58 protein-coding genes and 1 tRNA gene (2 of these 59 cut by a window edge) are annotated in these 56,056 nt (G+C 61.9%); 31 read left to right on the forward strand and 28 right to left on the reverse strand.

The features are described 5' to 3' along the window. From smc to WDB86_RS07570, 7 genes are all read left to right on the forward strand, one after another. Positions 1–2,476, forward strand: the 3' portion of a protein-coding gene (smc, locus tag WDB86_RS07540; protein ID WP_406735611.1) for a chromosome segregation protein SMC. Its footprint begins 983 nt before the window's first position; only the last 2,476 of its 3,459 coding nucleotides appear in the window; its start codon lies off the left edge, out of view; the stop codon is at positions 2,474–2,476. 20 nt (positions 2,477–2,496) lie between these two features. Continuing rightward, positions 2,497–2,964, forward strand: a complete 468-nt coding sequence (locus WDB86_RS07545) for a YbjN domain-containing protein (protein WP_406735612.1) — start codon at positions 2,497–2,499, stop codon at positions 2,962–2,964. A 118-nt stretch (positions 2,965–3,082) separates the two neighbouring features. Beyond that, positions 3,083–3,547, forward strand: coding sequence for a RidA family protein (locus tag WDB86_RS07550; protein ID WP_339109087.1), 465 nt, complete (start codon positions 3,083–3,085; stop codon positions 3,545–3,547). After that, positions 3,540–4,307, forward strand: coding sequence for a glycerophosphodiester phosphodiesterase family protein (locus WDB86_RS07555; RefSeq protein WP_406735613.1), 768 nt, complete (start codon positions 3,540–3,542; stop codon positions 4,305–4,307). The genes WDB86_RS07550 and WDB86_RS07555 overlap by 8 nt, the downstream gene beginning before the upstream one ends. Before the next feature lie 45 nt (positions 4,308–4,352). Continuing rightward, a complete protein-coding gene (locus tag WDB86_RS07560) occupies positions 4,353–5,519 on the forward strand; it encodes a GNAT family N-acetyltransferase (protein ID WP_406735614.1) in 1,167 nt (388 codons plus the stop codon). 85 nt (positions 5,520–5,604) lie between these two features. Beyond that, positions 5,605–6,561: a mechanosensitive ion channel family protein gene (locus WDB86_RS07565; RefSeq protein ID WP_406735615.1), complete on the forward strand. Its 957-nt coding sequence runs from the start codon at positions 5,605–5,607 to the stop codon at positions 6,559–6,561. A 78-nt stretch (positions 6,562–6,639) separates the two neighbouring features. After that, positions 6,640–7,053 carry a 4a-hydroxytetrahydrobiopterin dehydratase gene (locus WDB86_RS07570; RefSeq protein WP_339109083.1) on the forward strand — a complete coding sequence of 138 codons (414 nt, stop codon included), beginning with the start codon at positions 6,640–6,642 and terminating at the stop codon, positions 7,051–7,053. 90 nt (positions 7,054–7,143) lie between these two features. Here WDB86_RS07570 and WDB86_RS07575 read toward each other — a convergent pair whose 3' ends face one another. The 3 genes from WDB86_RS07575 to WDB86_RS07585 form a co-directional block, all read right to left on the reverse strand. Beyond that, positions 7,144–7,509, reverse strand: coding sequence for a YigZ family protein (locus WDB86_RS07575; RefSeq protein ID WP_406735616.1), 366 nt, complete (start codon positions 7,507–7,509; stop codon positions 7,144–7,146). Then, positions 7,502–8,446, reverse strand: coding sequence for an aldo/keto reductase (locus WDB86_RS07580; protein ID WP_406735617.1), 945 nt, complete (start codon positions 8,444–8,446; stop codon positions 7,502–7,504). Before WDB86_RS07580 ends, WDB86_RS07575 begins: the two co-directional genes overlap by 8 nt. 87 nt (positions 8,447–8,533) lie before the next feature. Next, complete coding sequence (locus WDB86_RS07585) at positions 8,534–9,022, reverse strand: peroxiredoxin (RefSeq protein WP_339109081.1); 489 nt, start codon at positions 9,020–9,022, stop codon at positions 8,534–8,536. Between the two features lie 78 nt (positions 9,023–9,100). Between WDB86_RS07585 and WDB86_RS07590 the strand changes: the two genes are divergently transcribed. From WDB86_RS07590 to WDB86_RS07605, 4 genes are all read left to right on the forward strand, one after another. Beyond that, entirely contained in the window at positions 9,101–10,300 is a 1,200-nt protein-coding gene (locus WDB86_RS07590; protein ID WP_406735618.1) for an NAD(P)/FAD-dependent oxidoreductase, read from the forward strand. A 3-nt stretch (positions 10,301–10,303) separates the two neighbouring features. Continuing rightward, complete coding sequence (gene rsmD, locus WDB86_RS07595) at positions 10,304–10,873, forward strand: 16S rRNA (guanine(966)-N(2))-methyltransferase RsmD (protein ID WP_406720294.1); 570 nt, start codon at positions 10,304–10,306, stop codon at positions 10,871–10,873. After that, positions 10,873–11,526: an HAD family hydrolase gene (locus WDB86_RS07600; protein ID WP_406737030.1), complete on the forward strand. Its 654-nt coding sequence runs from the start codon at positions 10,873–10,875 to the stop codon at positions 11,524–11,526. The genes rsmD and WDB86_RS07600 overlap by 1 nt, the downstream gene beginning before the upstream one ends. Before the next feature lie 162 nt (positions 11,527–11,688). Beyond that, a complete protein-coding gene (locus tag WDB86_RS07605) occupies positions 11,689–12,594 on the forward strand; it encodes a LysR family transcriptional regulator (protein ID WP_339109077.1) in 906 nt (301 codons plus the stop codon). A 302-nt stretch (positions 12,595–12,896) separates the two neighbouring features. Here WDB86_RS07605 and WDB86_RS07610 read toward each other — a convergent pair whose 3' ends face one another. From WDB86_RS07610 to WDB86_RS07620, 3 genes are read right to left on the reverse strand one after another with little or no spacing between them, the layout of a single operon-like run. Then, positions 12,897–13,850, reverse strand: a complete 954-nt coding sequence (locus tag WDB86_RS07610) for an OmpA family protein (RefSeq protein WP_406720292.1) — start codon at positions 13,848–13,850, stop codon at positions 12,897–12,899. Continuing rightward, positions 13,847–14,557: a GNAT family N-acetyltransferase gene (locus WDB86_RS07615; protein WP_406735619.1), complete on the reverse strand. Its 711-nt coding sequence runs from the start codon at positions 14,555–14,557 to the stop codon at positions 13,847–13,849. Before WDB86_RS07615 ends, WDB86_RS07610 begins: the two co-directional genes overlap by 4 nt. Then, positions 14,554–15,282 carry a competence/damage-inducible protein A gene (locus tag WDB86_RS07620; protein WP_406735620.1) on the reverse strand — a complete coding sequence of 243 codons (729 nt, stop codon included), beginning with the start codon at positions 15,280–15,282 and terminating at the stop codon, positions 14,554–14,556. The genes WDB86_RS07615 and WDB86_RS07620 overlap by 4 nt, the downstream gene beginning before the upstream one ends. A gap of 118 nt (positions 15,283–15,400) precedes the next feature. On the opposite strand from WDB86_RS07620, the gene map reads away from it, so the two are divergent. Beyond that, positions 15,401–16,213, forward strand: coding sequence for a type I methionyl aminopeptidase (gene map / locus WDB86_RS07625; RefSeq protein ID WP_406735621.1), 813 nt, complete (start codon positions 15,401–15,403; stop codon positions 16,211–16,213). Positions 16,214–16,311: 98 nt separating this feature from the next. Here the strand turns inward: map and dnaE are convergent, their stop codons facing one another. Then, complete coding sequence (gene dnaE / locus WDB86_RS07630; protein WP_406735622.1) at positions 16,312–19,824, reverse strand: DNA polymerase III subunit alpha; 3,513 nt, start codon at positions 19,822–19,824, stop codon at positions 16,312–16,314. 301 nt (positions 19,825–20,125) lie between these two features. On the opposite strand from dnaE, the gene xdhA reads away from it, so the two are divergent. From xdhA to WDB86_RS07680, 10 genes are all read left to right on the forward strand, one after another. Then, positions 20,126–21,526, forward strand: a complete 1,401-nt coding sequence (gene xdhA / locus WDB86_RS07635) for a xanthine dehydrogenase small subunit (RefSeq protein WP_406735623.1) — start codon at positions 20,126–20,128, stop codon at positions 21,524–21,526. Beyond that, entirely contained in the window at positions 21,523–23,811 is a 2,289-nt protein-coding gene (gene xdhB, locus WDB86_RS07640) for a xanthine dehydrogenase molybdopterin binding subunit (protein ID WP_406735624.1), read from the forward strand. The genes xdhA and xdhB overlap by 4 nt, the downstream gene beginning before the upstream one ends. Beyond that, on the forward strand, positions 23,808–24,737 hold the full coding sequence (gene xdhC, locus WDB86_RS07645; RefSeq protein WP_406735625.1) for a xanthine dehydrogenase accessory protein XdhC: 930 nt from the start codon (positions 23,808–23,810) through the stop codon (positions 24,735–24,737). The genes xdhB and xdhC overlap by 4 nt, the downstream gene beginning before the upstream one ends. Next, a complete protein-coding gene (locus tag WDB86_RS07650; RefSeq protein WP_406735626.1) occupies positions 24,734–26,275 on the forward strand; it encodes an ABC transporter ATP-binding protein in 1,542 nt (513 codons plus the stop codon). Before xdhC ends, WDB86_RS07650 begins: the two co-directional genes overlap by 4 nt. Beyond that, the gene (locus WDB86_RS07655; protein ID WP_406720283.1) at positions 26,272–27,348 is read left to right on the forward strand and encodes an ABC transporter permease; all 1,077 of its coding nucleotides are present in this window, start codon (positions 26,272–26,274) and stop codon (positions 27,346–27,348) included. The genes WDB86_RS07650 and WDB86_RS07655 overlap by 4 nt, the downstream gene beginning before the upstream one ends. Next, positions 27,345–27,737 carry a hypothetical protein gene (locus tag WDB86_RS07660; protein WP_339109066.1) on the forward strand — a complete coding sequence of 131 codons (393 nt, stop codon included), beginning with the start codon at positions 27,345–27,347 and terminating at the stop codon, positions 27,735–27,737. The genes WDB86_RS07655 and WDB86_RS07660 overlap by 4 nt, the downstream gene beginning before the upstream one ends. Then, positions 27,734–28,663: an ABC transporter permease gene (locus WDB86_RS07665; RefSeq protein ID WP_339109065.1), complete on the forward strand. Its 930-nt coding sequence runs from the start codon at positions 27,734–27,736 to the stop codon at positions 28,661–28,663. Before WDB86_RS07660 ends, WDB86_RS07665 begins: the two co-directional genes overlap by 4 nt. A gap of 52 nt (positions 28,664–28,715) precedes the next feature. Then, entirely contained in the window at positions 28,716–29,801 is a 1,086-nt protein-coding gene (locus WDB86_RS07670; protein ID WP_339109064.1) for a BMP family ABC transporter substrate-binding protein, read from the forward strand. A gap of 173 nt (positions 29,802–29,974) precedes the next feature. Then, positions 29,975–32,032 carry an OmpA family protein gene (locus WDB86_RS07675; protein ID WP_406735627.1) on the forward strand — a complete coding sequence of 686 codons (2,058 nt, stop codon included), beginning with the start codon at positions 29,975–29,977 and terminating at the stop codon, positions 32,030–32,032. Positions 32,033–32,148: 116 nt separating this feature from the next. After that, positions 32,149–32,352 carry a hypothetical protein gene (locus WDB86_RS07680; protein WP_406735628.1) on the forward strand — a complete coding sequence of 68 codons (204 nt, stop codon included), beginning with the start codon at positions 32,149–32,151 and terminating at the stop codon, positions 32,350–32,352. Positions 32,353–32,523: 171 nt separating this feature from the next. Here WDB86_RS07680 and WDB86_RS07685 read toward each other — a convergent pair. Both WDB86_RS07685 and WDB86_RS07690 read right to left on the reverse strand, forming a co-directional pair. Beyond that, a tRNA-Met gene (locus WDB86_RS07685) sits at positions 32,524–32,600 on the reverse strand. 114 nt (positions 32,601–32,714) lie between these two features. Then, positions 32,715–33,302, reverse strand: a complete 588-nt coding sequence (locus WDB86_RS07690; protein WP_339109061.1) for a L,D-transpeptidase — start codon at positions 33,300–33,302, stop codon at positions 32,715–32,717. Positions 33,303–33,588: 286 nt separating this feature from the next. On the opposite strand from WDB86_RS07690, the gene WDB86_RS07695 reads away from it, so the two are divergent. Both WDB86_RS07695 and WDB86_RS07700 read left to right on the forward strand, forming a co-directional pair. Further along, on the forward strand, positions 33,589–36,036 hold the full coding sequence (locus WDB86_RS07695; RefSeq protein WP_406735629.1) for a heavy metal translocating P-type ATPase: 2,448 nt from the start codon (positions 33,589–33,591) through the stop codon (positions 36,034–36,036). A 102-nt stretch (positions 36,037–36,138) separates the two neighbouring features. Beyond that, positions 36,139–36,597, forward strand: a complete 459-nt coding sequence (locus WDB86_RS07700) for a transglycosylase SLT domain-containing protein (RefSeq protein WP_406735630.1) — start codon at positions 36,139–36,141, stop codon at positions 36,595–36,597. Positions 36,598–36,659: 62 nt separating this feature from the next. On the opposite strand, the gene WDB86_RS07705 is transcribed toward WDB86_RS07700, so the two are convergent. The 3 genes from WDB86_RS07705 to WDB86_RS07715 all read right to left on the reverse strand — a co-directional run bounded on the left by WDB86_RS07705 (position 36,660) and on the right by WDB86_RS07715 (position 39,445). Next, positions 36,660–37,310, reverse strand: a complete 651-nt coding sequence (locus tag WDB86_RS07705) for a hypothetical protein (RefSeq protein ID WP_406735631.1) — start codon at positions 37,308–37,310, stop codon at positions 36,660–36,662. Between the two features lie 184 nt (positions 37,311–37,494). Next, on the reverse strand, positions 37,495–37,860 hold the full coding sequence (locus tag WDB86_RS07710; RefSeq protein ID WP_339109057.1) for an HIT domain-containing protein: 366 nt from the start codon (positions 37,858–37,860) through the stop codon (positions 37,495–37,497). Between the two features lie 10 nt (positions 37,861–37,870). Continuing rightward, positions 37,871–39,445 carry a DUF5928 domain-containing protein gene (locus WDB86_RS07715; RefSeq protein ID WP_406721638.1) on the reverse strand — a complete coding sequence of 525 codons (1,575 nt, stop codon included), beginning with the start codon at positions 39,443–39,445 and terminating at the stop codon, positions 37,871–37,873. Between the two features lie 145 nt (positions 39,446–39,590). Between WDB86_RS07715 and WDB86_RS07720 the strand changes: the two genes are divergently transcribed. Further along, on the forward strand, positions 39,591–40,409 hold the full coding sequence (locus tag WDB86_RS07720; RefSeq protein ID WP_339109056.1) for a sulfotransferase family protein: 819 nt from the start codon (positions 39,591–39,593) through the stop codon (positions 40,407–40,409). 50 nt (positions 40,410–40,459) lie between these two features. Further along, positions 40,460–41,230, forward strand: coding sequence for a phosphatase PAP2 family protein (locus tag WDB86_RS07725; RefSeq protein WP_339109055.1), 771 nt, complete (start codon positions 40,460–40,462; stop codon positions 41,228–41,230). 108 nt (positions 41,231–41,338) lie between these two features. Here WDB86_RS07725 and WDB86_RS07730 read toward each other — a convergent pair whose 3' ends face one another. Together WDB86_RS07730 and nth are read right to left on the reverse strand one after the other, a co-directional pair. Next, complete coding sequence (locus WDB86_RS07730; protein WP_406735632.1) at positions 41,339–42,325, reverse strand: adenosine kinase; 987 nt, start codon at positions 42,323–42,325, stop codon at positions 41,339–41,341. Next, positions 42,322–42,978 (reverse strand): endonuclease III, encoded by a 657-nt coding sequence (nth, locus tag WDB86_RS07735; protein WP_339109053.1) that lies wholly within the window; start codon positions 42,976–42,978, stop codon positions 42,322–42,324. The genes WDB86_RS07730 and nth overlap by 4 nt, the downstream gene beginning before the upstream one ends. 175 nt (positions 42,979–43,153) lie before the next feature. Between nth and WDB86_RS07740 the strand changes: the two genes are divergently transcribed. From WDB86_RS07740 to WDB86_RS07755, 4 genes are all read left to right on the forward strand, one after another. After that, a complete protein-coding gene (locus WDB86_RS07740; RefSeq protein ID WP_406735633.1) occupies positions 43,154–44,083 on the forward strand; it encodes a Hint domain-containing protein in 930 nt (309 codons plus the stop codon). A gap of 89 nt (positions 44,084–44,172) precedes the next feature. After that, positions 44,173–45,051: a methylated-DNA--[protein]-cysteine S-methyltransferase gene (locus WDB86_RS07745; RefSeq protein WP_406735634.1), complete on the forward strand. Its 879-nt coding sequence runs from the start codon at positions 44,173–44,175 to the stop codon at positions 45,049–45,051. Positions 45,052–45,171: 120 nt separating this feature from the next. Then, positions 45,172–45,834: an OmpA family protein gene (locus WDB86_RS07750; RefSeq protein WP_339109050.1), complete on the forward strand. Its 663-nt coding sequence runs from the start codon at positions 45,172–45,174 to the stop codon at positions 45,832–45,834. 115 nt (positions 45,835–45,949) lie between these two features. Further along, positions 45,950–46,711: an FCD domain-containing protein gene (locus WDB86_RS07755; protein ID WP_339109049.1), complete on the forward strand. Its 762-nt coding sequence runs from the start codon at positions 45,950–45,952 to the stop codon at positions 46,709–46,711. 58 nt (positions 46,712–46,769) lie between these two features. On the opposite strand, the gene WDB86_RS07760 is transcribed toward WDB86_RS07755, so the two are convergent. The 5 genes from WDB86_RS07760 to WDB86_RS07780 all read right to left on the reverse strand — a co-directional run bounded on the left by WDB86_RS07760 (position 46,770) and on the right by WDB86_RS07780 (position 49,468). Continuing rightward, positions 46,770–47,327, reverse strand: coding sequence for a F0F1 ATP synthase subunit B (locus WDB86_RS07760; protein WP_339109048.1), 558 nt, complete (start codon positions 47,325–47,327; stop codon positions 46,770–46,772). A 4-nt stretch (positions 47,328–47,331) separates the two neighbouring features. Then, complete coding sequence (locus WDB86_RS07765; protein WP_339109047.1) at positions 47,332–47,901, reverse strand: F0F1 ATP synthase subunit B'; 570 nt, start codon at positions 47,899–47,901, stop codon at positions 47,332–47,334. A 95-nt stretch (positions 47,902–47,996) separates the two neighbouring features. Beyond that, positions 47,997–48,233 carry a F0F1 ATP synthase subunit C gene (locus tag WDB86_RS07770; protein WP_339109046.1) on the reverse strand — a complete coding sequence of 79 codons (237 nt, stop codon included), beginning with the start codon at positions 48,231–48,233 and terminating at the stop codon, positions 47,997–47,999. 60 nt (positions 48,234–48,293) lie between these two features. Continuing rightward, on the reverse strand, positions 48,294–49,055 hold the full coding sequence (locus WDB86_RS07775; protein ID WP_339109471.1) for a F0F1 ATP synthase subunit A: 762 nt from the start codon (positions 49,053–49,055) through the stop codon (positions 48,294–48,296). Between the two features lie 77 nt (positions 49,056–49,132). Then, positions 49,133–49,468: an AtpZ/AtpI family protein gene (locus WDB86_RS07780; RefSeq protein WP_339109045.1), complete on the reverse strand. Its 336-nt coding sequence runs from the start codon at positions 49,466–49,468 to the stop codon at positions 49,133–49,135. Positions 49,469–49,694: 226 nt separating this feature from the next. On the opposite strand from WDB86_RS07780, the gene WDB86_RS07785 reads away from it, so the two are divergent. Continuing rightward, on the forward strand, positions 49,695–50,039 hold the full coding sequence (locus WDB86_RS07785) for a metalloregulator ArsR/SmtB family transcription factor (RefSeq protein ID WP_339109044.1): 345 nt from the start codon (positions 49,695–49,697) through the stop codon (positions 50,037–50,039). 64 nt (positions 50,040–50,103) lie between these two features. Here WDB86_RS07785 and WDB86_RS07790 read toward each other — a convergent pair whose 3' ends face one another. The 9 genes from WDB86_RS07790 to WDB86_RS07830 form a co-directional block, all read right to left on the reverse strand. Continuing rightward, positions 50,104–50,964, reverse strand: coding sequence for a DUF1989 domain-containing protein (locus tag WDB86_RS07790; RefSeq protein ID WP_339109043.1), 861 nt, complete (start codon positions 50,962–50,964; stop codon positions 50,104–50,106). Positions 50,965–51,035: 71 nt separating this feature from the next. Next, positions 51,036–51,209: a hypothetical protein gene (locus tag WDB86_RS07795; RefSeq protein ID WP_339109042.1), complete on the reverse strand. Its 174-nt coding sequence runs from the start codon at positions 51,207–51,209 to the stop codon at positions 51,036–51,038. A gap of 181 nt (positions 51,210–51,390) precedes the next feature. Further along, positions 51,391–52,170, reverse strand: a complete 780-nt coding sequence (locus WDB86_RS07800; protein WP_339109041.1) for a succinate dehydrogenase iron-sulfur subunit — start codon at positions 52,168–52,170, stop codon at positions 51,391–51,393. Positions 52,171–52,280: 110 nt separating this feature from the next. Then, a complete protein-coding gene (locus WDB86_RS07805) occupies positions 52,281–52,565 on the reverse strand; it encodes a hypothetical protein (RefSeq protein ID WP_339109040.1) in 285 nt (94 codons plus the stop codon). Next, positions 52,565–54,376, reverse strand: coding sequence for a succinate dehydrogenase flavoprotein subunit (sdhA, locus tag WDB86_RS07810; protein ID WP_339109039.1), 1,812 nt, complete (start codon positions 54,374–54,376; stop codon positions 52,565–52,567). Before sdhA ends, WDB86_RS07805 begins: the two co-directional genes overlap by 1 nt. A 29-nt stretch (positions 54,377–54,405) precedes the next feature. After that, positions 54,406–54,777 (reverse strand): succinate dehydrogenase, hydrophobic membrane anchor protein, encoded by a 372-nt coding sequence (gene sdhD / locus WDB86_RS07815; protein ID WP_339109038.1) that lies wholly within the window; start codon positions 54,775–54,777, stop codon positions 54,406–54,408. 11 nt (positions 54,778–54,788) lie between these two features. Further along, on the reverse strand, positions 54,789–55,178 hold the full coding sequence (gene sdhC / locus WDB86_RS07820; protein ID WP_339109037.1) for a succinate dehydrogenase, cytochrome b556 subunit: 390 nt from the start codon (positions 55,176–55,178) through the stop codon (positions 54,789–54,791). Positions 55,179–55,538: 360 nt separating this feature from the next. Continuing rightward, a complete protein-coding gene (locus WDB86_RS07825; RefSeq protein WP_406720272.1) occupies positions 55,539–55,787 on the reverse strand; it encodes a TM2 domain-containing protein in 249 nt (82 codons plus the stop codon). Positions 55,788–55,811: 24 nt separating this feature from the next. Next, positions 55,812–56,056, reverse strand: partial view of an NINE protein gene (locus tag WDB86_RS07830; protein WP_339109035.1) — the 3' portion only. It continues 43 nt past the right edge of the window; 245 of the gene's 288 nt are visible here — the last part of the coding sequence; its start codon lies beyond the right edge, outside the window; the stop codon is at positions 55,812–55,814.

A 56,056-nucleotide genomic window follows, 5' to 3' on the forward strand; every position in this document is an offset into this window, starting at 1 on the left:
GGAGCGCGAGACCGGCCTGAACCGCGATGCGGGCGAGACTTTGGAGCGGCTGGAATACGAGCTGCGCCAGATCACCCGTGACAGCGCGGGCCATGAGGATGCGCTGGCCGCTGCCGAAGAGGCCGCTTCTGAGGCCGCCGAAGTTGCCCGTGACCGCGAAGAGATCCTTGACCAGCTGACGGGTGATGTGGCCCAGTTGGCAGCCCGCCACCAGTCCGCCGAACGCCAGCTGGCCGATAGTCAGGCCGCAACCGAGCGTTTCGACCGCGCGGCCGCCGCCGCCCGCGTCAATGCCGCCGAGGCCGAAGAGGCGCTGGCCGAGGTCAATGACCGGATGGAGGCCGCCCGCGAGGCTGCTGCCGAGGCCACCGATATGGCCGATCAGGCCGAAGAGGCGCTGCATGGGGCCGAGGACCTGCGCGCCACCCTTGAGACACGCGAAGGCGAGGCCCGCGAGGCCCGCGCCGAGGCCGAAGGGGTGATCACCGCGCTGAAATCCGAGGTCAGCGCCCTGACGCGCCTTTTGGACCGCGAGGCCATGTCGGGTCCGCAAATCCTTGACAGCATTACGGTTTCCAAGGGCTATGAAGCGGCCTTGGGGGCGGCTCTGTCCGATGACCTCAACGCCCCCGAGGCGGCGGGCAATGCGGGCTCGGGCTGGTTGACCCTGCCGCCCCTTGGCGATGCCCCCGCCCTTCCCGCGGGCGTGCCGACGCTGGCCGATTATGTGCAGGCGCCCGAGGCTCTGGCCCGCCGTCTGTCGCAGATCGGCGTTGTGGAGACATGGGATCAGGGCGACCGCCTGCATCAGGACCTGCGCCCCGGCCAGCGGATCGTGACGCTTGCGGGCGACCTCTGGCGCTGGGACGGGCTGCGCGCGGGCGCCGAAGATGCGCCCTCTGCCGCCGCGCAACGTCTGCGCCAGCAAAACCGCCTAAGCGATCTGCGCGCCGATCTGGCCGAAGCCGAGGCCGCCGCGCAATCCGCCGTGCGCAACCATGAACAGCTCAAGCAGAAGCTGGCCGATGCCAATCTGGCCTATACCCGTGCGCGCGACGCCCGCCGCGAAGCCGACCGCCGCATGGGCGAGGCGCAGCGCCAGATGTCGAAGGCCGAGGCCGACCGCTCGGTCACTGAAGGCCGCCTTGAAGCCGCGCGTCAGGCCGAGGGCCGCCATGGCGAGGAAGCCCACGCCGCCCGTGAGGCGCTTGCGGAAGCGCAGGCCGCAATCAACGCCCTGCCCGCTCTGTCCAAGGCCCGCCAAGAGGTGGATCAGGTGAAGATCACGGTCGAGGCTGCGCGGATGACCATGCTCACGCGGCGCTCGGCGCAGGATGAGGTCCGCCGCGAAGGCGAGGCCCGCGCGCGCCGCCAGACGGAAATCACCGAGCAGCTTGCGGGCTGGAAGACCCGCCTTGCCACCGCCGAACGCCATGGCGCCGAACTGGCCGACCGCCGCGCCGAGGCGATGGAAGAACTGGAAGAGGCCATGGCCCTGCCCGAAGAGCTTAACGAACGCCGCGACGAGCTGCGCGAACAGATCCAGGAGGCAGAGGCGCGCAAATCCAAGGCCTCGACTGCGCTACAGGATGCCGAAACCCGCCTGCGCACCGCCCAGACCGTCGAACGCGAGACGGAAAAACAGGCGTCGGAAATCCGCGAAGCGCGGGCGCGGGCCGAAACCCGCGTGGAATCGGCGCGTGAGGCGCTGACGCTGGCGGTGGACTGGATCAGCGACGAGATGGATATGGCCCCCGAGAGCCTGCTGAAATCGCTGGAGATCGCGCCCGAGGATATGCCCACGATTTCGAAGCTTGAGAAGGCGGTGGCCGATCTGAAACGTGACCGCGATGCTTTGGGGGCGGTCAACCTGCGCGCCGAGGAAGACGCGCGAAGCATTCAGGAAGAACATGACACGCTGTTCACCGAGAAGGGCGATCTGGAGGATGCCATCGCCAAGCTGCGCGGCGGCATCAACGGGCTGAACCGCGAGGGGCGCGAGCGTCTGCTGGCCGCTTTCGAGCAGGTCAACCAGAACTTCCGTCAGCTGTTCACCCACCTCTTCTCGGGCGGCGATGCGCGTCTCGCGCTGGTGGAATCCGACGACCCGCTGGAAGCGGGCCTAGAGATCATGTGCCAGCCGCCGGGCAAGAAACTGTCGACGCTGTCGCTTCTGTCGGGGGGCGAGCAGACACTGACCGCGATGGCGCTGATCTTTGCCGTCTTCATGGCGAACCCCGCGCCGATCTGTGTGCTCGACGAGGTCGATGCGCCGCTGGATGACGCCAATGTCACCCGCTTCTGCGACCTCTTGGACGAGATGACCCGCCGCACCGATACCCGCTTTCTGATCATCACCCACCATGCCGTGACCATGAGCCGCATGGACCGTCTTTTCGGTGTGACAATGCAGGAACAGGGTGTAAGCCAGCTGGTATCGGTCGATCTGAAAAAAGCCGAAGCAATGGTCGCCTGAGACGGACCATAAGGACCCACATGAAACAGTTTCTTCTTCCTCTTGCCTGTATGGGCCTTCTGGCCAGCGCCGCGACGGTTCAGGCCGCGGCGGTCACGGCCAAACCCAGCACGGTTTCCGCCTTCCTCGAAGCATATGGCCTGCCGGTCACGCAGGGCACGGATGACTCGGGTGATCCGATGCTGGACAGCCGGATCAACGGCACGCATTTCTCGGTCTATTTCTACGGCTGCCGTGGCAATACCAACTGCCGGACCATCCAGTTCTCGACCGGCTACGATCTGGACCAGCCGATGAGCGCGACCATGATCAACGAATGGAACCGCAATAACCGCTTCGGACGTGCCTATCTTGATGACGAGGGCGACCCCTTCCTCGAGATGGACATCAATCTGGATGGCGATGGCGTGAACGAGAAGAATTTCGATGTCTCGCTGGACCTGTGGAAGGCCATCACCCGCGATTTCGAGCATTTCATCGACTGGTAAGCGCCTGCCTGCATGACAGGTCCATGAAAGGGCGCGCGGCGGGTGCATTCCCCTTGCGCCCGCATCCATGCGCGCCTAGCGTCCGGTGCACGCTTTTTGCGCGCATCATGAGGACCCCATGTCGAAAATCGAAACCCGCCTGTCCGACCTGAACATTACCCTGCCCGCCGCCCCCGCGCCTGCAGCGAATTACGTGCCCTATGTGATCACCGGAAACCAGCTTTATGTCTCGGGACAGATCTCGGCCAGCGCCGAAGGTCTGGTCACGGGCCGTCTGGGCGAAACGATGGATGTGGCCGAAGGCGCTGCCGCCGCGCGCCTGTGCGGGCTGGCGCTGATTGCGCAGGCGAAAGCCGCGCTTGGCGATCTGGACCGCATCACCCGCGTGGTCAAACTCGGCGGTTTCGTCAATTCCACCGCAGAGTTCATCGACCAACCCAAAGTGGTGAATGGCTGCTCCGACCTGATGGTCGAGGTCTTCGGTGATGCGGGCCGCCACGCCCGTTCGGCGGTCGCCACGCCCGCCCTGCCGCTGGGTGTGGCCGTAGAGATCGACGCCGTCTTCGAGATCGCAGATGCTTGACCCGCGCTTCCTCAGCCTGCCCATCGCGCATCGGGCCTTTCATGACCGCACAAAGGGCCGCCCCGAAAACAGCCTGGCCGCCATTCGTGCCGCCATCGCGGCGGGCTATGGCATAGAGATCGACCTGCAGCTTTCGGCAGATGGCGTGGCGATGGTCTTCCATGACTATTCTCTGGACCGCCTGACCGACGCGACCGGCCCGCTGCATGCCCGCAGTGCCGCCGAGTTGCAGGCCATCTGTCTGCGTGATGCCGATGAGGGCATCCCGACATTTGCCGAAGTGCTGGATCTGGTGGCAGGACAGGTGCCGCTTCTGGTCGAGATCAAAAATCAGGATGACCCCGACGGGGCGGGGCTTGGCCCGCTGGAACAGGCCGCGGCAGAGGCGCTTGCAAGGTATCAGGGGCCGGTCGCCGTGATGGGGTTCAACCCCGCCTCCATCGCCCTGTTCCATGCGGCAGCCCCCGCTGTGGCGGTCGGGCTGACCACCTATGCCGAATGGTCGGCCGAAGATTTCCCCACCCTGAGCGAGGACCAGCGCGTCCGCTTGCGCGGGATCGCCGATTATGACCGTGTGGGAGCCTGCTTTATCTCGCACCACTGGAAAGACCTCGGCATGGCGCGGGTTGCTGCCCTGAAGGCCGAGGGCGCGCATATCCTGTGCTGGACGATCCGCAGCGGAGCAGAGGAAGCCAAGGCCCGCGAGATTGCCGAAAACGTGACCTTCGAGGGCTATGCCTCGGCCCTGCCCGACGCTTGACCTGCAGCGTGATCCGGTCATCATCGGCTCCGACAGGAGCCTGCGATGACCGATCAGATTGAACTGGAACTGGCCGAGGGCGTCTCGGCCATCGACCCCGCTTTGTGGGATAGCTGCGCCTGTCCTGAAACCCGCGACGGCGGGCGCGCTTATGACCCTTTCACCACGCATCGCTTCCTTTCGGCGCTTGAGGCCTCGGGGTCGGTCGGGCGCGGCACCGGCTGGGACCCGCGCCCCATTGTGGCCCGCGCGGGCGGATCGGTGCTGGGCGTGGCGCCGCTTTACGTCAAATCCCATAGTCAGGGCGAATATGTCTTTGACCACGGCTGGGCGGATGCTTTTGAGCGCGCGGGCGGGCAATATTACCCCAAACTACAATGCGCGGTGCCCTTCACGCCCTGCACGGGCAGGCGGCTGTTAACCGCACCGGATCACGCCGAGACAGGCCGCGCCGCCCTTCTGGCGGGCATGGCGCAGGTGGCGGAAAATAACGGGCTGTCCTCGGTTCATATGACTTTCTGCCTTGAAGATGAGGCCGATCTGGCCGAGGGCGCGGGCTATCTGCACCGCCACGGCCAGCAATTCCATTTCTACAATCAGGGCTATGCCGATTTCGACGCCTTCCTTGCGCAGCTCTCCTCGCGCAAACGCAAGGCGCTGAAAAAGGAACGCGCCCGCGCTCAGGGCTTTGGCGGCGAGATCCGGCAGCTGACAGGCGATGACATCCGCCCGGAGCATTGGGATGCCTTCTGGACCTTCTATCAGGACACAGGCGCGCGCAAATGGGGCACCCCCTATCTGACGCGGGCCTTTTTCGACGCGCTGCACGAGATGCGCGAGGATGTGCTTCTGGTGCTGGCGCTGCGCGAAGGCCGCCCCATTGCGGGCGCGCTTAATCTGATCGGGCGCGATTGTCTTTATGGCCGCTATTGGGGCTGTATCGAGGATCACCCCTATCTGCATTTCGAGCTATGCTACCACCAAGCGGTGGATTACGCGCTGGCCCACGGGCTGGCGCGCGTGGAAGCGGGCGCGCAGGGCGAACACAAACTGGCGCGCGGATATCTGCCCCATATCACCCATTCGGCGCATTGGATCACCCACCCGGGTTTGCGCCACGCGATTTCGGACTATCTGGAGGCTGAACGCGCGGCAATCGACGAGGATGTCGAGGTCATGACCGAGATGGGGCCCTTCCGGAGCAAGGGTTGAAGTCTGCTTGGCCTGCCTCTATCCGCCGCGCAGAAGGCCTGCATAAACCAATGCCGCGCACAGATAGATAAAGGACCGAAGACGCATGGACGAGCTGAACCTGCAAAACCTGACAGATGTAAGCCAATGGATCACCCCCGAACGGGTCGATGCCGTGGTTCTGGCCACGCTCAATGTGCTCACCGCGCTGGTGATCCTGATCGTCGCCCTGTTCATTTCGGGCTGGGCGAAGGGACGTATCTCGCGGCTTGCGGCGCGGCATCGCCGCCTTGATGACACGCTTTTCGGTTTTCTGGGCAATATCGCGAAATATCTGATCCTCGCGATCGGCTTCATCTTCATTCTCAACCGCTTCGGCATCCAGACCACCTCGCTGGCCGCTCTGATCGGTGCCGCCGGTCTGGCCATCGGTCTGGCGCTTCAGGGCACGCTGTCCTCGCTGGCCTCGGGGGTGATGATCATCATGTTCCGCCCCTTCCGCGTGGGCGATTACATCGCAGCGGGCAGCGAATCCGGCACCGTGACCGAGATCTCGCTGTTCTATGTCATCCTGAAAACCTATGACGGCATCCAGATCGTGGTCCCGAACTCGGATATCTGGTCGTCTTCGATCACCAATTATTCGGCCAATACCACCCGCATGATGGATCTCACCATCGGCATTTCCTATGACAGCGACATCAAACTGGCCAAGGAGATCCTGCAGAAGATCGTCGACGAAGACCCGCGCGTGCTGAAAGACCCTGCCCCGACCATCGGGGTGAAAGAGCTGGGCGACAGTTCGATCAACCTGCTGTTCCGCGCGTGGTGCAATACCGATGTCTACTGGAAATTCCGCTGGGAGCTGTTCGAATTTGTCAAAAAGGAATTTGACGCGAATGGCATCGGCATTCCCTTCCCCACCCGCGAGATCGTGTTCGACAACAAACTGGAGATGGTCAAACTGAAAGACCAAAACCCCCAAAAGCGGCTTTCCTCCGGTTTGGACAACGGGACGGAAACCGGTGTCGGGCCGGTGACGCAGGAAGACAAATTGAAGTAAGCCGCAAATCGGCTACACTGGCGCGACACAACAAGCGGGCGGGAATTTCCTGCCCGCTTTCCAAAGGGATCACCGGATATGGCAAGCAAGCTGAACCAAGACGAACGCGCCTCTCTTCTGCCGGTTCTACAGGAGAATGGCTGGCGGACGGCCAAGCAATCGGACGCCATTCGCAAGGTCTGGAAATTCGAGAATTTCGAGCAGGCTTGGGGCTTCATGGCGCAGGCGGCGCTGCTGGCCGAGAAGATGGACCACCACCCCGACTGGCGCAATGTCTATAACGTGGTGGATGTCGAGCTTTCGACCCATTCCTGCAAAGGTCTCAGCATTCTGGATTACGAACTGGCCCGCGCGCTGGATGCCATTCCGCATAAGGGCAAGGTGCTGTTCCAGTCCCCCCTGCCCGAGCGCGAACCCGGTCAGGACGAGGTTGATGAACCCGACCCCCGCCCCGATCTGGGCACCGATCTGAGCGAGGATTTTCTGGACTAGGCAATAGGTTCGAAAACGCGCGGCAGATAGCCGGCGGGGTCGGCTCTGCCGGAACACGCGCATGTTCCGGCCCCTCGGTCGGCGGGGGGATCACGCCCCCCGCAGGTCCTCGATATAGATCCGCACGGCGTCTTGCACATGGCGGAAACGGTCGCCGCCCAAGTGTTTGCCGCCATACCAGCGGGTGACCACGATCAGATGGTTCTCCAGCCCCTCGCGTTCCAGCATCCGCAGGATCACCATGCCCGCGCCCGACTCGCCATCATCGTTTTTCACCGGCGCCTCGGGCGTCAGCAGGCCCCATGTGTTATGCGTGGCCTTGGCGAATTTCTTGGTACGGCAGAGGTCACTGATCAGCGCCTTGGCCTCGTCTTCCGAGGCGCAGGGCGCGCCGGAGACCGCATATTTCGAGCCACGGTCGCTGATGATATTGTCGATGGTGGTCAGCTTAGCCATCCGAGGCCGCCTCCAGCTTGGCCATCGCCTCGTCATTCAGCTGCAGGTCGATCGCGCCCAGAAGGGTCTCTAGCTGCGCCATAGTCGAGGCCGAGACGATCGGCGCCGACACGCCCTCCCGCGCCATCGCCCAAGCGGTGGCCACCTGTGCCATAGGCGCACCCATGCCATCCGCCACCTCCGACAATGCCCCCAGAATGCGAAGGCCCCGCGCATCCAGATATTTCGCCGCATGGCGGGCACGGGGAATGCCGTTGAAATCGTCCGGCTTGCGGTATTTGCCAGACAGAAACCCTGCCGCCAGCGTGAAAAAGGTCACGGCCCCGAGGCCCTGCGCCTTCACCAGCGGCAGCAGGTCCTGTTCAAATCCGCTGCGCGCCGAAAGGCTGTATTCGGGCTGGACCACCTTGATCCCCGTCACATTCATCTGCCGCGCCAGAGACAGCGCCGAGGCCAGACGGTCGGGTGCGAAATTCGACGCGCCCATCGCGCGGATCTTGCCCTGAACGCGCAGCATCTCGAACGTTTCCAGAACCTCTTCCTGCGGCACATCCCCGTCATCGGCATGGGCAAAATAGAGGTCGATATAATCGGTGCGCAGACGGGTCAGCGACTCGTCAATCGCGGCCAGAATATTCTCGCGCCGCAGCCCCTTGCGCCATGACAGCTTGCCCACCTTGGTATAGATCACCACATCGTCGCGCCGCTTGCGGGCGGCCAGCCAGTCGCCGATCATCGCCTCGGACTCGCCGCCCTGCATACCCTCGCCCCAATAGGAATAGCTGTCGGCGGTATCAATCGAGGTCACCCCCGCCTCCACCAACCGGTCCAGCATGGCAAAAGAGGTCGCGCGATCTGCCGTCCAGCCCAGAACATTGCCGCCAAAGACGAAGGGAGAAACAGTCAGGCCCGATTGGCCAAGCGGTTTATGCAGCATTGTGATCACCCTCTAGGCGCGGCACGAAAAATGGCCCCGAAGGGCCATTGGTGACGGGATTTCCCGCCCTTTTCAAGATGAGGCGATTCAGATGGCCTCGAGCATGCTCTCGCCGCCCGAGATATCGCAGGTGCCTGCGTTCTCTTCCTTGTGCAGAACTTTCACCACGCCATCCACGACATACATCGCATAGCGCAGCGAGCGGTCCTTGAAACCGATGGCGGGGGCCGAGAAGTTCATCCCGATGGCGCTGGTGAAGGCGCTTTCCGCATCGGCCAGCATGGTGATGCCCGCAGCCCCCGCGCCGGTCGATTTCGACCATGCATCCACCACGAAGGGGTCGTTGACGGTGATGCAGATCACCTCGTCCACGCCCTTCTCGGCAAATTTCTCGCGGGTACGCATGAAGCTCGGGACATGGGCGGTGGTGCAGGTGCCGGTAAAGGCGCCCGGCAGACCGAAGATCACCACTTTGCGGCCTTTCATCTTGTCACCAAGGCTTACGGTTGTCGGGCCTTCGCCGCCAAGCGCCAAAAGGGTTGCCCCGGGAAGCACGTCGCCTTCACTGATCGTCATGTCGCTCTCCTGTCGCGTTGCACATGTTTGCCGGTAAGTTATAGGGTTCGGCAACAAGAGCACCAGAGGGAAAGAGAAATGTCAGGTATCGTGATCATCGGGGCTGGACAGGCCGCAGCCTCTCTGGCGGCCAAGCTGCGGACCGAGGGCTATGAGGGCGCGGTGACGATTATCGGCGAGGAGCCTGTGGCGCCCTATCAGCGCCCGCCCCTGTCAAAGGCCTATCTGCTGGGCGAGATGCCGCTGGAGCGCCTGACCCTGCGGTCGCCGGAGTTCTGGGCCGAGCAGAACATCACCCTTAAGCTGGGCACGCGGGTTGATCGCATCGACCCTGCCGCGAAACGGGTGCATATGGCGGGCGAGGTGCTGGGCTATGACCAGCTGGCGCTCTGCACAGGCGCTGACCCGAAACGCCTCGCCCCTGCCTTGGGCGGCGATCTGGGCAATCTCTTCACCATCCGTAATCTGGCCGATATCGACGCGCTAGAGCCGCAGATGGTGGCGGGCAAGCGTCTGGTGGTGATCGGCGGCGGCTATATCGGCCTCGAGACAGCGGCAGTGGCGCGCAAGCTGGGGCTGGAGGTCAGTCTGGTGCAGGCCTCCGAGCGGATCCTGCGCCGCGTGGCCTGCCGCGAGACGGCGGATGCGGTGCGCGCGCTGCATCAGGCCGAAGGGGTGACGATCCTTGAAGGCACCAGCCTGCGGGAACTGCGCGGGGATGGCATGGTGGACAGTGTCGAGCTGGTTGATGGCACGGTTCTGCCCGCCGATCTGGTGGTGGTGGGCATCGGGGTTACCCCTGCGACGCGACTGGCCGAAGAGGCGGGGCTGGTTCTGGGCGATGGTATCGTGACCGACAGTCAGGGCCGGACCTCGGACCCGCATATCTGGTCGGCAGGCGATTGCGCCGAGATCAACCTGAACGGCGCGCGGATGCGGCTGGAATCGGTGGGCAATGCCATTGATATGGGCGAGCTGGTGGCCTGCAACATGCTGGGCGCGGGCAAGGACTATCAGCCGAAGCCGTGGTTCTGGTCGGATATGTTTGCCTCCAAGCTGCAGATCGCGGGCTGGAATGGCGGCTATACCCGAGTGATCGCGAAGAACGTGGATGGCCAGAGCTTCTGGTATTTCCGCGACGATCAGCTGATTGCGGTGGATGCGCTGGATGCGCCAAGGGCCTATATGGTGGGCAAGCGCCTGATCGAGGCGGGGTCGGATGTGACCCCCGCCGAGGTCGAAGCGGCGGTGGACCTGAAAACATTGATGCGGCGGTAAAAGATGCGGATTATTGGTGGCGAGAAGCGCGGGCTAAAGCTGACGGATGTGGGCGAAGGCGATGCCAAGGGGCATCTGCGCCCCACAACGGACCGCGTGCGCGAGTCGATTTTCAACCTGCTGGTCAATGGCACGCATGGCAATCCGATCCCCGAGGCGCGGGTGCTGGACCTGTTTGCGGGCACGGGGGCTTTGGGGCTTGAGGCGCTGTCGCGCGGGGCCAAACGTGTGGCTTTTGTCGATGAGGGCACGCCTGCACGGATATTGTTGCGCAAGAATATCGAGCTGATGCGGGCGATGGGGGTCACCGACCTCTGGCGGCGCGATGCGACCCGCATGGGGCCCTGCCGTGGCGAGGGCTATGACCTGATCTTCCTCGACCCGCCCTATGGCATGGGGCTGGGCGAGAAGGCGATTGCGTCGTGTCTGGAAAACGGCTGGATCGCGCCGGGGGCGATGGTGGTCTGGGAAGAGAATGTGGCGCCTGTGGTGCCTGCGCCGCTGGAGCAGATCGACCAGCGCAAATATGGCGATACGGTCGTAACTTTGGCCCTGATGCCGGAGGCGGAATGATGGTGAAGGCGGTTATCTTCGATTGCGACGGGGTCTTGGTGGATAGCGAGCCGATGACCTTCGATCTGCTGCAAGAGGAGTTCACGGCGCATGGCTTGGAACTGACCCTGCATGAGATGGAGCGCATATTTATCGGTGGCACCATCGAGGGCTGTGCCGCGCGCGCCCGCGAGATGGGGGCCTCCCTGCCCGCCGATTGGGGGGATCATTATTATGCGGTGCTCTGCGAGAGGCTGCGCGCGGGCACGCCTTTGATGGCGGGGGTGCCGGAGCTGCTGGATCGGCTGGATGCCGAGGACATTTCCTATGCGGTGGGGTCCAATGGTCGGCATGTGAAGATGGCCGCCACATTGGGGCAGCATCCCGAGATACGGGCCAAGCTGGAGGGGCGGTTGTTCTCCGGACAGGAGGATGTGGCGCATCCAAAGCCCGCGCCGGACCTCTATCTGCATTGCGCCGAAGCGCTGGGGGTTGCGCCTGCGGAGTGCGTCGTGATCGAGGATAGTCCGGCGGGAGCACGCGCGGCGGCTGCAGCGGGCATGCGCTGTCTGGGCTATGCGCCGCAGGGCGATCATCCGGCCTTGGCGGCCACGGGGGCCGAGCTGTTTACCGATATGGCACAGGTCCCTGCCCTGCTTGGGCTGGGCGGATAGACCTCTGCCTCCAGGCCCGATTTGACCGGCGCAGACCGAAGGGATCGTTTCCGTGTTCGGAACCATTTTAGCGATTCCCCCGTATTGTCCATTCGCAGCCCCATTTCAGCCCAAATTCAAACCGATCTTTTGCAGGACGAAATGACTCAAGGGTTGCTGCAAATGGACCGTCTGACAGAAATGGAAGCCTTTGCCACGGTGGTGGACCAAGGTGGCTTTACCGATGCCGCCAAGAAGATGGGGATTTCCAAATCTGCCGTGTCCAAACATGTATCCGCCTTGGAGACCCGTCTGGGCGCACGGCTTCTCAACCGCACCACGCGCCGCGTCTCGCCCACCGAGATCGGCATGGCCTATTACGACCGCGCGCGACGGGTTCTGAATGATGCGGGCGAAGCCGATGCTCTGGTGACCTCGATGCAGACTGCGCCTTCGGGCACGCTGCGGATTTCAGTCGCCACCGATTTCGGTGTGCATCTGCTCTCGCCGGTGCTGGGCAATTTTCTGAGTGCCTATCCGGATATCACCGTAAATATGGTGCTGAACAACCGCTATGTCGAACTGATCTCGGAGGGGTTCGATATGGCCATCCGGCTGGGCGAGATGGAAGACAGCAGCCTGCGGGCGCGCAAGCTGACGGAAACCGGGCAGAAAATCATCGCCGCCCCCGGTTATTTCCAGAAATACGGCCGCCCGTTGAAGATCGACGATCTCAACAATCACAAACTTCTGCATTATTCCAACCAGTCCACCGGAAATGTCTGGAAGATCACCGCCCCTTCGGGCGAGCGCCGTCAGGTGCGTTCGGCGGGCTGGCTGACCGTAAATGACGGGCAGTCATTGCTGCAAGCGGCCATCAGCGGTCTGGGTATCGCTTATCTTCCCTCCTTCCTATGTGCCGACGCTTTGAAAAAAGGGCTGGTCGAAGAGGCGCTCCCCGATCTGCCGGATGACCCGCTGGGGATCTATGCGATCTACCCTCCGGGTCGCTATACGCAGCCCAAAGTGCGGGCATTCATGGATTTTCTGGTCGACACCTTTCAGGATCGCGGCCCCGACAACTGGTAAGCGCCAGAGCATCTGACACGGCAGATCCACCTCGGGCTGGACGCGGAGGTGGGTTTTGCGCATGCCATGGAGGTGCTCCGGCACACCATCCGCTGCATCGTTTTCCAACCGGACATGCCTGCCGCCCTGCCCCGCCACCTGTCGCGCGGCCTGACAAGGGCGCGGATCAGGCGGCTGTCGATCCGTCGGGGCGGCCTCGACGTGGTTCTGCGCCTCGGTCGGGCAGAACGCGTTCGTCAGGATGTAGAGCTCCGGATCAATCAGATCCGGAGCTCTACGGACCATATCCATAGGTCCGGAACCTAGTCGAGATGGGTCGAGGTCAGCACGACCTCCACCCGACGGTTGGCGCGCCGTCCCTCTTCCGTCAGGTTGGTGGTGATCGGTGCCAGCCAGCCTGCGCCTTGGGCGTCGATCCGTTCGGGGGCGATACCGTAATCACTGATCAGACGCGCCCGAACGGCTGCGGCACGGCGTTTGGACAGGTCGATATTGCCCTCCAACGCGCCTTCCATATCGGTATGCCCCACCAGAGCGATTGTCGCATCGGGTGCGGAGGCCAGATAATCGGCCAGCGCCGCAAGACTGTCATAGCTGCCGGGCTTCAGCTTGTCCGAGCCGCTATCGAAATCGAGCCCGCCCAGAATGCCGTGCCCCTCGGTTTGCAACAACGTTCCGATAGGACGCTTTTCGGCGCCGGTGCTGGCCCCAGTGGTGATCTGCAACGGGTTATCGGGGCGGGCGGCATCCACAATGCCCGCGCTTAGCGTGGTCAGGTTCACAAAACCGGAATTGGAGGAACGGCTCACCGTCAATGCCAGATATTCCGGCCCCTTACGGGCGGCCAGATACAGGAAATCACCCAGATCGATATGCATACCCGGCTCGGGCAGGAGATCCAGCTGATACCGGAAATCGAACCCGCCGCAGGCATCCGTGGCACAATCATACAGCACCGTGTAGCCCGCATCCTCGATCTGCGCCCGTAGCGGAGCCAGAATTTGCAAGGTGGTCTGCTGATTGCCACGCAGACGCCATGCCGTATCGATCCGCGTGCCCTCGAGCGCGCGGGAAGGCGCGCGCGACTTGACCGTCCACGGGCCGGTCAGCAGGCTGTAATCGGTGGCGGGATTACTGTCAGAGGCGCTGATCGAGGCATCCTCGGGCAGATCGAGCTGGATCGGTTCGGCCCATGCCTGTCCTGCGCAAAGACCAAAGACGGCAAGAAGGGCACAAGCAGGACGAAGACAGATCATAAAACTTCCCGACGGTAATGGTAACGACATAGAGGCTGCATCCCGAGCCGGTTGTAAAGCGCGAGAGCTGCGGAATTTTCCGTCCGCACCACCAGAGACAGCCGCTCGGCACCATTCTGCGCAGCCCAGAACGCGGCCTCGGCCATGATATTGCGTGCCACCCCCTGACGACGGAACGCGGGCGAGACAACCAGCGCATGCAGCATGGCCTCGGTCTGCGCGCAGGCCACAAAGGCCGCTCCGGCGGGACGGTCGCAGGCACGCCCCAAAACCACGCAGGACGGCCCCTTGGCCCGCGCCATCACCGCCTGACGGGCGGCATCGATCCCGTCCTGTGCGAAGAGCTCGCGCATGATCGCAAGCGGCGGCCAATGCGCGAACGCCGTCAGATCGGTGGCCTCCTGCGGCAGGTCTTCCAGCCGCGCCCCCAAAATGACCACCTCATCATAGGCTTCCATGCCACGCGCCGCCAAAGCCGCATCCAGCGGCTCCTGCCCGTCGCGGACCTGAAAGATTGCAGGCTGCGACAGGGCATGATGCCCTGCGATCGCCGCATCGATATCGGCCTCGTCCAGCGGCAGGGTCAAGCTGGCCGAACCGACCCGATTGCCCGCGCCGCGCCCCTCGCGCAGGGTAAACCCACCCACGTCGCGATAAGAGGCGGCAGGCCATGTCGCATCGACCAGATCATAGAGACGCGGGCTCATTCGCCCTCCGGAAACGCGGTCTTCAATGCGGCGAATGCCGCCTCGAGCCGCGCTTCATCCTGCCCGCGCACCACAAGGTTCACGCCGTAATTCCCGTCGGTGACAAAGGGATAGGACCCGAAGGACAGATCATCATAGGTCTGGGCCAGATCGCGCAGCGGCTCGGCAATCTCGGATTCGGGGCGCAGCACCCGCAAGCTGCGCGACAGAACCGGCGCGCCGCCCGTAAGCGTCGGCAGCACGCTTGCCACCATCGCCTGAAACACATTAGGCACGCCTGCCATCACATGCACATTGCCCATGGTAAATCCGGGCGCGACAGAGACAGGGTTGTCGATCAGCGTGGCCCCTTCGGGGATGCGCGCCATCCGCATCCGCGCGGGCGTGAACTCGGCCCCGCGTGCGGCATAATGCGCCGCCAGCAGCGCCTTTGCATCCTCGCGCACATCCACCTTCGCGCCAAAGGCCGCCCCCACCGCATCGGCGGTGATGTCATCATGGGTCGGCCCGATCCCGCCCGAGGTAAACAGCGTGTCATAGGCCGCTGACAGCGCATGGATCGCGCTGACGATCTGGTCCTGATCATCCGCAACAATCCGCACCTCCTTCAGGTCGATCCCCGCCTTGGTCAGCTCGCCCGCAAGATAATAGGCATTGCCCTCGCGGGTGCGCCCCGACAGGATTTCGTCACCAATGATCAGGATCGCGGCAGTAGGATTGGACATGGGTTTATCTCCTTTGCACATAGGTATAGGCCGGGTTGCGAGGGGCGGAAAGCCCAAGCCCTAGTCATTGCCCGCTTTTGTGATTAACTAGGGGGTAAGCGAATGAAGGAGAAAGCCGGTGGATGAAGCCCAAGGCCGCGTGACGAAAGACGGGATCCGCATCTATAATACCGAAGAGGACTTCGACGGCATCCGAGCCGCCTGTGCCGTGACCTCGCAGATCCTCGACGAGGTGGCAGACCATGTCCGCCCCGGCATCACCACGATGGATCTGGAGACCTTCATCCGCAAACGGGTCGAAGAGCTAGGCACCACCTCGGCCACCATCGGCTATCGCGGCTACCAGCATGCCTCCTGCATCTCGGTCAACCACGTCGTCTGCCACGGCATTCCGGGCGATAAGGTGATCAAGGATGGCGACATCCTGAACATCGATATCACCGTCATCAAGGATGGCTGGTTCGGCGACAGCTCGCGCATGTATGTGGCGGGCAATCTGACCCGCAAAGCCGAGCGCCTGATCCAGGTGACCTATGACGCGCTGATGATCGGCATCGATCAGGTCAAACCCGGCAATACCTTCGGCGATATCGGCCATGCGATCCAGAAATATGTCGAAGGCAACCGCATGAGCGTGGTGCGTGACTTCTGCGGCCACGGCGTGGGCCGCGTCTTCCACGCCCCGCCAAATGTGCTGCACTATGGCCGCGCGGGCTCGGGGGCTGTGCTGGAAGAAGGCATGATCTTCACGATCGAGCCGATGGTCAATCTGGGCCGCCCCGACACCAAGGTACTGGCCGATGACTGGACCGCCGTCACCCGCGACAAATCGCTCTCGGCGCAATTCGAACATTGCGTGGGCGTCACGGCAGATGGCTGCGAGATTTTCACCCTCAGCGCCAAGAACCGCTTCCACCCGACATGGGGCTGAACGGGGGGCTAAACGGGTGGATAACGCGCCCGGAAGGCCGCGCGCGGCCTGACCGATTTTGACGGGGTCTCGATGGCCCCGTTAAAATCGGCCCCGCCTCAGATTTCTTCCACCATAGACACCCCGCGCAAGGACCGGATCGCCCCTTTGATCTGCGGGTTCACCGGAAAATCGCGCCCCGTCGCCAATTCATAGCGACAGTTCTTCTCGGCATCGAACACCGTGAAACTGATCGGCCCGCGCGAGCGCACCTTGCCCTCTTCCTCCAGCCGCCCCAAGAGCGACGCAATCGACGGCACGGCCTCCGGTGTTTCCACGTGAATCATCAACCCCGTGCCACCGGCATCGGCCACCATCGTATCCACGGGGCTGGCCGAACCGGCGACCATCCGCACCGACTCGCCATCCACCTCGACCTTGACGTTCAGCACCAGAAGCCGCCCCGTCTCCAGCACCGCGCGTGACGCCTCCAGCGCCTCGGACCAGAAGGCCACCTCATAGGGCCCCGAGGCATCCGACAGCGCGACAAAGGCAAAACGGTTGCCCTTGGCCGATTTCTTCTCGCGCACCGAGGCCACCTCGCCCGCGATCTTCGCCGCAAAGGGGCCGTTCAGCGCCTTGGCGTGGATCTCGTCGAGCGTCATCACCTTCTTGCGCTTGAGCGCGGGCATATAATCTTCCAGCGGATGGCCCGAGAGATAGAAGCCGATGGCCTTATGCTCCTCGGACAGTTTCTCGCCCGGCAACCAGTCATCGGTATCGGCCATGCGCGGCGGCGGAAGATCATCGCCCGCATCGCCAAACAAAGACACCTGCGCCGAATTCTTCGCCTCGATCACCGCCCCCGACCATGCCACCAGACTGTCCAGCGACTGGAACACCCGCTTGCGGTTCGGGTCCAGCTGGTCAAAGGCCCCTGCCCGCGCCAGCATCTCCAAGGGCCGCTTGCCGACCCGTTTCAGATCGACGCGGCGGGCGAAATCAAAGAGATCTCGGAAGGGCTTATCCTTCCCCTCGACCTGACGCGCCCTGACGATCATCTCCATCGCCTCGACACCCACATTCTTCAGCGCGCCCAAAGCATAGACCAGCTTCTGGTCCACCACATCAAAGGTCGCCAAAGAACGGTTCACACAGGGCGGCACGATCTCGGCGCCCAAGCCCTTCTTGACCTCCTGCGCATAGATCGCAAGCTTCTCTGTCAGATGGATATCGCAATTCATCACCCCGCCCATGAACTCGACAGGGTGATTGGCCTTCAGCCAAGCGGTGTAATAGCTGACCACCGCATAGGCGGCGGCGTGGGATTTGTTGAAGCCGTAATTGGCGAATTTCTCCAGAAGGTCGAAGACCTCCGAGGCCTTCTTCTTATCGACCCCGTTCTTCGCCGCCCCCGATTCAAACTTCGGGCGCTCGGCATCCATCGCCTCCTTGATCTTCTTACCCATCGCGCGGCGCAGAAGGTCGGCCCCGCCCAGCGTATAGCCCGCCATCTCCTGCGCGATCTGCATCACCTGTTCCTGATAGACGATGATGCCTTGGGTCTCGGCCAGAATATGGTCGATGGTCTTATGCACGGATTCCAGAGGCTTGCGCCCGTGTTTCACATCGCAATAGGTCGGGATATTCTCCATCGGACCCGGGCGATACAAAGCCACCAGCGCCACGATATCCTCGATACAGGTGGGCTTCATCTGGCGCAGCGCCGATTTCATCCCCTCGGATTCCACCTGAAACACCGCAACCGTATGCGCGCTGGAGTAAAGATCATAGGTCTTCTGATCATCCAGCGGAATAAGGTTGATCTGGTTCTCGCCCCCCGCCGCCGGTTCATAAAGCTGGTTGCCATGCGCATCCACATGGAGCGGCCTGCCGGATTTGAAGATCAGGTTCATTGCCGATTGCACGACGGTCAGTGTCTTCAGACCCAGAAAGTCGAATTTCACCAGACCCGCGCTTTCAACCCATTTCATATTGAACTGGGTCGCCGGCATATCGGATCGCGGATCCTGATAGAGCGGCACCAGATGGTCCAGCGGACGGTCGCCAATCACCACCCCTGCCGCGTGGGTCGAGGCATTGCGCAGCAATCCTTCCACCTGCTGGGCATATTTCAACAGCCGTGCCACGACCTCTTCGTTCTTTGCCGCCTCGCGCAGACGCGGCTCATCGGCCAGCGCCTTCTCGATCGACACGGGCTTCACCCCCTCGACGGGGATCATCTTGGACAACCGGTCCACCTGCCCGAAGGACATCTGCAAGACACGCCCCACATCGCGCACGGCGGCCTTCGACAGAAGCGCACCGAAGGTGATGATCTGGCCCACCTTCTCGCGCCCGTATTTCTGCTGCACATATTTGATCACCTCTTCGCGGCGATCCATGCAGAAGTCGATATCGAAGTCCGGCATCGAGACCCGCTCGGGGTTCAGGAAGCGTTCGAACAGCAGCGAATAGCGCAAGGGATCAAGGTCGGTAATGGTCAGCGCATAGGCCACAAGCGAACCTGCCCCCGACCCCCGCCCCGGCCCCACCGGAATATCATGCGCCTTCGCCCATTTGATAAAGTCGGCCACAATCAGGAAGTAGCCCGGAAATCCCATCTGTTCGATGATCCCAAGCTCGAATTTCAGCCGCGCCTCATAGTCCTCGACAGGGGCCGCCGCCTCGATCACCTCAAGCCGGTTGCGCAGGCCCTCCCACGCCTGACGGCGCAATTCCTCGACCTCGTCATCGGCGAATTTGGGCAGGATCGGGTCAATCTTCGAGGCCCCATAAGCACAGCGCCGCGCGATCTCGACGGTATTCTCCAAAGCCTCCGGCAGATCGGAAAACAGCGCCACCATCTCGGCTTCGGATTTGAAATAATGCTGGGGCGTCAAACGGCGGCGCGGCTCGATCTGGTCGACATAGGCCCCCTCCGCAATGCAGATCAGCGCATCATGCGCCTCGTACATCTCGGCCTTGGGAAAATAGACATCATTGGTGGCCACCAGCGGCAGCCCCATCTCATAGGCCATTTCGACAAAGCCGCGCTCGGTCAGACGTTCGGCTTCGGTATTGCGCCCATCCTCGCCCGGATGACGCTGCAATTCGACATAGAGACGGTCGGGATAAATCGCGGCCAGACGCTCCATCAGCGCCCGCGCCCGATCCGGCTGGCCATTCTGCAAGAACTTGCCCACAGGCCCCTCCGCCCCGCCGCTCAGACAGATGATCCCCTCGGAATGCGCCGCAAGCTGCTCGGTGGTGACCTGCACCAGATCGCCATTCTTGCCCACATAGAGGCAGGTCGACAGCTCCATCAGGTTCTCGTAACCCGTCTCGTTCTGGGCCAGAAGCACCACTGGCGCCGGCAGCCGGATCTTTTCACCCGGTCGCGCCGGATCATAGGCCACAGACACCTGACAGCCCAGAATAGGCTGCAATCCCGCCCCCTTCGAATTGACCGAAAACTCCAAAGCGGAAAACATCGCATTGGTGTCGGTCACGGCAACGGCGGGCATATTGGCCGCGTCACACATCTTGATCAGCTTCTTGACGGGCACAGCCCCCTCAAGCAGCGAATATTCGGTATGGACGCGCAGGTGAATGAATCGAGGCTCTGTCATACCCGTCAATCTACGCGCGCAAACCACCCGCGAAAAGCCTGATCGCACGAACAGCCTGTCAAATTTCCTCCCGCCACATCACAAGCTCCGCTTTTTCCGATTGACCGTTTTTCATACAGGTCGCACAATTTACAGGCACGTTACCCGCCGCCCCGCCGCCAGATTCCGGTTCAGCCTTGCATCATCTCCACCCGATACGCTTTTCTGGGCTTGGGGTTCTGCCAGACAGAACCGCGCCTCCGTTCTACGCCACATCGGGCGGGGTCGCACTTCACAGCTGTACCGTGGCGAAAGTCTTCTCATGGAAATTACGTTTCTTCTCAACGGAGAAACCCGCCGCGTTGCCCTAAGCGACCCGACGCAATCGGTCCTCGACTGGCTGCGCGCCGAAGGCCTCACCGGAACAAAAGAAGGCTGCAACGAAGGCGATTGCGGCGCCTGCACGGTCATCCTCACCGATGCCGCAGGCTCCAGACCGCTCAACGCCTGTATCCTGATGATGCCGCAGCTTCATGGCCGCGCCCTGCGCACGGTCGAAGGCATCAGCGGCCCAAAAGGCCAGTGCCACCCCGTGCAGGACAGCATGATCACCCATCACGGCAGCCAATGCGGCTTCTGCACACCGGGCATCATCGCCTCGCTGGCCTGCGCCCACCAGAACGACCAGACCGACCACGACGACCTTCTCGCGGGCAACCTCTGCCGCTGCACGGGCTACGCCCCGATCATCCGCGCAGCCAAAGCCGCCAGCCACAGCCCGAAACCCGACTGGATGGACAGCCCCCTCCAGCTGCCGGAAATATCCTCGGAGGGTGAATGGTCCGCAGGACCAGAGGGAGGCAGACAGCCTCCCTTCCTCCCCCGCTCCACCAAAGATCTGGCCGATTGGTATCTTGCACACCCGCAGGCCACGCTGATCGGCGGCGCCACCGATGTCGGGCTCTGGGTCACCAAGAAACTACAAGACCTGCCCCTCGTGGCCTTCCTCGGCCAATGCGAAGACCTCGCGCAGATCAAGGAAACCGACACCCATCTCACCGTAGGTGCCGCCACCACAATCGCTGCCCTGCGCCGCGCGGTCGCTCCGCATCTGCCCAGTTTCGCCGAGCTCCTGCGCCGCTTTGCCTCGGAGCAGGTGCGTCAGGCGGCCACTCTGGGCGGCAATATCGCCAATGGCTCGCCCATCGGCGACACGCCCCCCGCCCTCATCGCCCTTGGCGCCACGCTCACCCTGCGCCAAGGCGACAGCCGCCGCGAGATGCCGCTTGAGGACTTCTTCCTCGACTACGGCAAACAGGACCGCCGCGCGGGTGAATTCGTCGAAAGCCTCACCTTCCCGAAATCCGCCCCGCAGTTCCGCGCCTATAAGCTGTCGAAACGCTTCGATCAGGATATCTCCGCCGTCTGCGCCGCCTTCAACCTGACCCTTGACGGGACCACCATCACGTCAGCCCGCGTGGCTTTCGGCGGCATGGCAGGCACGCCAAAACGGGCCAGCGGCTTCGAGGCGCTCTTGACCGGCAAGCCCCTGTCGGATGAGACCTTCCGCGCGGCGCTCCCCGCACTTGGCCTCGACTTCCAGCCAATGTCCGATATGCGCGCCTCGGCCCATTACCGCCTGAAAGCCGCCGAAGGGCTGGCGCTGCGCTATCTGGCCGATCTCACGGGCCAGCATAGCTCTATTCTGGAGGTCCAGCCATGAGCGTCGCCAAACCGCTGCCCCATGACTCCGCCCGCCTGCATGTAACCGGACAGGCACGTTATCTCGATGACCTGGCCGAACCCAAAGGCTGCCTGCATCTGGCCTTCGGCCTTTCAACCGAGGCCAGCGCCGAGATCACCGATATCGACCTCACAGAGGTCCTCGCCAGCGAGGGCGTGATCACGGTCCTCACTGCCGCCGATATTCCGGGCGAGAATGACGCCTCGACCGACCGCGGCTGGCACGAGCCCCTACTGGCCGAGGGCGAGGTCCATTACATAGGCCAGCCCGTCTTCATCGTGGTCGCCACCTCGCACCGACTGGCGCGTATCGCCGCCCGCCGCGCCCGCATCACCTATGCACCCCGTACGCCGATCCTGACCATCGACCAAGCCATCGCCCGTGAAAGCTGGTATGAGGGCGGGCCGATCATCTGGGAAAACGCCGACCCAACCGAGGCTTTGGCACAGGCGGCTTTCACCGCCCATGGAAGCATCGAGATCGGCGGTCAGGAGCATTTCTACCTTGAAGGCCAAGCCGCCATGGCCGAGCCGCAGGATCAGGGGATGATCCTGCGCGTCTCGAGCCAGCACCCGACCGAGGTGCAGCATAAGGTGGCCGAGGCCCTAGGCCTGCATATGCATGACGTACGCATAGAGATGCGGCGCATGGGCGGCGGTTTCGGCGGCAAGGAAAGCCAAAGCAACCAGCCCGCCATCGCCTGCGCCGTGGCCGCCCATGTTACGGGGCGCGCCTGCAAGATGCGCTATGACCGCGATGACGATATGACCATCACCGGCAAGCGCCATGACTTCCGCGTGGACTACCAGATCGGAGCGGATGCCGATGGCCGCATTACCGGCGCGATCTTGCGCCAGTTCGCCCGCTGTGGTTGGTCGATGGATCTGTCGCTGCCGGTCTGCGACCGCGCCATGCTGCATGCCGATGCCGCCTATCACATCCCCGCGCTGCGCGTCGAAAGCCTGCGGCTGCGCACCAATACCCAATCCAACACCGCCTATCGCGGCTTTGGCGGCCCGCAGGGCATTTTGGGCACCGAAGCCGCCATCGAGCATCTGGCGCAGGTGATGGGCCTTGATCCTCTGGACTTACGGCGGCGCAATTACTACCCCGAGATGGGCCAAGACCCCGCCCCCACCCATTACGGCCAGCCGGTCGAGGATAGCGTCCTGCAGGCGCTGACCGACAGTCTGACCACCCGCGCCGATTTCGCCGCCCGCCAGAAGGCAGTGGCCGATTGGAACGCCGCCAATCCGGTGCTGAAAAAGGGTATCGCGCTGGCGCCTGTGAAATTCGGGATCTCTTTCACGCTTAGCCATCTCAATCAGGCGGGCGCTTTGGTGCATGTCTATCAGGATGGCACGGTGCGGCTGAACCATGGCGGCACCGAGATGGGTCAGGGTCTGCATATCAAGGTCTGTCAGGTGGCGGCCAAGGTCTTCGGCCTGCCGCTCAGCCAGATCCGCATTTCGGCCACCGATACCGATAAGGTGCCCAATACCTCGGCCACGGCGGCTAGCTCGGGGGCCGATCTGAACGGCATGGCGGTGAAAGCGGCCTGCGACACGATCCGCGACCGGATTGCGGGCTTTCTGGCCCAGCGCGAAGGCTGCTCGCCTGATGCGGTGCGTTTTGAGGACGGCTTTATCACCGCAGGCGCCTATCGCGGCACCTTTGCCGAAGTGATCACCGCCGCCTATGAGGCGCGGATCAGCCTGTCCTCGACGGGCTATTACGCCACCCCCGAAATCTCCTGGGACCGGACAACGGGCACCGGCCACCCTTTCTATTACTTTGCCTATGGCGTCTCGATTGCCGAGGTGGTGATCGACCGTCACACCGGCGAGAACCGCATCCTGCGTGCCGATATCCTGCATGATGCAGGGGCCTCGCTGAATCCCGCGATTGACCAAGGTCAGGTCGAGGGCGGTTTCGTGCAAGGCGCGGGCTGGCTGACGACCGAGGAACTGGTCTGGGATGACAAAGGCGCTTTGCGCACCCATGCGCCCTCGACCTATAAGATCCCCGCCTGCTCGGACAGGCCGCGGATTTTCAACGTGAATCTCTGGGACCAGCCCAACCGGAAGGAAACGATCTACCGCTCCAAAGCGGTGGGCGAGCCGCCCTTCGTCCATGGCAATGCGGTGTTCTTCGCGCTGCAGAATGCGGTGGCGGCCTGTGGTCCGAACTGGCCTGCCTTGCGTGCGCCTGCAACCCCCGAGGCCATTTTAGAGGCCATCGCGCGGGCCGAGGGCGCGGCATGAGCTTTGACCCCGCCCGCCTGCGCCACTCAGCCCCCTTCACCCGCGTCCTTGTGGCAGGGGTCAAGGGATCCACCCCGCGCGAGGCAGGCGCCGAGATGCTGGTATTTGCGGACCGTATCCAAGGCACCATTGGCGGCGGCGCGCTGGAATATAGCGCCATCCAAGAGGCCCGCGCAGGCCGGACGGGCCGCCAGACCATCCCGCTTGGGCCTGCTATGAACCAATGCTGCGGCGGTGCGGTGACCTTGGCCTATGAGGCAATCACCCCGCAGGATATGGCGCGCGAGTTCGGGGCGCTGCATGCCCGCCCCTTAGACGGGCCTGCCGAGATGCCGCTGTCGGTCCATCGCGCGCTGGCGCGTTACCGCGACCGTGGGCAGTTGCCGCCGCTTCTGATTGACGGCTGGCTGGTGGAACCCGTGGCGCCTCCGGCCTTGCCGCTGTGGATCTGGGGCGCGGGCCATGTGGGGCGTGCGATTGCCACGACCCTTGCGCCCTTCCCCGACTACGCGATCTATCTGGCCGATACCGATGCGGCGCGCTTTCCCGAGGTGCTGCCGCAGGGTGTCACGCCGCTGATCGCCGCAAACCCCGCCGATCTGGTGCCTCTCGCGCCCCTCCATGCGCATCACTATGTGCTGACCTATTCCCATGCGCTGGATCTCGATCTGTGCCACCGATTGCTGACCCGTGGCTTCGGCCATCTGGGGCTGATTGGCTCTGACACCAAATGGGCGCGGTTCCGCAACCGCCTGCGGGATTTGGGCCACAGCCCAGAGAAAATCGGGCAAATACAATGCCCCATCGGGGACCCGAGCCTTGGCAAACATCCGCAGGCCATTGCGATAGGGGTGGCCGCCGGAGTATTGAGACAAAAGACGACCATCCGGTCAAAACCCGACAGTCAGGACGCAAGAGAAGCATGAGCGATCCCCTATTGAAACTTGAGGGCCTGACCAAGGCCTATCCGGGCGTGATCGCCAATAGCGATGTCGGCTTCGAGATCGGTCAGGGCGAGATCCATGCGCTTCTGGGCGAGAATGGCGCGGGCAAATCGACGCTGGTCAAGATGATCTACGGGCTGGTGAAGCCTGACGCGGGCCGGATGACCTTCCGCGGGCAGGCCTATGCGCCCCCCGAGCCTCGGGCCGCGCGGGCGAGCGGCGTGGCAATGGTGTTCCAGCATTTCTCGCTGTTCGATGCGCTGAATGTGGCGGAAAACGTCGCCTTGGGGATGGAAAACCCGCCCCCCATGCGCCAGCTTTCCCGCCGTATCCGCGAGATTTCCACCCAATACGGGTTGCCCTTGGACCCTGCCCGCCTTGTGGCCGATCTTTCGGCAGGCGAACGCCAGCGGGTGGAGATCGTGCGCTGTCTGCTGCAGGCCCCCAAGCTTCTGATCATGGACGAGCCGACCTCGGTGCTGACCCCGCAGGAGGTCGAGATCCTGTTCCGCACCCTGCGCCAACTGGCTGCCGAGGGCACGGCGATCCTGTATATCAGCCACAAGCTGGAGGAGATCCGCTCGCTTTGTGACCGTGCGACCATCCTGCGCGGCGGCAAAGTGGTGGGTGATGCGATCCCGCGCGAGAAATCCGCCCGCGAGCTGGCCGAGATGATGGTGGGCGCCGAGCTGAAGGTGACCGACCGCGAGGGCCGGACCCTTGGCGATGTGGTGCTTGAGGTGCAGCGCCTCAGCCTGCCGCCGCAATCGCAATTCGGGGTGTCGCTGAAGGATGTGGCCCTGCGGCTGCGCGCGGGCGAGGTGCTGGGTATCGGCGGTGTGGCGGGCAACGGGCAGGAGGAACTGCTGGCGACCTTAGCGGGCGAGCGCCCCTCGGCTGCGGGCAGCGTGGTGCTGGCGGGGCGCGATGTCTCGGGGCTTGGTCCCAACGAGCGCCGCGCCTATGGCCTCTTGACCGCCCCCGAGGAACGGCTAGGCCATGCCGCCGTCCCCGCCATGAGCCTGACCGAAAACACCCTGCTGACCGGCACCATCCGCCGGCCCTTGGCCAAGGGGGGCATGGTCGACATGGCCGCCGCCCGCGCCTTTGCCGAAGAGATCATCACCGCGTTTGATGTGCGCACTCCGGGGCCGCATGTGGCCGCGCGTGCGCTCTCTGGCGGCAACCTGCAGAAATTCGTGGTCGGGCGCGAGGTGCTGCAAGAGCCTGTCGTTCTGGTGGTCAACCAGCCCACTTGGGGGGTGGATGCGCTGGCAGCGGCCTCGATCCGGCAGGCGCTGCTGGATGTGGCGGCCAAGGGCGGCGCGGTCATCGTGATTTCTCAGGATCTGGACGAGTTGATGGAAGTTTCCGACCATTTTGCCGCGCTGAACGCGGGCTCTCTGTCGCCGCCGCGCCCGACCAAAGGGCTGAGCATCGAGGAAATCGGCCTGATGCTGGGCGGCGCGCATGGAATGGGTGATGCCGCGCCAGATAGGGTAGCGGAGGCAGACGCATGATCACTCTGGTGCGCCGCCCGACGCCTTCGCGCCACTGGGCGTGGTCCACGCCGCTCCTTGCGGTCCTTGCCACCATTCTGGCGGGAGGGCTGCTCTTTGCCCTGCTGGGCAAGGACCCGTTTGATGCGATCAAGGCGATCTTCTGGGACCCGATCCTTGGCCAGAACGCTTTTTACTACCGAAGCCAGCTTCTGGTGAAAGCCGCCCCCCTGATCCTGATCGCCGCAGGGCTCGCCGTGGGCTTCCGCGCCGGTATCTGGAATATCGGGGCCGAGGGGCAGTATATCATCGGCGCCATCGCGGGCGCTTGGCTGGCGCTGCATATCTATCCTGCCGAGGCCGCGTGGCTGTTTCCCGCGATGATCGTGCTGGGCGCGCTTGGCGGGCTGGTCTGGGGGCTGATCCCCGCACTGCTGAAGGTCTGGTTTGGCGTCAACGAGATCCTCGTGTCGCTGATGCTGGTCTATGTGGCGGAGAACCTGCTGGCCTATATGGCGTTCGGCCCGCTGAAAAACCCCGAAGGGTTTGGCATGCCCGGATCGCGCAACCTCCAGCAATACCCTTCGGCCTTCAATGGCGAGCTGATCGCGGGCACGGGGGCGCATTGGGGCGTGGTGGCCGCGCTGATTGCAGTGATCTTCACCTATATCCTGATGCACCGCCATATCGCGGGCTTTCGTATCCGCGTGGCAGGCGAGGCCCCGCGGGCGGCGCGTTTTGCGGGCGTCGTGCCGGCACGGCTGGTGATCTTCTGCCTGTGCCTGTCGGGCGCGTTTGCAGGTATGGCGGGGCTGTTCGAGGTGGCTGGCCCCTCGGGACGGATCAGCGACAGCTTCAACGCGGGCTATGGCTTCACCGCCATCATCGTGGCCTTTCTGGGCCGCCTGCATCCGGTGGGCATCCTTCTGGCGGGGCTGTTGATGGCGCTGACCTATATCGGCGGCGATGTCGCACAGCAGATGCTGCAACTGCCACCCTCGGCCATTCAGGTCTTTCAGGGGATGCTGCTGTTTTTCCTGCTGGGGTTCGACGTGCTGACGAATTACCGTATCACCTTCGGGAGGCGCCCATGAGCCGCCGCCTGCCTTCGCTCCACCGGCCCATTCTGGCCCTGATGGGGTTTCTGGCTGGCTTGGGCGGCTATTACGTGCTGATCTGGACCACCACCGCCATCCTCTACGTGCCACTGGCAATCGGGCTTCTGGCGATGTGGGAAATGACGCGGCGGATCTCGGAATTCGCCCGCCGCAGGGTTCTGCCCAAGGACTGGGCCGATGACGAGATCCCCCCCGAAGACGATACGATCCATGCCAGACGTGCGGTGCGGTCCCTGCGCAGGTCGCGCCCCGATATGGTCGTTTTCGCGCTGGCCTGTGTGATCGGTCTCGGGCTGGCCTATCTGTTCTGGGGGCCACTTCCCGGCCTCGAGCCCCCCCGCACAAGCTATGGAGTCGTCAAATGATCGGCGGTATCGATATTGTCACTCTGATCGCCATGCTGATGACCGCCTCGACGCCGGTCCTGCTGGCGGCCACGGGCGAGTTGGTGGTGGAACGCTCGGGCGTGCTGAACCTCGGGGTCGAAGGCATGATGATCATGGGGGCCATCGGCGGTTTTGCCGCTGCGGTGGCCACGGGAAGTCCGGTGGCGGGGTTTGCGGCGGCGGCGTTATCGGGCGTGGTGATGGCGCTGCTTTTCGGGCTGCTGACGCAGATCTTCCTATCAAACCAGGTGGCGACGGGGCTGGCGCTGACGCTCTTCGGGCTGGGGCTCTCGGCGCTTTTGGGCAAATCCTTCGAAGGCGTGCGCCCGCCCGCGACCGGCAAGATCGACTTCGGGCCGCTGAGCGATCTGCCGGTGCTGGGCCGCATCCTGTTTTCACATGACTGGGTGGTCTATCTGTCGCTGGCCCTTTGCGCCGCCACTTGGGCCTTTCTGAAATTCACCCGCGCGGGGCTGATCCTGAAAGCCGTAGGCGAAAACCATGACGCCGCCCATGCGCTTGGCTACCGCGTTATCGCGATGCGCTTTGCCGCGCTGGCCTTTGGCGGCGCGCTGGCGGGGATCGGGGGCGCCTATCTCAGCCTCGTGCGGGTGCCGCAATGGACCGAGGGCATGACCGCAGGCGCGGGCTGGATCGCGCTGGCCATCGTGGTCTTTGCCTCATGGCGCCCCGAACGCGCGTTGATCGGATCTTATCTTTTCGGGGGCATTACGGCGCTACAACTCCAGCTACAGGCGGCAGGCTATTCCATTCCGGTACATCTGCTGTCGATGGCCCCCTATCTCGTCACGATCGTGGCGCTCGTCCTTTTGTCGATGACCCACCGGCATGGCGCACAGGCCGGACCGGGAAGTCTCGGAAAATCCTTCCATGCCTCTCGTTGAGGGGCTAGTCTCGGGGTGCATAAAGATGCCCGCAATCCAAGGGGAACCTTCCATGAAACGCAGAACTTTCCTTGCCTCCTCGGCTGCTATGGCCGGCATTGCCGCCACCGGCGCACCGGCTTTCGCACAGGACGATCCGCTGAAGATCGGCTTCATCTATGTCGGCCCCGTGGGCGATATGGGCTGGTCCTACCAGCATGATCAGGGCCGTCAGGCGATCGAGGCCGAATATGGCGACAAGATCCAGACCAAGTTCATTGAATCGGTTCCCGAAGGCCCCGATGCCGAGCGCGCGCTGACCTCTCTGGCGCTGGAAGGCCATGAGCTGATCTTTGCGACCTCTTTCGGCTATATGGATTCCGTGATCAATGTTGCGGCCAAATTCCCGAATGTGAAATTCGAGCATTGCACGGGCTACAAACGCGCCGAGAATGTCGGCACCTATGATGCACGCTTCTATCAGGGTCGCGCCATTCAGGGCACCATCGCAGGGCGCATGACCAAGTCGAACAAGATCGGCTATATCGGCTCTTTCCCGATCCCTGAAGTGATCCAAGGGATCAATGCGGCCTATATCCACGCCAAGAAGGTCAATCCCGATGTGCAGATCTCGGTGGTCTGGGCCTATACATGGTTCGACCCCGCCAAAGAGGCCGATGCCGCAGCTGCCCTGATCGCCGATGGTGTCGATGTGATCTTGCAGCATACCGATTCCACCGCGCCGCAGGCCAAGGCGCAGGAAGCCGGCAATGTGATCACTTTCGGGCAGGCCTCGGATATGTCGAACTTCGCGCCCAAACCGCGCGTCAGCTCGACCATCGACAACTGGGCCCCCTATTACAAAGGGCGCGTTGCGGCCGCTCTGGAAGGGTCGTGGAAGGCCGATGCCACTTGGGGCGGTATCGACAGCGGCATGGTGAAGATCGGTGAAATCACCGATGCGGTGCCCGCCGAAGTCAAGCAGGAGGCCGAGGCGCTGATCGAGGCGATCCGTTCGGGCAGCTACCACCCCTTCACCGGCCCGTTGAAAAAACAGGACGGTTCGGACTGGCTCGCCGAGGGCGAAGTGGCGGATGATGCAACGCTGGCCGGACTGAATTTCTATGTCGAGGGGATTTCCGCCGAAATCCCCGGCTAAGACCTAACCCCTTGGAATGTGAGAAGGGCACCGCCACTGGTGCCCTTTTTCACAACCGGATCCGGGCAGTTCTCGCGGCTGCGGCGAATAAGATCAGGAACATTTATCGGACCGGCTTGGTTATCCACCTGAAAAGACACCCCGCCGTTATCGGGGGTCGCTCAGGAGGAATGATGAAGAGTAAACTTCGTAACACGACCGCCCTCATTGCCGCGCTGGCCACTTTGGCCCCCAGTCTGACGGTCGCGCAAACCATCCCAGCGGTGCCGAAACAGGCCCAGTCCGAAGACCGTCCCGATACGGATCGCGGCAAGATGTCCTCGGGCAAAGAGGACACCGGCCCCAGTCAGGCCCGCGCGACCACCTGTATCGAGACCCAAAGCAAAAACGGCGTCTCCGCCAAGGCCGCAGCAGAGCTGTGCGAAGGCATGACCGCCGCAAGCCCCAATTCCCAGGCCGAAAAGCGCAGCGAGGCGGCGCAATCCGCGCAAGCGCGTGCACAGGCGGATGCACAGACCGAAGCGGCCCGCAAGAAAATGGAGGGCCGCACCGCTGACCCGAAATCCGACCCGAAACCGGACACCGGATCACAGGGCGCGGCCCCTGACGCCAGCCCCGAACTCGGCACCCGAGCCACCTCCAAGGCCAAGGATGAAGGCCAGAACACCGCGCCCGCACCGCGCGCGGACAAAAGCGGTGCCCCACAATCCTCGGCCCAATCCTCCTCGAAGCCTTCGGCCTCGGACGCGGTGAAAAAGGCGACGGCGGAACAGTCCAAGCCCGCAGGTGCCAAACCCGCAGATGGCAGCACGGCATCGAAGACCAAGGCCGGAGAGGCGCGCGACCAGAGCGACGCCCCTCAGGCCAAACCCGCCCCGTCCGATGCCGCAGATCGTAAGGGCAAGGCCGCAGCTTCCGAACAGGACGCAGCGCAGCAAGAGAGCGGCAAGACAGAGGCGCAATCGCTGTCCAAGGCTCTGGCCGAAAAGCAGGCGGCCCAACCGGCAGATCCCCGCGCCGCTGGGGCGAATGCTGAGGCAGCCGCCCCCCGTGACGGCGAAGACAGTCGGCAGGAGACCCAAGAGCCGCGCCGTGTCGAAGAGGCTCTACAGGCCACAGAAGACGCACGCCAGCGCGCCAGCGAAGGGGCGCCGGTGAAGAACGAGGCCCTTGCAGACAAGGCCGACATGCCCGCCGCAGGTGACAAGCCGCGCGCCAACTCCGCAGAGGGGGCGCCGATGACCGAGGAGGTCATTACCAAAGACAATGCGCGTTCCTCTGCCGAGGATTTCGCCACCGCCGTCAATGCCAAACCAAGCCAGAAATCGCCCGAGGCGGACAAGAAATCGGGTCTCTCGGATTTCGAGAAGGTCGCGATTGCAGGGCTTGGGGCGCTGGCCGTCGGGGCGATTTTGCAGAATGGCTCCGAGGTTGCGGTCAATTCCGGCGACCGTGTCGTGGTCCAGAACCCCGATGGCAGCTATGGTCTGATCAAGGATGATAACGCGCTCTTGCGTCAGCCGGGCTCGACGATCCGCACCCGCGATTATGACGACGGCTCGACGCGCACCATCACCGAACGTCCCGATGGCGCGCAGATCGTCACCATTTATGATGCCCAGCGCCGCATCGTCCAGCGGAGCCGGATCGAGCCGGACGGCACGCGCTACATCCTGATCGACGATTCGCGCGGGGCCGCACCTGTGCAGGTCTCCGACCTGCCGCGCGCCAATTTCCGTGATGTCTCCAGCACCAGCAACGAGACCGCCCTGCGCGATGCCTTGGCCCGTAATGCCGATGTGAACCGTGGGTTCACCCTGTCGCAGATCCGTCAGATCCCGTCGGTGCGCGCATTGGCACCGGCCATTTCGGTGGAGAATGTGACATTCGCGACAGGCTCCGCCGCGATCCAGCCCGAGCAGGCGCAGGCACTTTCCGATCTGGGTGAGGCGATCAAGGCCCGTATCCGCGAGAACCCGCAAGAGATCTTCCTGATCGAAGGTCACACCGATGCGGTCGGGAACGCGGCCTATAATCTAGCCCTGTCGGACCGCCGCGCCGAATCGATGGCTCTGGCACTGACGGAATATTTCGACATTCCGCCGGAGAACCTTGTCGTGCAAGGCTATGGCGAGGAATATCTGAAGGAAAACACGCAAGGTGCCTCTGAACAGAACCGCCGCGTGACCATCCGTCGCGTCACCGACCTGCTGCGTGTCGCCGCGAACTGATCCGGAACACGCACCGACGATGTCAGGGCGCCCCAAGCGGGCGCCCTTCGACACTTGCGCTTTGTCATCATGCTCGGGCTCGGTTAAAGACACCCGAGACGCAGATGGAGAATACCATGTCCGCAAAGGCCGAACTGGACGACGGTGGCAAGACATTCACCCTGACCGTAGGGGTCTGGTTCAATACCTACCCTGTGGAAGAGCTGGACGACTGGATCGCCTTCTACCACCGCAACCGCGCCGACCATCCAAAATCGCTGCACAGCTATGATGACACGATTGCCGCGCTGGAAGCCCTGAAAGCTGCGCTGAAGACGTAGCAGGCCATAACCCTGCCCGTCCTCTTGCCCCCTCCGGCCCGACCCTTTTGGCCAGACCCGTTTAGCCAGCCCCGTCCCATCGGCAGGGCAGCACTATCCTGCCCCACGCGGGAACCAAACAAAAACAACGCGCCGTAGCGCGTTTGTCTTTGTTTTCCGAAGATTTGGAAGTGGTGGCGAGGGGGGGACTTGAACCCCCGACCCCACGATTATGAGTCGTGTGCTCTAACCAGCTGAGCTACCTAGCCATTGAGCGGCTATCTACGGTCTGGGCCGCAGAGCGTCAACCCCAATTTCGGAAAATCGTCATCTTTTTCGCATTGCCGCTGCGACAGGGAAAACCGCCCCGTTTTGGCGGCAGATCAATAGACCGTCACCGGCGTGCCAATCTTCACCGCATCATAGAGCGCGATCACATGATCATTGACCATGCGCAAACATCCGTTGGAGACCGCGTGACCGATAGAGCTGGGCTGAGTCGTGCCATGAATGCGGATCGCCGTATCATGCCCGTCCTGATACAGATACATCGCCCGCGCGCCCAAAGGGTTGTTCGGGCCACCCGGCATACCATCTGCATATTTCGCGTAATGGTCGGGCTCGCGTTTGATCATATCGGGCGTGGGCGTCCAGCTTGGCCATTTGACCTTGCGCGCCACAACCGCCTTGCCGCGGAAGACCAGCTCGTTCTTGCCCACGGCAACGCCATAGCGCATCGCAACCCCGGGGGCGGTGATGTGGTAGAGGAAGAACTTATCCGACAGCACGATGATCGAGCCGACCTCCAGCTCGGGCCTCACACGCACCTCGCGCGGATAGAACTGCTGGGCAATCGGCCAGGTTTTGGGGGCAGGCGCAGAAGAGGTCTCGATTTCCTGAGCCAATCCGAGGGTCGGGACCGTCAGAGCAGACAGGCCCGCCAGGCCACCAAGCACAGAGCGACGCTTCATATGTTATCTCCCGTAACAGGCAGATGCCGTTCAACCGCGATGAATCGTCACTTCAAAACCAGCGGTCGAAACCCGCATCTTTATCTTAAAACAGCTTATCCCAAGGCATCCGCGAAAGGAGAGCGCTTGCCAAGATCCTAGAACAGAAAATCTTCACATATCGCAAAGATGACACGTCAAACGGTCCGCGCCTGCTTCGTGGTGCCGGAAATTGCCTCTTTGGCGGTGGTCAATCCGGTGCGGCCTTCCTATCTGGTAAACAGATACGGGACTCGGGGGATGGTGTATGACAGAGCTTCATACAAGGTTTATCGTGGATGGCATGCATTGCGGGGCCTGCACAGGGCGGGTCGAACGGGCCCTTCTGGCCGTTCCCGGCGTGCGGCAGGCCAATGCCAATCTGATGGCCCGCAATGTCACGCTGCACTTCGACAGCCCGACGGAAGGCGGTCCGGCAAGCGCGGATCTGGCCCGCTCGCTGGAGGCGGCAGGCTATCCGGTTGCCGAGGCCGAGGCCGATCTGGCGTCAGACACGGACATCCCTGCCGAGCTACAGAGCCGCGCCCGCGACACCCTGCTGGCGCATCCGGCCATCCTGTCGGTCGAGACCGCCGCGCGCCAGATCGATGTCCGCTACGCGCAAGGCGCGATTGCCCCAAGCGAGATGGTCCGGCTTCTTGCGCCGCTCGGGCTGGAAGCCAAGCCGCGCAAGGCCGAGACCCCGCTGCCCGATCGCGCCCATAAACAGGCCGATGAAACCCGCAAGCTGCGGCGCGATCTGATCGTGTCTGCGGCGCTGACCCTGCCGGTCTTCATTCTGGCGATGGGCAGCCACCTGATCCCCGGCATGCATCATCTGATCGAGATGACGATCGGTGAACGGCTGAGCTGGGTGATCCAGCTTGTCCTGACAACGCTGGTGCTTCTGGGACCGGGGCGGATTTTCCTGACCCTCGGCCTGCCCGCCCTGCAACGCGGCACCCCGGAGATGAACTCGCTCGTGGCGCTCGGGGCGCTGGCGGCATGGGGCTATTCGACCCTTGTGACGCTTGTGCCCTATATGGTGCCCGAAAGCGCGCGCGGCGTCTATTTCGAAGCCGCCGCCACGATTGTCACCCTGATCCTGCTGGGCCGCTGGTTTGAAGCGCGGGCGAAGGGCCGCGCGGGCGAGGCGATCTCGCGGTTGGTGGGCTTGCGCCCCGACACCGCCCGCGTCGAGCGTGGCGAGCAGATCATCGACCTGCCCGTGGCCGAGCTGGCGGCGGGCGATCTGGTCCACCTGCCCCCCGGTGCACGGGTTGCCGCCGATGGCATTGTCACCGAAGGTCAGGGCTGGATCGACGAAGCCATGCTGACAGGCGAAGCCGCGCCGGTCGAGAAATCCGAAGGCAGCAGCATCACCGGCGGCACCGTCAACGGCACCGTGCCGCTTGTCTATCGCGTTACCGCGACCGGCACCGAGACCGTTCTTGCCCGCATCATCGCGATGGTCGAAGAGGCACAGGGCGGCAAGCTTCCGGTGCAGGCACTGGTGGACCGTGTCACGCGGGTTTTCGTGCCGGTGGTGATCGGGCTTTCCCTGCTGACCTTCCTGATCTGGATGATCGCGGGACAGGGCTTCACCCATGCGCTGGTGGCCGGCATTTCGGTGATGATCATCGCCTGCCCCTGCGCGATGGGGCTGGCCACGCCCGTCTCGATTCTGGTAGGCACCGGACGTGCCGCCGAAATGGGGCTTCTGTTCCGGCGCGGTGACGCGCTGCAACGGCTGGCGGAGGTCAAGACCATCGCCTTTGACAAGACCGGCACCCTGACCGAAGGCCGCCCCGTCCTGAGCGACCTGATCGCAGCCCCCGACAGCCCGCCCGCCACCGAGACATTGCGGCTGGCCGCAGGGATCGAGGCGCGTTCCGAACATCCGCTGGCCCATGCGATCTTGCAGGGGGCAGAGACACGCGGCCTTGTCCCTGCCCAGGCCAAGCGGGTGCGCAGCCAGACAGGGCGCGGCCTGACCGGCGAGGCCGACGGGCACAAACTGGTGATCGGCAATGCGGCGGCGCTGAACGAGCATGGCATTGCGACAGACACTCTGAGCGACCAGGCCGATGCGCTGGCGGCCAAAGGGAAAACCCCGATCTGGATCGGCATTGACGGGCAGCTTGCGGCGCTGATGGCGGTCTCCGACCCGATCAAGCCGCAAGCGGTCGAAACTGTGCAGGCGCTCGAGAAGGCGCATGTCGAGACGGCCATGATCTCGGGGGATCTGCGCCGCACGGCACAAAGCGTGGCGCAGGGGCTGGGGATCGGGACGGTTGTGGCCGAGGTTCTGCCCGACGGCAAGGTCGCGGCCATTGAGGACATGAAGCGCAAAGGCACCACCGCATTCGTTGGGGACGGTATCAATGATGCCCCCGCACTGGCCGCAGCCGATATCGGCATCGCCATCGGCACCGGCACCGATGTGGCGATCGAAACCGCCGAGGTGGTGCTGATGCAGGGCGATCCGCGCGGCGTCGGTCAGGCGGTCCATCTGTCGCGTGCGGTGATGCGCAATATCCGCGAGAACCTGTTCTGGGCCTTCGCCTATAATGCCGCGCTGATCCCTGTTGCGATGGGCGTTCTGGTGCCTTTCGGTGGCCCCGGCATGTCGCCGCTTCTGGCAGCGGCGGCTATGGCCTTTTCCTCGACCTTTGTGGTGACGAACGCCCTGCGGCTGCGGCGGTTGAAACTGTAAGCCCGCGCGCATCGGCAGATCCTTGCCGATGCGTCACCCCCACCCTTTCCGTGCGGGAAAGTTTTGGCTAACTGGAGATATCGGTCTTTCCGGGGTTTTCAGATGCATTTGTCACGACGGTCCATGTTCCTTGGCCTTTTCGCGCTGAGCGCCTGTGGGGCAACGCCCAAAGCGCCGCAGCAGCAGATGAACCTGCGCCCGAACGAAACCCCGCAACTGCGCAAGATGATCAACCAATATGCCGATCATTACGAGATCCCGCGCACGCTGATGCATCGCGTGATCACCCGCGAAAGCGGCTACCGCCCCGATGCCCGCAATGGCAGCTATTACGGCCTGATGCAGATCTCGCCGCAGACCGCCGGTGCGATGGGTTTTCGCGGCAAGCCTAGCGGGCTTCTCGACCCCGAAACGAACCTGAAATATGCCGGTAAATACCTTCGCGGTGCATGGATGTGTGCCGATGGTTCCAGCGACAAGGCCGTTTACTGGTATTCGCGCGGCTATTATTACGAAGCCAAGCGCCGTGGCATCCTGACCGAGACGGGCCTGCGCGGCTGACGGCACCGCCCCCTTCGCAGCCCCCCCTCGGCACCATCTTGCCGCCGGAATGCCTACCGCATTCAGGGCAGGAACTGTCCGCCCCGACGCAGCGACGCCTCCATTGCGATCACGCCTTCGGGCCCGCCATGTCGGACCAGCCAGTCCATCGCCTTACAGGCGGAGGCCGTGTAAAGGGCATGGCTCTCGGTTGCAGCCCTCCTGCGGAAATCACCGGCATCCGCTGGTGGAGAGATCCTGCCCGCGTCATCACACCCCAGAATCCGCCCCTCCCGTAGCGAGAGATACCGTGTATCGCGCGAGATATAGACAGCCAGCCCCTCATCGAACCATGCAGGCACAGCACCGGTGAGAAAGTGGAACGCCCCCACACGGTGATGCAGCTCGGCATGCGCCAGTTCATGCGCAAGGATTGTCACCGACGTCCCTCGCGCGGTCACAAAGACAAACCTGTCCAGATAGGCCATCGCGCGCGGCCCCGTCCGGACAGAACGGTTACACGCCTCGGACAGGCAGAGCAGCCATTCGGGATCGGAGGCGAGATCGGAATAGACGCCCCGCACACGTGCCGAGGCCCCTTCAAGATTGTCCAGCGCCGAACGGATTTGCGCGTCACTGGCCTGCCCTTCGGCATAGACATGCGGCGCGACAGGCCGGTAACCGTAACAACGGGGGCAAAGATAGAGACCGATCTCAGGGGCGGCATATGCCACGCCCCCACCAAGCACCAGACCTGCAAGACAAAGACAGAGTACCGCTACGCGACGCGTCCGGTGGCTCTCCCGCAAGGTTGAAACGGATATCACCTGTTGTGAAAAATGTCGGACCCGTCCCATCGCGCGTGAACGCGGCGGGGCGGGCCTTGGGCGGGTCTGGCGTGGCACGCCGTTGCCGGCCTCAATCGGCCAGCAACGGCCCCATCACCTTGCCCGCAAGGATATGCATATGGAAATGCGGCACTTCCTGACAGCCATGCTCGCCCGCATTGGTGATCGCACGGAAGCCCTTTTCCTCGACCCCCAGATCCTTGCAGATCTGGCCACAAGCGCGCATGAAATCGAGGATTTCTGGATCTGACGCATTCTGGCAGAAATCATCGTAATTCACATAGGCCCCTTTGGGGATCACCAGAACATGGTCCGGCGCCTTGGGGGTGATATCCTTGAATGCCAAGGTGAATTCGGTTTCGAGCACGGTGGCATTGGGAATATCGCCGCGCAGGATTTTGGCGAAGATATTCTCGCTATCATAGCTATAGGGCAAAGAAGCCTCCTTAGTCGGAAAACAGGTAGTCGGTGGCCGCAATCTCGGCAGCCGTATCGGTATCAAGCTTTAGAAACTGTGCAAGCGGTCCGGCATTGGCCTGCACCTGCGCTGTCTCACGAATACGCCAGAAATGTTCGAACTCCGCATCGCGGATTTTCTCGCTTTCATACCGCAGATCATAGCGGATGGTCGGCAGAACCCTCTCGTAGATCTGCGACGGGCTGTCATGGGCGGCCAGTCCGATCCGTTGCGCATGGCCAACCAGATACTCATCCGAGAATTCCGTCTCGATTTCCAGAATACGTGTCTCGACCTTATCCGAGGTCAGATCGCGCAAAAGATCGAAATCCGAGGGATCGACACAGATCAGCAGCCGGTCGCTGCGATGGTATTCCAGCAGCATCCGCAGCAGGGCCCGACGGTGCCGGTTGCGCTTCTCCAGCGTCTTCTCGATCCCGCCAAGCGGGGGCAGCTCTTCCTGTTCGTTGAAAAGATAGTTGACCGCCGGAAGATCGGTGCGCGCGCGGATCTGTTCAACCAGACGTTTCGCGACATGCCATTTCTTGCACAGCACCACATACAGCACACGGTCGCGGCCCAGCGTCGATTCTGTCTCCCAGAAGCGGGGCGCGAAACGGTGCCCCTCCCGCCCCTTCTGCGTCAGGAAGCCGAACAGCGCGCGCCCCTCGTTCGAGATCGGGAAGGCCATATCCTGCTCGCCCCACAGCTTGCCAAGCCGTGCTTTCATCTCTTTGGCCTCGGGGCTGATCTTGCGGGCAAACAGATAGTCCTGCGCCAGCAGCATATCGTAATGGTCGTTATAGAAGGTCACCGGCATGCCGTAATCGGTGAACATCAGAAAGGTCAGCGTGCGCGAACGGATCTCGCGCTCGGGGACAACATGGCGCGCGATGGTCTGGAAGAAGGTCTCGTCGGGAATCCATGTCGTTGCAAAGAAGCGCAGCACCTCGGGCCGGTCCTTGCAGAACTGCAGGATTTTCTCGACGCTGTCGCGCCGCAGGCACCACCATTGCGACCCGATCATCATCTCGATATCGGCAGGCACCTTGCGGGTGATCCCGAGGCGCTTCTGCCATTCGTAGCTTTGGTAGAACCACCATTTCTGGGTGCGCTCGTTGAACCAGTGGCGGTAGATCAGGCGCTCTTCCTTGAACCCCGTCTTGATCCAGTCGGAATTGAAGAAATCGAAGCTTTCGATATAGTCGCAATTCTCGCTTTCGAGAAAGCGATGGGCATATTCCGCCGATTTGATCTGCATGCAATCGCCCGACAGCATGTAGAAATGCGTGGCATCGGGGAAGGCCTCCACCGCCGCTTTCACCGCCTCAAGGGTGGCGGCGACAAGGCTCCATTCGCCCCAGCCGCATTTCAGCCGCTTTCTGGCAAAAGTGACCTGCTGGTTATCGGCCAGCCCGTCGCGAATCTGCTGGAAATCGGCAGGGTTCGCCCGCGCGTCGAAATGGATGGACACACAATCCCCGGCCGCCGTCAGGCGGGCCGCTTGACGGATCACCGTTTCAGGGTCTTTGTGTGTCAGAAGAATGAAGGCAATCTGGACCATATTTATCGGCATATTCTATGTCAGTTACGCCACTATCGCCCCTCTTTGCGGCGAGGGACATTGAAAATATAAAGTTTGTTTGCTTTTTCAGTCTAATTATTGCGTAAAGGTGACGACAAGCGCACCGGGTTCAAGGAGCAGGCAAATGGGTTTTCCCGGAACGTGGATGACAGAAAGTGAAAGCGTGGTCTATCGCGTGGTGCCCAAATGCGCCTGCTCGTCCATCGGCCAGATCATGTTTTATTCCGACCACGGCCGCTTCTTCGATGGCGACATCCATGATTCCAAAGAGGGCCTGCACAAGTGGTCGCAGGACTATAGCCAAGGCCCGATCGAGCGCGTGGTCAAAGGTGGCAAGGCCTATTCTTTCACCTGCGTGCGCAACCCCTATGGGCGCATCCTGTCCTCTTTCTTCGACAAGATCGCCGGCATCCAGCGGAATGGCCGCCGCTATCGGGGTAATCTGGTGCCGCAGCTGATCCAGAAATACGGTATCGAGGTCGGCTCTCCGGAAGACAATTTCGACTTCGATCAGGTCAAAAGCTTCCGCCGCTTCCTGCTGTTCGCGCGCGACACCATCCGCTGGCGCCGCCCGATGGAACCCGACATCCACTGGTCCGCCATGTCCGGCCATATCTCGACCTTCATCGTGAATGGCGGGCGCTACAATAACATCTTCTTCACGGAAAAGTTCAATGAAGGCATGCAAAGCGTGCTCGACGATATTGAAACACCGGTCAAGGTTGACCTTGCGGCCGTGCCGAAATTCAATGAATCCGAGGGGCATGGCCCGAAACGCGCCCATCCGATCAGCGATTATTTCGATGATCTCTCGCGCCATCTGGTCTGGGAAATCTACAAGAAGGATTTCCAGCTTTTCAAATATGACTTTGACAATCCCGACAATAAAATGCCTTTGGGGGAAGTCGATCTGGACGAGGTTCACGCAAAACTCGGCCAATAAGGCGGTCGTGTTTTTCAAGACCGCATCCATTTCTATAAATGGCGCCTGATATGCCGCATCCCCATACACCCTCCCTTCCCGCCCGCCTTGTCGCCCATCTGCCCGGCCCGCTGGGCCCCTGGCTCAGCCGACATGTCGACCGACTTGAAATCGGCCTACTGATCAGCCTGTGCCTGATCGGCGGCGGGGTCTGGGCCTTTGCCCAGATCGCCTCGGAAATGACCGCAGGCGACACCACCGCCTTTGACCGTGCCGTTCTGCTCTGGTTCCGTGACAGCAATGATCTGGCCGTGCTCAAAGGCCCGCACTGGATGGAAACCGTAGTGCGCGATGTAACCGCCCTTGGCGGCGTCACCGTTCTGGGCAGCCTGATCGTCTTCACGACAGGCTATCTGCTGATGGAGGGCTACCGCCGTCAGGTCTGGGTCCTGCTGGCCGCCGTTCTGGGCGGTCAGGTCGTCTCGAATGTCTCGAAACTGCTTTTCGACCGTGCCCGTCCGGATGTCGTGCCACACGGGACCGATGTCACCTCGGCTTCTTTTCCCTCCGGCCATTCAATGATGGCCACGATCACGTGGCTGACGCTGGCCGTGATGCTGGCACGCCTGCAAAGCCGTCGCCGGACCCGCGCCTATCTGATTTCCGTGGCGGTGCTGATCTCGATCAGCGTCGGCATCAGCCGTCTGGCGCTCGGGGTGCATTGGCCGACCGATGTGCTGGCGGGCTGGTCGATTGGCGCGGCATGGGCGCTGACCTGTATGCTGGTGGCAGACTGGTTCTTCCCGACCCGTCCCGCACCGGACCTGCCGCCACAGGACTAATCCCGCCAGATCAACGCGCGCGGCAGCGGAGCGGCCCGAGCGATGCCCCGATCAGGGGCGTTCGAGGGGCGCTCCACACGCCCCTCCCCTCGCCAGAGGCGATTGCCGTCACACAAGACCCTGCGCGACAAAAAGCGCCTTCACATCCACCTCGGGCCGCGCCCCGTAATGCGAAATCACCTCGGCAGCCGCCACGCAGCCCATACGGCCCGCCACATCCAGCGGAACCCCCGTGGCGATTCCATAAAGGAAGCCCGCAGCAAACTGATCGCCCGCCCCCGTCGCATCCACGGGCGTCACGCGCGTGACAGGCACCTCGACCCGCTCGGCCCCGCGACGGATGATCACATCCGCTCCGGAGCGCGTGCAAACCACCAACCCGCATTCCGAGGCCGCCTGATCGAGCGCCGCCGGCAGATCGGTCTCGTAAAGCGCCGCCCACTCATGCTCGTTGCCAATCACATAATCCATCTCGTCACGGACAAGGCGACGGAAATCGGCACGGTGGCGATTAACGCAGAAGGGGTCCGACAATGCGATACCGGCCTGCCCCCCCGTGCGCCGCGTTGCCTGCGCCGCCTTCAGGAAGGCCGCTTTTCCCTTATCCTTGTCGAACAGATAGCCTTCAAGGAACAGATATTCGGTATCTTCCACCACCGAAAGAGGCACATCTTCGGTCGATAGCTCTGCCGAAATCCCCAGATAGGTATTCATCGACCGCTCACCATCGGGGGTGACGAAGATCATCGACCGCGAGGTCGGCAATTCGCCATCCTTGATCGGCGCATTGGGGAACCCCGTTCCCTCGGCCTCCAGCGCCGCCTCGTAGAAACGCCCCAAGGCATCGTCGCGCACACGCCCCACAAAAGAGGTACGCAGCCCCAGATTCCCGAGCCCCGCAATCGTATTGGCAACAGAGCCGCCCGGCGCCTGGGTGCGCTCTTTCATCGAGGCATACAGCGTCTCGGCGCGGTCTTTCTCGATCAGCTGCATGATGCCCTTCTCGATCCCCATATGGTCGAGAAAGCTGTCATCACATTGCGCAATCACATCCACAATCGAATTGGCGATACCAACGAACTGATACTTTTTCATAAGGTTTTCTCCTCAAACTGGCACAGATCCCGGATCAGACAGGCACCACATTTCGGTTTGCGCGCGACACAGATATAGCGACCGTGCAGGATCAGCCAGTGATGCGCATGTTGCTGGAATTCCACAGGAACATTATCCTCGATGGCGCGCTCCACAGCCTCGACATCCTTGCCGGGGCAAATGCCCGACCGGTTGCCGATCCGGAAAATATGCGTATCCACAGCCTGCGAGGGATAGTGGAACCACATATTCAGCACGACATTCGCCGTCTTGCGCCCCACCCCGGGCAGCGATTGCAACGCCGCACGCGACGAGGGCACCACCCCGCCATACTCATCGACCAGAATACGCGCCGTCTTGATGACATTCTTGGCCTTCTGCCGGAACAGCCCGATGGTCTTGATATGCTCGGTCAGCCCTTCCTCGCCCAGATCGAGCATCTTCTGCGGCGTATCGGCGATGGGAAAGAGATGCTTGGTGGCCTTGTTCACCCCCGCATCGGTCGCCTGCGCCGAAAGCGCCACGGCCACCAGAAGCGTGTAGGCATTCACATGGTCCAGCTCGCCCTTGGGCTCGGCCTCGGATGTGCGAAACCGTGCGAAGATCTCGCACATATCGTTATATCCAAGCTGTTTTGCGCTTTTCTGGGTCATGGCCAAGCTATGCCCAGATGCAGGCTGTATCGCAAGTTTATTTGCATCCGGCCCTTACGACAAAATCTTCGGAAAATCTTTGCATAAATAGAGTTAAGACCGTTTTCGTTAAACTCGCGTTATCCATCCCTCGGGCAATCTGGACAGCGTGGGATATCCGCGCAGGGAGACGCAAATGGACATGGGCTACCCGATTTCGGCAATCATCCGGAATCGCGACGAACATAGCTGGATGCTTCGGTCCGAGTTTCAGGCCGAAGAGATGCTCGAAATTCTGTTCGAGGGAGACGTGGCCGTTTTGCGTGACCCCGATGGCAACGCATTAGCGCGCGGTCTGCTGACCGCCGATATCCCTGTCTTGCTGGAATCCCCCGAAGGCACCTTGCGCCTTGACCGGATCGAGATTGACGGCCAGCTCTGTCTTTATATCCCCTCTCTCGCGATGGTCCCCGGCCAGTCCTATACCGAGGCCTCGCAGCTTTCGACGGGCGGACGGGCCGCCACGCCGGAAGAAATCTCGAACCTGCCCTGTCTGGCTGGCGGCACCCTGATCGCGACGGACGAGGGGCCGCAACCGATTGACTGGCTGCGTCCCGGGGACCGTGTCCTGACACGCGATAACGGCTATCAGCCGCTTTTGTGGCTGGGCCATCACACCATGCCGCGCCGTGCGCCGATTGCCACGCGGCTGATGTCGGTCTCGGCGGATCTTCTGGGGCCAAACCTGCCCGAACGCGAACTGATCATGACCCCGCGCACGGGCGTTTTGCTGGCCGGTCCCGAGCTGGAATTATGGTTCGCCGAAACCGAGATGCTGGCACAGGCCGACCATCTGGCCACACAAACTCCCCGCCTTGAAGGGCGCCGTATGGTATATTCCCTGCTGTTCACCGCGCCAGAGCTAGTTCTGGCCGAAGGTCTGTGGGTTGCAACCGTGCAGGCGGACTCTTCCTATATGTCGCTGATGCCGCCGCGCGTGCGCACCAGTCTGGCACCGCAAATCGGCGAGTATCACGATCTCTCCGCCCGTGTCTGGCTGGCCGATTGGGAAGCGGATATGTTCTGCAAGGACCGTCGCCGCCGACAGGACCGCATCGCCGCCTGAGGCCGGAACTCTTTGCACAGGATTCGGGTCGTGCCGGGCGGCAGGCCGCATTAGGCTGGCAGACACCCGCTCTTTCAAAGGCCCGCCCCATGCAAGACAGCTATCATTACCAGCTTATCGCCCGCGCCATCGCCCAGATCGATGCCGCCCATGCGGCAGGGACGTCACTGACGTTAAGCGCATTGGCCCGGAAGCTCCATATGAGCGAAGCCCATTTCCAAAAATGCTTCACCGCGTGGGCGGGCGTTTCCCCACTACGCTACATGCAATATCTCAAACTGGATCTTGCCAAGGATCTTCTGCGCCAGCGTCACCCGCTGACAGCAGTGGCGCAGGAGACGGGGCTTTCGGGCAGTGCCCGCCTGCATGATCTGGTTCTACGCTGGGAAGCGATGACGCCGGGGGAGTTTGCGCGCAAGGGAGCGGGGCTTCTGATCAACTGGGGCAGCTTCGACACCCCCTATGGTCCGGCACTGGTGATGGGCACGTCGCGCGGCATTTGTGGGCTGGCTTTCAGCGCCGAAATGGGCGAGGCGACCGCATATCAGGATCTGGCCACGCGCTGGCCCGCCGCCACGTTCGTGGAAAATCCCGAAGCGCTGGAACAGTGGGTGACAGCCGCCTTTGCGCAACGGGGGGTCGTGGCGCTGCATCTGTCCGGCAGAGCGTTCCAGATCAAGGTCTGGGAGGCTCTCTTGCAGATTCCCGAAGGCGCCGTTGCAACCTATCAGGACATTGCCATCGCCATAGGGGCCCCGAAAGCCACCCGCGCGGCTGGCACTGCTATCGGGCGCAATCCGGTTGCCGCGCTGATTCCCTGCCACCGCGCCTTGCGCAAATCAGGCGGGTTGGGCGGCTACCACTGGGGCCTGACCACCAAACGTGTGCTTTTGGCGCGCGAGGCCGCCCGTGCCGAGGCAAATGGTTCACGAATGCCCCACGCCGCGCTCGCAACCGATAACGATTAGCGGAAACGATAGGCAAAATGCCGCGCAGCGCATCAACGCCAATGGAACTTTCCCGCAACTCCGACGTAATATCAGCCGGACGTCCGAGAATACGGATGCAAGGACAAAGGCGAGAACGAGATGAACAAGAAGATTTCCCTGACTGTGGCAAGCGTAGCCTTGCTTGCGATGGCAGGCTGTGTGACCACCCCCGCCGACCCTAACGACCCCTATCAGAACACCCGTGGCGGTGCGATTGCCGGTGCCCTTCTGGGCGGCGCGGCCGGTGCTATGTCAGGCGGCGACGAGCGTCTGACCAAAGCCGCCGCCGGTGCGGCAGTGGGCGGCCTGATCGGCGGTGCGATCGGCAACCAGATGGACAAACAGGCGCAGGAGCTGCGCCGTGATCTTGACGCGCAAGGCACTTCGGTGGTGCGCGATGGCAACAACCTCGTGGTGACAATGCCGCAGGACATCCTGTTTGCCACCGACAGTTCGGCAGTGCGCCCCGATCTGCAAAACGATCTCTATACGCTCGCGGGCAGCATGAACCGCTACCCGAATACCACGCTGCAGGTTGTCGGCAATACCGACAATACCGGCGAAGCGGCCTATAACCAACGCCTCTCCGAGGCGCGCGCCAATGCCGTGACAGCGGTTCTGGTGCAGGCGGGTGTGCCGTCCTCGCGTATCCAGTCTTATGGCCGTGGCGAAGAAAACCCGATTGCCTCGAACCTCACCGCCGAGGGTCGCGCGAAAAACCGTCGGGTCGAATTCATCATCACCCCGACCAACGCGAACTGAAAGACGCACCACACCTATGTCGAAAGGGCCAGACATGTTCTGGCCCTTTCTTTTTACCAATTTGCTTGGCATTAAGATAATTGGCTAGAAAATCTAACCAAGGGGGGTGCCAGCAATGCCGTTTCGAAAGATTGAATCCGAAAAGCTTGCAACAGCCATTGTCCGACAGATCGAAGAACTGATCTTGCAAGGCATCCTGCGGCCCGGCGAACGGCTTCCGTCAGAACGCGAATTATCCGAACGGCTGGGCGTCTCCCGCCCCTCTCTGCGCGAAGCGATATCGGAGCTACAGGATCAGGGGCTGCTTTGCACCCGTGCCGGTGCGGGGGTCTTTGTGGCCGATGTTCTGGGCTCGGCCTTTTCGCCTGCACTGATCCGGCTGTTTTCCTCCTCCGATCAGGCGGTCTATGATTATCTGGCCTTCCGCCGTGATGTGGAAGGGCTGGCAGCCGAGCGCGCTGCCCGTTTTGCCTCCGACACCGATCTGCAGGTGATCGACAGTCTTTTCAAACGGATGGAAGCCGCCCATTCCAAACGGAGCTACACCGAAGAGGCGGCGCTGGATGCGCAATTCCACCTTGCCATCGTCGAGGCCAGCCACAATGTCATCATGCTCCATATGATGCGCGCCATGTTCGAATTGCTCAGCGAAGGCGTGTTCTATAACCGCTCCATGCTGTTCAAAAACCGCGTGACCCGTGCCGAATTGCTCAACCAGCACCGCGCGATGAACGAGGCCATCCAGAAACGTGACGGTATCGCCGCGCGCGAGGCCGTGGCCGCGCATATGAATTTCGTGGAAGTCGAGATGACGCATAACCGCAAGGCGCTCAAGAATGAGGAAACCGCAAGGCTGCGCCTGCAACAACGGAGCTGATCCAATAAAAAACCCGGCCAAATTGGCCGGGTTTTGTCTTTATGCTGACCGCGAAAGCTCAGTGCAGGCGCTGTGCAACCTCGGTGATCGACGCATCGATACGGGCGGCTTTGTCCTGAGCAGACATCTGCTCGGCCATCACCTTACCAGCCGCAGCGATTGCGACCGAAACCGCTTGATCGCGCACAACCTTGATCGCGCCGGCTTCCGCCGAAGCAATCTGCTCTTCGGCAGATTTCAGACGACGTTCGATCGACTCCGCCAGATCTTTCTTGGCCTGAGCGGCTGCCAATTCCGCGTCGCGCTTGGCATTGGCGACAATCTCGTCGGCCTGAACCTGCACTTCGCGCGATTTGCGCTCGTAGGTGGCAAGAATGGACTGGGCTTCCTCGCGGAGGCTGCGCGCCTCTTCGAGGTCGGATTTGATCCCTGCGGCGCGCTTATCCAGCAGACCACCCAGCATCGTCGGGACTTTCACATAGAAAAGCACACCGATGAAGGTCAGGAAGGCCAGCAGCACAACGAAATTGGTGTTATGCAGGCTGAAGAACGGGCCGGAGGCTGCAAAGGCAGGCTGAGCAGCAACAAGGGCAGCAAGAACAGCAAGTTTCTTCATGACCTTATCCTTTCAACCGTTCGTCGACAGCCGCAGCAACGCTGGCCTGATCGGCCTTGCCACCCAGAGCCGCAACGATTTCCAGCGCGGTTTCCTTGGCGACGGCTTCCACCGCCGCGCGGGACCCTGCTTCGATCTCTGCGATCTTGGCTTGGCTTTCCGCCGTTTTGGCCGCGATCTCGGCATCCGCTTTCACGATTGCCGCATCCACGTCTTTCTGGATGTCCGCACGGGCCTCGGCGACAATCGCCTGCGCTTTGGTGCGAGCATCTGCGAGGGCCTTTTCATAGGCGGCCTCGGCTTCTTTGGCCTTGAGCTTGAATTCCTCGGCGGAGGCTAGATCCCCCGAGATGGTGCCCTGACGGTCGGCCAGCACGGATGCGATCCGCGGCAGAGCGACTTTTGCCAGAACCCAGTAGATCACGACCAACGAGACCAGAAGCCAGAAGATCTGGTTGGGATAGGTCGAGAAGTCGAGCTGCGGCATGCCTACAGCTTCGGCGCCGTGCGACCCGCCATGAGCAGCTTCGGCTGCGCCATGCGCCATTTCGGCGGCTTCGTGTTCTGTTGCCATGTCGTTGTCCCTCTCGGGTCGCAGGCACGCGACCCTGTCTCAAACTCGGAAGGGCCCGTCGGGGCCCCTCCGTCCGCAAGATTGCGAAAAAGGGATCAGACGGCGAACATCAGCAGCAGAGCGACGAGGAACGAGAAGATCCCCAGTGCTTCTGCGAATGCGATGCCGATGAACAGCGTTGCGGTTTGACCAGCGGCTGCCGACGGATTGCGCAGGGCACCCGACAGGAAGTTGCCTGCAACGGTGCCCACACCGATTGCCGAACCACCCATACCGATACAAGCCAGACCTGCACCGATGTAAGCACCCATTTGAACGATATCGCCTTCCATAGTCGTCACTCCTAAAGTTGGAATTGGCTTGAGTAGATTAACGCGATCCTTGGATCGACCTTAGTGTGCGGGATGCAGCGCGTCTTTCAGATAGACGCAGGTCAGGATCGTGAAAACATAGGCCTGGATGAAGGCAACAAGCACTTCGAGGCCGTAGATTGCAGTGATGGCCAGCACGGACACGGGAGAGATCAGCGCGATGGCGGCAAAGCCTGCGAAAACCTTCATCACCGCGTGACCGGCCATGATGTTGCCCGCAAGCCGGATCGAATGCGAAACGGGGCGGACGAAGTAAGAGATCACCTCGATCAGCGCAAGGATCGGACGCAGCGGCAGCGGTGCCGCAGTCACCCAGAACAGGCCAAGGAAGCCCATGCCGTTCTTGATGAAACCGATCACGGTCACGGCGACGAACACGAAAAGTGCCAGCAGAGCGGTGACAGCGATATGCGAGGTGGTGGCAAAGCTCATCGGCAGCAGGCCGAGGAAGTTTGCGAAAGTGATAAAGGAGAAGATCACCATGATATAGGGGAAGAATTTCAGCCCCTCTTTACCACAGATGTCTTCGACCATCTTATGGCCCATGCCGTAAAACAGCTCGGCAATGGACTGCGCACGGCTCGGTACGATGCCGCGGCCACGGGTGCCGACAACCAGCACCAGAACGATTGCGATGATGGCAATCGCCATCCACAGGGTTGCATTGGTAAGCGTATACCAGTGCACCGGACCCTCACCCACCAGAGGGGAGACCACGAACTGGTCCATCGGGTGGAAAGCCATCTCGCCCGACCCTTCGGTCACAATCGCAATGAGGAGCATCAGGATCACAACGGCGAACAAGATGTAGCTGATCATCTTGGACGAACCATTGGCGTTCGAAGTGCTTTCCGCCACGTCTATTTTCCCTCTTCATCAGCCGCAGAACCGGCCTCAGGTTTCGCATTTATCTCTGCAGCGGTACGCATCATCACGCGCACCCCCGCAATCAGCCCCAGCAGAACGAAGATGATCATGAAGATCGGCAGCGTTCCCAACAGGACATCAAGCCCGTAGCCGATCCCGAAACCAATCCCCAGCCCCGACACCAGCTCTATGACCATGCGCCAGGCAAGCTCGGATTGCGCGACACCGCCGCGCGGTGCGTCCTCGGCCTGCCCAGACGCCTGCTTGGAGACTTTCGCAAGCCGGTCTTCGAGCGCTTTCAAACGTTCGGGATCAGGCTCGTTGCTCATCTCTCAGGCCCTTGGTCGTGTTAAGGCTGTGATAGACGTCACGGCGCAGTGAGTCAACGCTGTTGGCGCCATCAAGAAACTTTCTCAACCCATTGCTTTCTTTGTTTTTTCATCCTTTCGGCAAAGCGGAATGGCTGCGACAATATGACCGCATCGGTGAATTGGCTCAAAATGCAAATTCAACCCATCGGTTGACCATTGTTGAAAAAGCTCAATAAGGTAGCGCATGACCGCGCCCGCACCGACCCATCTCGACACGATCTTTGCCGCCCTCGCTGACCCGACACGGCGGGAGATCCTGCGCATGCTTCTGGAAGACGATATGGCGGTGACCGATGTCGCCAGCCCGTTCGACATCTCGCTGGCCGCGATCTCGAAACATCTCGCGATCCTCAGTCAGGCAGGGCTTATCAGTCAGGAGAAACGCGGTCGGGTGAAATGGTGCAAGCTCGAACCCACCTCCATGAGCGAGGCGATCATCTGGATCCAGAGTTTCGGCCAGTTTCAGGCGATAGATCTTGATGCGTTCGAGCGGTTTGTGGAAAGCGAACTCCGGCTTCCCGAAGAGTAAGAGAAAAGACGACGGGGCCGGAATCTTCGTTCCAGCCCCCCCTGCCCTGTCTTGCCCGAAGGGGTTACAGCCCGTGCGTGCCGCAATACCGGTTGCGGGCCGGTGACACCCATCCCGAGGGCGGCGCTTCGGGGGTGAAGATTTCGACCTTGAGCGGATAGCAGGCGGCAGTGTCCGAGCTATGCTCGGCAGAGCAATCTCCACCGGGACAGGCCGACAGCGCGCCGACAAGGTCGATCTCGGCGAAGATATCCATGTAATCGCCCGGCCGGACAGGGCTCGCTTTCATGAAATACTGCCCCGTGTCGCGGGTAAAACCGGTGCACATGAAGATATTGAAGACATCATGCACATGCCGCTCGGCCTCCGCCAGCGCCATGCCTGTCTCTTGCACCAATGCGCGTGTCAGGTTGGAATGGCAGCAATGATGATACTGCGCCCCGTCACTGAGCAAAGCATGGGTATAGGGGTCGCAACGGGTGCCGATCACATCATGGACCGAACCGCCATCGGCATCGATCCCGTACCAGTCAAGGCTGTCATCCACGATCGTGGCCATCGGGCGCAGCGTCGGAAAGGATGACCAGAACCGGTCGCCGGTCGAAAGATGGGTGCCATGCAGCGCGCGGGTCTTTCCCGAGTAGAAACGTTCGGAGAAATCTGCCGACCACAGGTTGAGATCCCCGACCTGCGGCCCCTCCACAGAAGAAATCCGGAAGAACTGCCCCGCCTTTACATGGAAGCAGCGCCCGTCACGCGGGGGCACAATCACTTCGTCACTCTTCGTGGCCCCTGCCCGTGCCGCGCGATAGGCGGCAAGATCCGGTTTGGGCAGGGTCTCCACCGGATAGCAGATCACCGGCGCGATGGATTTGCGAGCCGCCGCATCTTGGGGCGCGGCATGCTCGGGGGTAGCTAACTTCATGAAGACCTCTCCTAAAACGACAAAACCCCGGCCAATCCAACCGGGGTTTCCATCTGCCCTAAGACCGGAGGTCAGGCGGTATAGTAGCCATACATCTCATCAAGAACAGCGATGTTTGCCGGCTTCTCCTCAATATCCTTCCGGGCCGATGCCTCCACCCGCGAACTGGGCACATAATAGGCAAGAGCGTCTTCATGCTTCAGAGCGGACTCGGCCGTTTCGGGGAATTTGACGATTTGATTCATGGAACTCTCCAGTGTTTCCGAGTTCCTCCCTGCACGCCTACATAAAGCTTTTATGACGTCTGGCTATGGGCACAACCGCAAGGCTTACATGCATTCGCTGCAATGCAATATGCAAAACGTGCCTTTAAAATGCCAACGCCCCCGACAAAGCGGGGGCGGGACAACAGCATGGAGATACGGATCAGACCGCGCGTTCGACCATCATCTGCTTGATCGCGGCAATGGATTTCGCCGGATTAAGACCTTTCGGGCAGGTCTTGGTGCAGTTCATGATGGTGTGGCAGCGATACAGCTTGAAGGGGTCTTCCAGCGCATCCAGACGCTCGCCGGTGGCCTCATCGCGCGAGTCGATGATCCAGCGGTAGGCGTGCAGCAGGGCTGCCGGACCCAAGTAGCGGTCCGAGTTCCACCAGTAGCTGGGGCAGGAGGTCGAGCAGGACGCGCACATAACGCATTCATACAGACCATCCAGCTTCTTGCGGTCTTCGATGGACTGCTTCCACTCTTTTTCCGGACGGTTGGTCTTGGTTTCCAGCCACGGCATGATCGACGCGTGCTGCGCATAGAAATGCGTCAGATCGGGGATCAGGTCTTTCACCACCGGCATGTGCGGCAGCGGGTAGATCTTGACCACATCGGTCTTGATCTCGTCGAGACCGAAGATGCAGGCCAGCGTGTTATGGCCGTCGATATTCATCGCGCAGGACCCGCAGATCCCTTCGCGACACGAGCGGCGGAAGGTCAGCGTGGGGTCGATCTCGTTCTTGATCTTGATCAGCGCGTCCAGAACCATCGGGCCGCATTTCGCCAGATCGACGAAATAGGTGTCGACCCGCGGGTTCTCACCATCTTCCGGCTCCCAGCGATAGATCTGGAATTTGCGGACGTTTTTGCCTTCCGGCTTCGGCCAGGTCTTGCCGACCCGGATCTTCGAATTCTTGGGTAGGGAAAACTGAACCATGTTTCTACCTCCGATCATGTGTGGACGAGGGGCGCCGCTGCGTATCTAGCTTCGTCGCGAAGCCCCTCGGATAAATCTCGCAACCGTGCCCGGACCTCCCGGGCAGCGGATCACCTGTCATAAAGCGGTGTTTGTGGCAGTTGGCCGGAATACTGATACACGCAATTCTTATAAACCTCGCTCGGGTCGCGGAACGTGTCCGTAGAAATCCCGAGTTTGACATCATAAGCCGTTGCCGGTTTTCCGTCCCGCACGCCCAATCCCACAGAACCGGAGATCGGACGCGCCTCTTGCACACGCGTAAGGCAGATTTTCTCTGCCTGAGCGACCGGAACCTTCGCGCATCCCAGCAGCGCAAGCGCGCTACCAAGAGCCAGCCCCAGCCGCCCCCGCATCAGTAGACCCGCTTCTTCGGCTTGATCTTGGCCAGATCGATGCCGCCATCCTCGAATTTGGTCAGCGGGTCGATATGGACAGGGCGATAGGTCAGGTCGACATTCGCCCCTTCCACACGCATGATCGAGTGCTTGCGCCAGTTGACGTCGTCGCGATCCGGATAATCCTCATGGGCATGGGCACCGCGCGATTCCTTGCGGGCCTCTGCACCAACGATGGTCGCCATCGCGTTCGGCATCAGGTTGGTCAGCTCGAGGCTTTCCATCAGATCCGAGTTCCACACCAGCGAACGGTCGGTCACGGACAGATCGTCGATCTTGGAGGCCACGGCCTTCATCTTCTCGACGCCCTCTGCCAGCGTCTTGTCGGTACGGAACACGGCCGCATCGGCTTGCATCGTGCGCTGCATTTCCAGACGCAGATCTGCCGTCGGCGTACCGCCTTTGGCATAGCGGATCGCGTCGAACCGCGCGAAGGCCGCATCGACCGCCTTGTAGTTCATCGCAGGGTTGGGCGCGTTCGGGTCGAGGATCTCGCCCGCTTTCAGCGCCGCCGCACGACCGAACACCACGAGGTCGATCAGCGAGTTCGAGCCCAGACGGTTGGCACCATGCACAGAGGCACAGCCCGCCTCGCCCACAGCCATCAGGCCGGGAACGATGGCATCGGGGTTGTCTGCGGTCGGGTTGATGACCTCGCCCCAATAGTTGGTCGGGATACCGCCCATATTGTAGTGCACCGTCGGCAGAACCGGAATCGGCTCTTTGGTCACATCGACGCCCGCAAAGATCTTCGCGGATTCCGAGATGCCCGGCAGACGCTCGTGCAGTGCTTCCGGCGGAAGGTGCGAGAGGTTCAGGAAGATGTGGTCTTTATGCTCGCCCACACCGCGACCTTCGCGGATTTCCATCGTCATGCAGCGCGAGACCACGTCACGGGACGCCAGGTCCTTATAGGTCGGTGCATAACGCTCCATGAAGCGCTCGCCTTCGGAGTTGGTCAGGTAACCACCCTCGCCGCGCGCGCCTTCGGTGATCAGACAGCCCGAGCCATAGATGCCGGTCGGGTGGAACTGAACGAATTCCATATCCTGCAGCGCCAGACCCGCACGGGCCACCATGCCGCCACCGTCGCCGGTGCAGGTATGGGCCGAAGTGGCCGAGAAATAGGCGCGGCCATAGCCACCGGTCGCCAGAACGACGGTTTTCGCCGAGAACAGGTGGAAGGTGCCGTCATCCAGTTTCCAGCACAGCACGCCCACACAGGACTTGCCGTCTTCCGACATGATCAGGTCGATGGCGAAATATTCGATGTAGAATTCGGCGTTGTTCTTCAGCGACTGACCGTAAAGCGTGTGCAGGATCGCGTGACCGGTCCGGTCGGCGGCGGCACAGGTCCGTTGCACGGGCGGGCCTTCACCGAATTCGGTGGTGTGGCCGCCGAAGGGACGCTGGTAGATCTTGCCTTCTTCGGTGCGCGAGAACGGCACGCCGTAATGTTCAAGCTCGTAGACGGCCTTCGGGGCCTCACGCGCCAGATATTCCATCGCGTCGGTATCACCCAGCCAGTCGGACCCCTTCACGGTGTCGTAAAGGTGCCACTGCCAGTTATCGGGGCCCATATTGGCCAGCGAGGCGGCGATACCGCCCTGTGCTGCCACCGTATGCGAACGGGTCGGGAAAACCTTGGTGACACAAGCGGTGCGCAGACCCTGTTCCGCCATGCCCAGCGTCGCGCGCAGACCGGCGCCACCGGCACCGACCACCACGACGTCATATTTATGCGTCTCGTATTCGTAAGCTGAAGCCATATCAGATCTTCCTAATCGGAGTCTTGCGCTTAGAGCGCAATTTTGACGAGAGAGAACAGACCGGCCACGATCAGGATATTCGCCAGAGCCGAGGTCGCTACAATCGCCATTTTTTCGCAAGTGCCGTGCATGTAGTCCTCGATTGCCTCATGGACCTCATGTTTGACGTGGTTGATGATCACGGTCATCGTCAGACCGACGACGATCGCTGCAACCGGATTTTTGAAGAAGGCAATGACTTCTTCGTAGCTGCCGCCATAGACGGCGCCAAAGGTAAAGATGAACACCGGAACCGCGATGACCATCAGGATCGAGCTGACGATCATCTTCCAGTGATGCTGCGTGCCGCCGCCCGAAGCCCCGAGACCTACGGCGCGCTTACGATCGGTAAGATATCTCATAGCCACCCTCCTCAGAGCACGATGATAGTGAAGAGCATCAGGACAGTGGCCCCGATGAACATGCCGCGGCCCATGGTCTCGGAGCTTTTGATGTCGAGCGCATAGCCGAAATCCCAGATCACGTGACGCAGGCGGCCAAGCATATGGTACCAAAGCGCCCAGACGGCGCAGATCATCAGCAGGTCACCGATAAAGCTGCGCAGCAGGCCGTCCATAACGGCGAAGGCACCCGCCGAGGTGGCAGCCGTCAACAGCCAGAGCACGATCAGCACCGCAAAGCCGAAGGTGGCGATGCCGGTGATGCGGACGGTGATGGATGAGATCGAGGTCATCTGCGGGCGGTAATACTGCCCGATCATGAAGGGGGAAAGGGGTCTCTCAACCCGTTTCGTTTCTGCCATAGTGGGTCCCTCTGTCGCTTGGCCCCGAAATTCGCGCGGCAAAAGACGATCGGCTATTGCTACGGGCGCCGCGGGGCTGGCCGGAATAATGTCTGGCACATGCATAGGACGATCTGTCGCAGGTGTCACGCGCCACGACTAGAAAATTTGTGCTGTTTCACTCAAAAGAGATACGAAAATTTCATTTGTGATCACATGAATTCGCAGCGTGATCACATTTTCAGCGCTAACAATTCATGAGTGTTTTTGTCAGTTTACAAAAACACATTCAGAGAGTCGCGGCTGTATTCGGGGCGATTATTCCACGGAAAATGCCCGCGAAGAGGCATCGCGGGCATCGAAACACAGACGAGGCGGCGCTTAGCGGCGCAGCGGCAGGCCGTTCTTGTCTTTCATCGAACCGACCACAAGGCGGACGAAATCGATCAGCGACCAGATGCCCAGACCACCAAGGGTCAGCAGCATCAGAATGCCGGTGCCGATCTTGCCAAGATAGAAACGGTGCACGCCCAGCGAACCAAGGAAGAAGCACAGAAGCACGGCAGGCACAAAGCCCTTGGTCGATTCCGCCATAGCGGTGGTTTGCGGCTCGATCGGGGTCGCGGTCATGGAAATCTCCAATATGAGGGAAGGTCAAACAGGTGTTGATGCAAGGCAGACCAGCCGCCCCTGTCCATCCCGCTCCTGTTCCGTGATCAGCTTGTAGAACACGATGATCGTATGCAGCACATCCGCCAGCAAAAACAGAAGGGCCAACGGATTGTCATGCAGGAACAATGCGATGGTGACGACAAACAGGGCGAAGTCGACCAACCCGTGCAAGATATTTCCCAAATAGAAGTGATGGACACCCATCACACCGAAGATGCCGCATAGGC

This window comes from Thioclava sp. GXIMD4215 (assembly GCF_045291555.1).
GTDB lineage: Bacteria > Pseudomonadota > Alphaproteobacteria > Rhodobacterales > Rhodobacteraceae > Thioclava > Thioclava litoralis.

Bases quoted from the DNA above. Each gene is read 5' to 3' on its own strand.
- WDB86_RS07785 (WP_339109044.1), top strand. From the start codon at position 49,695: ATGACCGCGCCCGCACCGACCCATCTCGACACGATCTTTGCCGCCCTC.
- WDB86_RS07615 (WP_406735619.1), bottom strand. From the start codon at position 14,557: ATGAGCCCGCGTCTCTATGATCTGGTCGATGCGACATGGCCTGCCGCC.
- dnaE (WP_406735622.1), bottom strand. From the start codon at position 19,824: ATGACAGAGCCTCGATTCATTCACCTGCGCGTCCATACCGAATATTCG.
- WDB86_RS07565 (WP_406735615.1), top strand. From the start codon at position 5,605: ATGGACGAGCTGAACCTGCAAAACCTGACAGATGTAAGCCAATGGATC.
- WDB86_RS07760 (WP_339109048.1), bottom strand. From the start codon at position 47,327: ATGAAGAAACTTGCTGTTCTTGCTGCCCTTGTTGCTGCTCAGCCTGCC.
- WDB86_RS07610 (WP_406720292.1), bottom strand. From the start codon at position 13,850: ATGATCTGTCTTCGTCCTGCTTGTGCCCTTCTTGCCGTCTTTGGTCTT.
- WDB86_RS07555 (WP_406735613.1), top strand. From the start codon at position 3,540: ATGCTTGACCCGCGCTTCCTCAGCCTGCCCATCGCGCATCGGGCCTTT.
- xdhA (WP_406735623.1), top strand. From the start codon at position 20,126: ATGGAAATTACGTTTCTTCTCAACGGAGAAACCCGCCGCGTTGCCCTA.
- WDB86_RS07655 (WP_406720283.1), top strand. From the start codon at position 26,272: ATGATCACTCTGGTGCGCCGCCCGACGCCTTCGCGCCACTGGGCGTGG.
- WDB86_RS07620 (WP_406735620.1), bottom strand. From the start codon at position 15,282: ATGTCCAATCCTACTGCCGCGATCCTGATCATTGGTGACGAAATCCTG.
- WDB86_RS07690 (WP_339109061.1), bottom strand. From the start codon at position 33,302: ATGAAGCGTCGCTCTGTGCTTGGTGGCCTGGCGGGCCTGTCTGCTCTG.
- WDB86_RS07550 (WP_339109087.1), top strand. From the start codon at position 3,083: ATGTCGAAAATCGAAACCCGCCTGTCCGACCTGAACATTACCCTGCCC.
- WDB86_RS07825 (WP_406720272.1), bottom strand. From the start codon at position 55,787: ATGACCGCGACCCCGATCGAGCCGCAAACCACCGCTATGGCGGAATCG.
- WDB86_RS07805 (WP_339109040.1), bottom strand. From the start codon at position 52,565: ATGCGGGGGCGGCTGGGGCTGGCTCTTGGTAGCGCGCTTGCGCTGCTG.
- WDB86_RS07780 (WP_339109045.1), bottom strand. From the start codon at position 49,468: ATGAGCAACGAGCCTGATCCCGAACGTTTGAAAGCGCTCGAAGACCGG.
- sdhA (WP_339109039.1), bottom strand. From the start codon at position 54,376: ATGGCTTCAGCTTACGAATACGAGACGCATAAATATGACGTCGTGGTG.
- xdhB (WP_406735624.1), top strand. From the start codon at position 21,523: ATGAGCGTCGCCAAACCGCTGCCCCATGACTCCGCCCGCCTGCATGTA.
- WDB86_RS07715 (WP_406721638.1), bottom strand. From the start codon at position 39,445: ATGGTCCAGATTGCCTTCATTCTTCTGACACACAAAGACCCTGAAACG.
- WDB86_RS07665 (WP_339109065.1), top strand. From the start codon at position 27,734: ATGATCGGCGGTATCGATATTGTCACTCTGATCGCCATGCTGATGACC.
- WDB86_RS07700 (WP_406735630.1), top strand. From the start codon at position 36,139: ATGCATTTGTCACGACGGTCCATGTTCCTTGGCCTTTTCGCGCTGAGC.
- rsmD (WP_406720294.1), top strand. From the start codon at position 10,304: ATGCGGATTATTGGTGGCGAGAAGCGCGGGCTAAAGCTGACGGATGTG.
- WDB86_RS07695 (WP_406735629.1), top strand. From the start codon at position 33,589: ATGACAGAGCTTCATACAAGGTTTATCGTGGATGGCATGCATTGCGGG.
- WDB86_RS07605 (WP_339109077.1), top strand. From the start codon at position 11,689: ATGGACCGTCTGACAGAAATGGAAGCCTTTGCCACGGTGGTGGACCAA.
- WDB86_RS07670 (WP_339109064.1), top strand. From the start codon at position 28,716: ATGAAACGCAGAACTTTCCTTGCCTCCTCGGCTGCTATGGCCGGCATT.
- WDB86_RS07585 (WP_339109081.1), bottom strand. From the start codon at position 9,022: ATGACGATCAGTGAAGGCGACGTGCTTCCCGGGGCAACCCTTTTGGCG.
- WDB86_RS07680 (WP_406735628.1), top strand. From the start codon at position 32,149: ATGTCCGCAAAGGCCGAACTGGACGACGGTGGCAAGACATTCACCCTG.
- WDB86_RS07745 (WP_406735634.1), top strand. From the start codon at position 44,173: ATGCAAGACAGCTATCATTACCAGCTTATCGCCCGCGCCATCGCCCAG.
- WDB86_RS07795 (WP_339109042.1), bottom strand. From the start codon at position 51,209: ATGAATCAAATCGTCAAATTCCCCGAAACGGCCGAGTCCGCTCTGAAG.
- nth (WP_339109053.1), bottom strand. From the start codon at position 42,978: ATGACCCAGAAAAGCGCAAAACAGCTTGGATATAACGATATGTGCGAG.
- WDB86_RS07675 (WP_406735627.1), top strand. From the start codon at position 29,975: ATGAAGAGTAAACTTCGTAACACGACCGCCCTCATTGCCGCGCTGGCC.
- WDB86_RS07750 (WP_339109050.1), top strand. From the start codon at position 45,172: ATGAACAAGAAGATTTCCCTGACTGTGGCAAGCGTAGCCTTGCTTGCG.
- WDB86_RS07725 (WP_339109055.1), top strand. From the start codon at position 40,460: ATGCCGCATCCCCATACACCCTCCCTTCCCGCCCGCCTTGTCGCCCAT.
- WDB86_RS07720 (WP_339109056.1), top strand. From the start codon at position 39,591: ATGGGTTTTCCCGGAACGTGGATGACAGAAAGTGAAAGCGTGGTCTAT.
- WDB86_RS07560 (WP_406735614.1), top strand. From the start codon at position 4,353: ATGACCGATCAGATTGAACTGGAACTGGCCGAGGGCGTCTCGGCCATC.
- WDB86_RS07775 (WP_339109471.1), bottom strand. From the start codon at position 49,055: ATGCTCCTCATTGCGATTGTGACCGAAGGGTCGGGCGAGATGGCTTTC.
- WDB86_RS07590 (WP_406735618.1), top strand. From the start codon at position 9,101: ATGTCAGGTATCGTGATCATCGGGGCTGGACAGGCCGCAGCCTCTCTG.
- WDB86_RS07790 (WP_339109043.1), bottom strand. From the start codon at position 50,964: ATGAAGTTAGCTACCCCCGAGCATGCCGCGCCCCAAGATGCGGCGGCT.
- xdhC (WP_406735625.1), top strand. From the start codon at position 23,808: ATGAGCTTTGACCCCGCCCGCCTGCGCCACTCAGCCCCCTTCACCCGC.
- WDB86_RS07770 (WP_339109046.1), bottom strand. From the start codon at position 48,233: ATGGAAGGCGATATCGTTCAAATGGGTGCTTACATCGGTGCAGGTCTG.
- WDB86_RS07755 (WP_339109049.1), top strand. From the start codon at position 45,950: ATGCCGTTTCGAAAGATTGAATCCGAAAAGCTTGCAACAGCCATTGTC.
- WDB86_RS07730 (WP_406735632.1), bottom strand. From the start codon at position 42,325: ATGAAAAAGTATCAGTTCGTTGGTATCGCCAATTCGATTGTGGATGTG.
- WDB86_RS07800 (WP_339109041.1), bottom strand. From the start codon at position 52,170: ATGGTTCAGTTTTCCCTACCCAAGAATTCGAAGATCCGGGTCGGCAAG.
- WDB86_RS07570 (WP_339109083.1), top strand. From the start codon at position 6,640: ATGGCAAGCAAGCTGAACCAAGACGAACGCGCCTCTCTTCTGCCGGTT.
- sdhC (WP_339109037.1), bottom strand. From the start codon at position 55,178: ATGGCAGAAACGAAACGGGTTGAGAGACCCCTTTCCCCCTTCATGATC.
- WDB86_RS07600 (WP_406737030.1), top strand. From the start codon at position 10,873: ATGGTGAAGGCGGTTATCTTCGATTGCGACGGGGTCTTGGTGGATAGC.
- WDB86_RS07765 (WP_339109047.1), bottom strand. From the start codon at position 47,901: ATGGCAACAGAACACGAAGCCGCCGAAATGGCGCATGGCGCAGCCGAA.
- WDB86_RS07740 (WP_406735633.1), top strand. From the start codon at position 43,154: ATGGACATGGGCTACCCGATTTCGGCAATCATCCGGAATCGCGACGAA.
- sdhD (WP_339109038.1), bottom strand. From the start codon at position 54,777: ATGAGATATCTTACCGATCGTAAGCGCGCCGTAGGTCTCGGGGCTTCG.
- WDB86_RS07660 (WP_339109066.1), top strand. From the start codon at position 27,345: ATGAGCCGCCGCCTGCCTTCGCTCCACCGGCCCATTCTGGCCCTGATG.
- WDB86_RS07575 (WP_406735616.1), bottom strand. From the start codon at position 7,509: ATGGCTAAGCTGACCACCATCGACAATATCATCAGCGACCGTGGCTCG.
- WDB86_RS07580 (WP_406735617.1), bottom strand. From the start codon at position 8,446: ATGCTGCATAAACCGCTTGGCCAATCGGGCCTGACTGTTTCTCCCTTC.
- WDB86_RS07650 (WP_406735626.1), top strand. From the start codon at position 24,734: ATGAGCGATCCCCTATTGAAACTTGAGGGCCTGACCAAGGCCTATCCG.
- WDB86_RS07545 (WP_406735612.1), top strand. From the start codon at position 2,497: ATGAAACAGTTTCTTCTTCCTCTTGCCTGTATGGGCCTTCTGGCCAGC.